Here is a 51,140-nt window from a genome sequence, read left to right on the forward strand (position 1 = left end):
GCAATGAATTTTAATCAGACAAAAGCACAAAATAAAAAGACGAGAATTATTATGGAACAAACATTCTTAAAATGCGTCTAAGTAAAAAACAAAATAGGAGGCTGTATGCATTACTTAAATAAATTAAAAAAAGTTGTAGCAGCAGGATTATGCTGTGCAGTACTGGCAACAAATACAGTTTATGGAGCGCCTGCAAATACTGCCGGTATCATTAGAATCAAGTTGAACAATCAGTGGGTTCAGATGGAAGTGAATCCTTTTATAGAAAATAACAGAACTCTTGTAGATATTGATTTCATAAGAGAAGAACTTGGAGCAGAAGCGAGCTTATCAAAGGATGGAAAAATTACTGTTGTCAAGGGACACACTGAATTGGTATTTGAATCAGGGAAAAAATTTGTGAAAGTACATAAAAACCAAGGCGGGTCTGTTTTTATGGAAACACTGGAAATAGATGCTGCGCCTCAAATGGCGGAAAAAGAAATATTTGTACCGGTACGTTATGTGGCAGAGAATCTGGGAGCACAAGTAAGCTGGGACAATGAGCTTCGTTCAGTTATTATAGAGCTTGAAGATGATTTAATAACTGTAGAAAGGCCCATAGATTTTGAGGAAGTTGTAATTGACGGAAGCAATGAAAAAATTCAAAAATGGCATAGAGACAATTACAAAACAAAAGGACTGCATTTCCTGGAAGACCAGGGTTTCATTTATGTCTTAATTTCTGCAGGAGAAAAAAAGACAGCTGGTTATTCCGTTAACGTTGACAGCATTACAGAGGTTTCACCAATGAATGCATATGTTCATGCTACATTGACATATGCAGAAGGGGACTTTGTGGCACAAGCAATCACCTATCCAAATGTTGTAGTGAAATTTGATAAAGCCAATATTGATAAAATTCAATATGATTTGATTGACAAGGAACTTAACAAAGAAGCAGCTGATGTTGAAAATATTGTCCGAAGCTTTGGTAGCAAGCTTAAGATGGTTTCACTTCTTGCTCCCGATGACTTGCTTAAGGAGAGTATGAATGAAAATTACGGTAAAATTGTAAAAAAAGAACTTATTGAAAAATGGATCAAAAATCCTTCGGAAGCACCTGGAAGAGCAGTTTCAAGCCCGTGGCCTGAAAGAATAGATATTGAAAGTTCAGAGAGAGTTTCAGACGGCAAATATAAAATAAAAGGATTTATCATAGAAGTCACAAGTGCGGAAAAGACTTCAGGAGAAATTGCAGCAAAGAGGGAAATTACACTTGATGTTGAAAAAATTAATGGCTCCTGGGTTATAAGCAATGTTGTAATGGGAAATTACAAATAACAATATATTCCTGTATTGCTGTAAGAGGGCATTACAGGAATACAAGACTACTACATTAGCTTGATATACTTTAGTGACAGCTGAAATGATAGTAAAAATATAAATTGTTAATTATTACAATAAACCCTATTAATTATTACATCCTACTTTAAAGTGACGAATTTTATGTTATAATCCGAAATAAGCATTAGGAATGAGCGTTAGTACGCATAAATTATATTTGAAGCTCAGAGCAATTATATAATTAAAGAGGGGTGAAAGGGATAAACACATGTTTATCCCTTTCTTTATCACATGGGTTTTACAGAATTAATTAGTTTTGTCATAAAATCTCATATGATGATTTTTATGATAATAAATAAGGAGTTATTATGACTGAAGTATTAAGATTAGAGCACGTAAGTAAGATCTTTGGAAACAAGGAAGTATTGAAGGACATAAATTTTCATGTGAACAGCGGAGAAATTATTGGGTATATAGGTTCAAACGGGGCTGGTAAAAGCACAACAATAAAAATTATACTGGGACTCATTGATGACTATGAAGGGGACGTGTATGTTTTTGGAGACAAAGTCAAAGGGAAGACAGAATACAAAAGAAAAATAGGATATGTGCCGGAAGTGTCTGATATGTATGACAATCTTACTGCAAAGGAATATATAGACTTCATCGGCATGCTGTACGGAATAAACTCTAATGATGCTGTAGCAAAGGCCGCTGAAATGATGGACGTGTTTGGAATACAAGGCGCAATGGAAGTCAGAATTCACACGTTTTCCAAGGGTATGAGGCAGAAACTTTCAATTGTTGCCGGTATGCTTCACAATCCAGACATTTTATTTTTGGATGAACCATTAGGAGGAATTGATGCCAACAGTGTCCTTGTATTCAAGGAAATAATTCAAAAGCTTAAAAATAAAGGAAAAACAATTTTTTATTCTTCGCATATTCTAGAGGTTGTTGAAAAGTTAAGCGACAGAATTCTCCTTATAAATGACGGTACAATAATAATTGACGGTTCAGTTGAAGAAGTAATGAAAAAACAGTCGGACACATCTCTTGAGTCAATCTTCAACGATGTAACTGGTTTTCATGATCATGAAATGCTTGCCGACAAGTTTGTTGATGCGTTCATGAGTTAGGAGGGGTTATGGATATATCGCTTAGAATACTTGATTGGTTTAGATTTATTTTTGAAAAACTCGGAGTGGATTACTTTACAATGCGAGCCATAGTAAGCACAAAGCTTGTTCTTGACAGAAGAAGGGCTCCAGCAATATCACGAAACAACAGTGAAAATCAATCGGAGAAATCATATTTGCAAGGATATTTATTTCATCTTATATTTGGAATATTTATGGCTGCCATAATATACATAATTAAAGATAACATGCTTAGAATGGCTTATTTCGCAGGAGCATTCTTTTTTATGACCACCATGTACCTTGTATCTGATTTTTCCTTTGTACTGCTTGACACAAAGGACAAGAATATCATAATGACCAAGCCGGTGGAAAGCAGGACTGTCTCTGTCTCAAAATTTGTTCACATTTTTATATACATGGTAAGGCTCAATATTTTCCTGGCTGGACCATCCATGGTTGTATTCATATTATCATATGGATTAGCTGCTGCTTTCATATTTGTGCTTGAAGTAATATTTATGGATTTACTCATATTCATTATGACAATCTTTATATATTTTGCAGTGCTGCGCTTTTTTGACGGAGAACTTCTAAGAAATATAATAAACACCATACAAATTCTTCTGACTGTGTTGTTGTCAATAGGATACCAGGTAGCAGTCAGGATGATAGATTTTACTTCAATAAAAAGCATGAACTACAATTTCAGTTTCTGTGATTATTTCAATCCTGTTTTATGGTTCGGTGCTCCATTTGAAATCATATTCTCAGGTGGAAATTCTTCTTATCTTTATGTTTTTTCGGCTTTGCTTGTTGTCGTTCCATTAATAAGCTTTGTTTTTTATCTAAAACTGAGTAAAGTTATGGAGAAGCTGCTTCTTAAGCTAGAATCAGGTGAAACAGAAAGAATTAAGAGACATTTTATTCAGAAACTTGCAGGGAAAATTTTATGCAGAAGCAATGTTCAATACCAGTCATTTCATTTTGCCAACGCAGTATTAAGAAGCGACAGAAGTCTGAAACTGAAAATTTATCCTGCTTTGTCAACTGGAATACTTCTTCCTGTATTGATGATTTTTAACATGGGAATAAGAGGCGAAAAATATCAGGCAGCGGGAATTGAATATCTTTATCTATACTTTGTGATTGTAGCAATTTCGTCTGTAGTGAGGCTTGTCAATTATTCTTCAGCATGGAAGGGTTCATATGTATACATTTCTTCTGGATTCGAACGCATGGAAGAAGTGTACAGGGGAGTGCTCAAGACAGTCTTATTCCGTTTTATGGTGCCGGTTGAAATGCTTGGAGCAATAATTTACATTGCATTGTTCAAGAAGTTATTTTTATTTGACATTGCTGTAGTATTTATTGCAGGAATTGCAGCATTGCCGCTCATAGGCAGAGTATACATTTATGAATATCCTTTTTCAAGACCTCTTGAAGAATCAAACCAAAAGGAATCAATTGATAAAATGCTGCTTACCATTCTTATTGCAGGTGCGTTTGCAGGACTTCATGCACTATCTCGGTTAATACATAATGGTACCATGATTTATGCTGCTGTTCTTGTTGTATTTATTCCATTGTGCTGGAAATATTTGGTGACGAAAAGTAAAAAGTAAAATCCGAGACACAATTGATTGACTAAAGTGTGGTATATAAAGGGAGTCACGAGGACTCCCAACATAGTTTAAATTACTTTTCATTGACTGAGGAAACTAAGCATTTTTCAAATTTAAAAAGTAAATTCAGCTGTTACAAAAGCTTCTATTATGAGACTTCCAGGAACAACTGGTGTTGAAGCAGCAAGCTCACGCCTGTAGGGCTCAATAGGAAACGAGCTGTTTTCAGTTATATGAACAATTATTGGAGTTTTTCCTGTACCCAGATTCATAGAAATTGATTTTGCTTTTTCAAAAGCATTCATTACCGCCATATTAAGGGCTTGTTGATAGTACATTTCCCTGTTTGAAACATCAAATGTTATGAGTTCAACTACATTGGCTCCTGCATTTACGGAAGAATCAATGATGTTGCCTGCCATGTCAATGTTATTCGTCCTAATTTCAAGGATGTTTCTGACGGAGTAACCTCTGTCTATTTGTCTGCCTTCTTCATAATCATATATCTTGTCAATGGAATACTGATATGTTTTTACATCTGATATTCCCATCCTCTGAAGCATTTGAAGAATTGACTGCATTGCACTTGCATTTGATGCCTGAATTTGGAGCAGATTATTTCCTGTAGTCAGTACTCCCAAGCGTATCACCGCAGTGTCAGGTGCAGTATATACCCGTCCTTGACCTGCTAGTATCATAGTCTTTTGTTGAGATAAGTTATCCATATAATTTCTCGACATTATATAACCGCCTTTCTTAATTTATTAAAGTATATTCAGAAAGAAAGATTATTTAACTTATGTGAAATACAAAAAATTAATTAATGAGGATATTATGGAAATTTAATGAAAAAATAATTTATTATTAGTAGAATATAATAAGAGCAACAAGAGAAAATTATTGCAGGAATTAAATATTTATATTATATTTAAATAAAAATGCATTATGGAGGGAATATGAAATTTTTGTGGACTACAATTCATGTTAGAGATATGGAAGAATCATTGAATTTCTACCAGGAGGTAGTAGGGCTTAAACTGGTTAACAGATTCAATGCAGGACCTGAAATGGAAATTTGTTTTTTGGGAGAAGATGACACAAAATTAGAGCTTATATGCAGCAGTAAAATTAAAAATATTCAGCCAGGCAATGCTGTATCGTTGGGATTCAAGGTTGAATCACTTGATGAAATGATAAATATTGTAAAGGAAAAGGGCATTGAAATAAAAACCGGTCCGGTACAACCAAATCCAGATCTTAAATATTTCATTGCACTTGACCCCAATGGTGTAAAAATTCAGTTTGCGGAACAAAGAGGCATTTAAAAATATCGATTGGAGATTAAATGTGAACATTGAAAAAAATTGGAAGAATGACATCGTCCTTTTTCTTGCCAGTCAGACAGTATCATTGTTTGGATCATCGCTTGTTCAGTATGCAATAATGTGGCACATAACCCTTCAGACAAAGTCTGGTCTCATGATGACCATATCAATCATATGCGGTTTTCTCCCTGTTTTTTTTCTGTCGCCATTTGCCGGTGTGTGGTCAGACCGCTACAACAGGAAAATTTTAATAATGCTTTCTGATTCGCTCATAGCAGTATGTACGCTTGTTATGGCAATTTTGTTTTTTTCGGGATACAGAGAAATATGGCTTTTGTTTGCAGCATCAAGCATAAGAGCATTTGGAACCGGAATTCAGACTCCTGCTGTAAATGCCTTTATTCCTCAGATGGTTCCTGAAGATAAGCTTACAAAGGTTATGGCTACAAATGGAAGCATTCAGTCCATGGTTACGCTTTTTTCTCCCATGGCAAGCGGTGCTCTCCTTACAGTGACATCAATTGAAACGATTTTTCTTGTTGATGTTTTCACGGCTTTAATAGCTGTTGTAATACTCTTTTTTCTTCATGTACAGCCTCACAAAAGGGCTCTTGAAAGGCAGGAAACAAGCTACATAAAAGACATGAAAGATGGTATTATCTACATCAAAGAACATGGTTTTTTAAAGGTGTTTTTTATGTTTATGGCAGTTTACTACATACTGGTTTCTCCTTCTGCGTTTCTGACACCTCTACAGGTTACAAGGACATTTGGGGACGATGTATGGAGGCTTACTGCCATTGAAGTTGTATTTTCTGTGGGAATGATGGCTGGTGGATTTATCATGGCATCCTGGGGAGGTTTCAAAAATAAAATCTACACTATAACATTGTCAGGACTTGTAATGGGTTTATGTTCAATTGCCCTTGGATTGGTTCCTGATTTCTGGGTGTATATTTTGTTCATGGGACTGTTTGGAACTGCGATGCCAATTTTTAACACACCTGCTATGGTGCTGCTGCAGGAGAAGGTAGACGGAAATTTCCTCGGAAGAGTGTTCAGCGTCATGAGCATGATTTCAAGCATAATGATGCCTGCTGCAATGCTTGTTTTCGGCCCTGTGGCAGATAAGGTGAAAATTGAATACCTGTTGATGGGTACAGGAATATTGATCATGATGCTTACAGTTTTATTAATGAAAAATAACTCTATGCTGGAGGCCGGAAAGACAGTGACTGTTCAGAATGGTGGGTACGATGAAGAAAATAATAAATGATCATTTAAACAAGCTGGAAAAAAAGGAACGAAAAATACTGAACTCTAAAAAAAACATGTTGGATGAAAAGCTTGAGCCTTTCATGGAAAAAGTTGAATCGAAAGTTCCAGAAAATGTTAAAAGTACCTTGAACGCTGCTTTTTGTAAATCTTTTCAGCTTGTTTTTAAAAATGGGACTAAGTATATCGAGAAGCTTTATAATAAGGTAAAAATTCAGTCAGACCACAACATGAACGATTTTAAGCTGAATACTTCTGTAAACAGAAGGACCATGAAAAAGCTAGACAAACATGCAGAGAAAGCCAGCATCATAAACTCTTCCATATCTGTAATTGAAGGAGCTGGGCTTGGATTCCTTGGAATGGGGCTTCCGGACATACCTCTTTTCACAGCAATGATATTGAAGACAATTTATGAAATATCCCTGAGCTATGGTTTTGTGTATGATTTGGATGATGAAAAAATTTATATTTTAAACATCATATGTGCTTCACTTTCAAAGGGTGAAAAGCAGCGAATTCTTAATGAACGGGTTGATGAAATTTCAGCTAAAATTGACAGTCATATTTTGCTGGATAATAAACTTGAGGAAGAAATTTCACAAGCATCAAAAATATTGTCTGATTCAATGCTGGCATCAAAATTTGTACAGGGTATACCCGTTGTAGGAGCAGTGGGAAGCTTCACTAATTACAAAATTATCAATAAAATAAGCAAGTACAGCACCATTAAATACAAAAAAAGATATCTTAACAACAAAAAATAAAGCAAGGCGAAGGCCTTGCTTTTATGCTTAATATCTATGATGTATTATTACCATATTATTAATATTAATTGAGATGGTATCTAAAAAAGTTTATTTCTCATTACTGTAGCGACTAATTCTTCGTTGTAAAAATGATATAAGAATGATAGAATAAATGTTAGTATATGTTTTTTATATTTACATTAAAAAGGGTGGTTGTATGGGTTTTATCCTAAGTAGAATTCAAGATACAGTTCAGCAATATGCTGATGTTATATCTAAGGTTTCAGGAGTAGATGTGGAAGTAGTGGACAATAATCTTTTTAGAGTGGCAGGTACTGGTATTTATTCAGGTAATATAAGTACTGATATGTCAGATGAAGGTTATGTGTATAAGCATATTCTAAAAACTGGAGAAACTAAGGTGATATATTGTCCAGGGGATGATATGCTTTGTCGAAGTTGTCCCAGCAAGACCAGTTGCAAAGAAAAAATTGAAATCTCAATGCCGATAGAGATAGAAGAGGAGATAATTGGAGTTATTGGTTTAGTTGGAAGTACAGAAGAACAAAAGACATTAGTACTTCAAAATGAAAAATTATTTCTTGAATTTATTAAACAAATATCCTATTTTATTTCAGCTAAGGTCATGGAAGAAAGAAATAAAGAAATATTTGGCTCAATTATAGATACTCTTGATAGTGTAATTAATTATATGGATCAAGGTGTAGTTGTAATTGGTGATGATAATATAATCAGATCCGATAATGATAGTGCAAAAAAACACTTGGGTTTATCTGAATTAGTAGGAAAAGAAATAACAGTACGCAGCACAGGAGACTCAATAAATAATATAGCTGAATATAAAATTGAGATAGAAGGTAAAACCATATTTGCCATTGGTGGAATGTATTCCCTTGGATTAAAAGATAAACTTTATAAAAACATCTTTGTATTTAAAGACATGAAATCATTTAAAACTGATATTTATGAAGCTACATCCACGCATGAAACATTTGAGACAAAAAATATTATTGGAAAAAGTAATGAGACTTTGAGTCTTATTAATAATATAAAAAAAGTAGCAAAATCAAACTCAACAGTTCTTATTACTGGTGAAAGCGGTACAGGTAAAGAAATGGTTGCAACCTCTATATGGAGAGAAAGCGATAGAAAAGATCAGAAATTTGTTGCTATTAATTGCGCTGCAATACCTGAATCTCTTTTGGAAAGTGAGTTGTTTGGATATGTAAAAGGCGCTTTTAGTGGAGCAGATCCCAAGGGTAGAATAGGCAAGTTTGAATTAGCAAACCAAGGGATAATTTTCTTAGATGAAATCGGAGATATGCCTATTTATCTTCAAACGAAATTACTAAGAGTATTGCAAGAAAAGAATATTACCAGAATAGGTTCAAATCAAGTTATCCCTATTGATGTAAAAGTTATTGCAGCTACTAATACAGATCTAAAAGAAATGATGATAAAAAAGAAATTTAGAGAAGATTTATATTATAGACTAAATGTAATTCCCATTAATATTAAACCCTTAAGAGAAAGACCTGATGATATAGTAGAACTAGTAGAACATTTTATCAGAAAGTATGTAAGATTATTAAACAAAACATATAGTCACATTGATTCAAACACCATGAATTTACTAAAAAATCATTACTGGAAAGGTAATGTTAGAGAACTAGAAAACACTATAGAATTCATGGTAAACATGATGGAGGCAGATGGCATCATTAATAATAGGACATTACCTGTTGATTTCTTTGAAGACATGTTAAGTGGAAACAAAACTGATATTGAAAGTGCTACAATTATCCCATTGAAAGAATTGGAAAAGAGGGAGATAAAAAAAGCAGCACAAGTATTCGGAGATAGCACAGAAGGTAAGAAGCTAGCTGCAAATTCTTTAGGAATTAGTTTAGCAACTTATTATAGACGCTTAGAGGAAATTCAAAAGAACTAAATTCTTAATATGAGAAATCAATTTTAAAATTGAGAAATAATCTATGGAAATTATTTAATAAATCTTGACGCTAATAATGATTCTACTATTAGCGTCTTTTTAATTCTTAAAATTTTTAGTTACTATAATTTCAATGTTTTAAAGGATAATTCATGAAAAATTTTTCACGAATTAAAGACTTGGCATGAGAATTGCTGTAATTAATAGTATAATTAGTATCAAAAAAAGATAATTTAATTATAATAGTATTTATTTAAGGAGGAGGTCAATGAAAGAAGCCTTCAAGATTGTACAATTTGAAAGAAAAGATGGAAAGAAATTTCCGTTGGATATACTTAACAAAAATATATCCAAAGAGGTAATGAGCTTCCATCAAAGTTTCCCTATGTACACTCAAACACCATTGAGAGACATGAAAAACCTTGCAAAAGAACTAGGTTTAGGTGGAATTTATGTTAAGGATGAATCATATAGATTTGGTCTTAACGCATTTAAGGTATTAGGCGGAAGCTATGCAATAGGAAATTACCTGGCAAAAAAACTAAATAAGACAATAGATCAAATGCCTTATGAAAAACTAATATCGGAAGATGTTAGAAAAGAGCTTGGAGATATTGTATTTGTTACTGCCACAGACGGAAATCATGGAAGAGGAGTTGCCTGGACAGCAAGACAATTAAAGCAAAAATCTGTTGTGTTTATGCCTAAAGGAAGCTCACAAGAAAGACTTGAAAACATAAGAGCTGAAGGTGCCGAAGCATCAATTACTGAACTTAATTACGATGAAGCAGTTAGATTAGCTAATAAAATGGCTGAAGATAACGGTTGGGTAATGGTTCAAGATACTGCTTGGGATGGATATGAGGACATACCTACATGGATAATTCAAGGATACAGTACCATGGGATATGAAGCTTATGAACAATTAATAGCTCTTGGCGAAGAAAGGCCTACACATATCTTCTTACAGGCAGGAGTTGGTTCTATGGCTGCTGCAATCACAGGACTATATTCATCTTTTTATGGTGAAAGCAGGCCAATAATAACCATTGTGGAGCCAAATAAAGCAGATTGTCTTTATAGGACTGCAGAAGCAAATGATGGACAACTTAGAATAGTAACAGGGGACATGGACACAATAATGGCGGGCTTAGCTTGTGGAGAACCTTGTACAATTGGTTGGGACATTCTTAAAGATTATGTAGATAACTTTATCTCATGCCCTGATTTTACTGCTGCTGAAGGAATGAGAATTTTGGGGAATCCTCCAAAAGGAGATGAGAAAGTAATATCTGGAGAAAGTGGAGCGGCTACTTTAGGATGTGTTGCAGAAATAATGACAAATCCACATCTTAAAGATATTAAAGAAAAGCTTAACCTGAATGAGAATTCTAAGATATTATTCTTTAGTACTGAAGGGGACACTGATAAAGCAAGCTATCAAGATATTGTTTGGAACGGCAAGTATCCAAGCTATGAGAAGAAAGAATTTTAAGAGGTGAAATTAATGTTTAATAAGGAAAGAGAACAAACTGTAATAGAATTATGCCAAAGACTTGTTCAATCGCCAAGTTACTCAGGACAAGAGGACAAGGTTGCTGAAGAACTTAAAAAGGCATTTGAAGAATTAGGATTTGATGATGTAGTTGTTGATAAGTATGGAAATATTATTGGGCATATAAAAGGCAATAAACCAGGAAAGAAAATAGTATTTGATGGACATATTGATACCGTTCCTGTTTCTAATGAGACTGAATGGAAGTATCCTCCATTTGCTGCAGAAATTCATGATGGAAAGATTTACGGAAGAGGAACCTCAGACATGAAAGGTGCTGTAGCAGCAATGGTTTGTGCAGCTGCAAACTTTGCAGAAGATACTAAAAAGGATTTTGCAGGAGATATTTTCGTAGCTGGAGTAGTTCATGAAGAATGTTTTGAAGGTGTTGCTGCAAGAGAAATATCAAAGAGAATAAATCCAGATTATGTAGTAATAGGAGAAGCTTCTCAGCTAAATATTAAAATTGGTCAAAGAGGAAGAGGAGAAATTGTAATTGAGACATTTGGTGTTCCTTGCCACTCTGCCAATCCAGAAAAAGGAATAAATGCCGTATATAAAATGGCAGAAGTAATTGGTGAAATTAGAAAATTAACTCCTACTCATCATGAAGTATTGGGAGATGGAATCCTTGAATTAGTAGACGTTAAATCTAGCCCCTACCCTGGAGCATCTGTAGTTCCTGAATACTGTAAAGCAACTTATGATAGAAGATTACTGGTTGGAGAAACTAAAGAAAGTGTTCTTGCTCCAATTAACCAATTATTAGATGAAATGATGAAAAAGGATCCGGAGTTAAAAGCTAAAGCATCATATTCTGTTGGTAAAGAAATGTGCTACACAGGAAATGAAATAGAGGGAGAAAGATTTTTCCCGGGATGGTTATATGATGAGAGTGAAGAATTTGTTCAGAATGTGTACGCTGAATTAAAATCAATGGGCTTTGATCCAACCATCACACAGTATAATTTCTGTACAAATGGCAGTCATTATGCAGGAGAAGCAAATATAAAGACATTAGGAATTGGACCATCAAAGGAAAATCTTGCTCATACTGTTAATGAATATATTGAAGTGGAACAACTAACATCTGTTACGCAATGCTATTACGGTGTTATGAACGCGTTACTAAAATAATATTTAACTAGGAGGCAATTTTATGAACAGCACACAAATTACAGCGCTTATTATTATCTTGTTGTACATGGCAGCAACAGTAGCATTAGGGTTATTCGTATCACAAAGAAAGAGAAACAAAGCTGAAAAACAAAGTAATGATGATTTCTTAATGGCAAGTAAATCTTTAGGACCGTTAGTTTTAGCAGGAACACTATTTGCTGCTAATACTGGTGGTGCAAGTACTACTGGCATAGCAACAAATGTATACAAGTATGGTCTTTCTGCAAGTTGGTATGTAATTGCAGCAGGTATTGGATTTGTCTTAGTTTCATTTATAGCTCCATTCTTTAGAAAAGCACAAGCAAGTACAGTTCCAGAGATTATAAGTAAAAGATATGGTAAAGGGTCACATATATTTACAGCGTTAACATCTATTACAGCATTATTTATGGCTACTGGAGCACAAATTATAGCTACAGCATCAATAATTAATGTAGTAACAGGTTTTGAGTTTAATATAGCAGCTATAATAACTACGATAATAGTAATTCTATACACTATGATAGGTGGATACAAGTCAGTAACAGCAGCAAATATGATGCACGTTTTATTTATTACTATTGGTATGACTATAGCTATGTTTATAGTAGTTAACAATAGTGCAGTAGGTGGTTTCTCAGCACTGTTTGACAAAGCAAGCGCTATGACAGATGTATCAGGAAATAATTATAACTTTGTAAGCATGACAAAAATTGGTCTGCCAACAATCATAGGATATATAGCCATGTACTTTATGACATTCCCAACAGGACAAGAAATAGTTCAAACTTATTGTTCTGCAAAAGATGGACAATCAGCTAAAGTTGGATCAGTAATTGCTGGATTAGTATCAGCTGCTTATGCAATAGTACCTGCTATATTAGGATTAGTCGCTTATGTTGCTATTGATGGTTTTGCTGCTGATGGAGCTCAAAAAAATGCATTGGCTCAAGCAACAATTACTTTTGCACCACCAATAGTTTCAGGTATTGTATTAGCTGCTGTTGTAGCTGCTACAATGAGTAGTGCTTCAGGAAATATGATAGGTACAGCTACTATGTTTACTAACGATATATTTAGACCTTACATTAACAAGGGTGTTCGTGATGACTTAAAAGAAGTTTGGATATCAAGAATCACAATGGTTGTAGTAGGTAGTGTTGGATTATTTATTGCAATAACAGCATCAAATATAATCAGTGTTATGATGGGTGCATTTGCACTTAGAAGTGCCGGTCCATTTGCAGCATTTATCTGTGGGTTATTCTACAAAAATGTTACTAAGAGAGCTGGATTCTACTCAATAGTTACTGGAACAGCAGTAGCAGCATATTGGATATATGTATTAAAAACTCCTTACGGATTAAATGCTATGGTTCCGGGAGGATTGGTTGCATTTGCTGTAATCTTCTTAGTTTCAGCAATTGATAGAAGTATGGGAGTGAAGCCTCAACCTATGATTGAGTTATCTGATAAATAATGAACGTTGATGTGAAAATAAACGAAATAGAAGAGGTGAACATTGTGAAGAAACTAATAAAAAATGGTTTAATAGTTGATGGTAGTGGAAACAGCTCATATTATGGAGATATTCTTCTTGATGGAGATAAGATAGAAAAAATCGGAGAGAATCTTCAATGTGAGGATGCTGAAATTATTGATGCTAAAGGTTTAGTAGTGGCACCAGGATTTATAGATACTCATAGTCATTCAAGTATGCTATTGTTCAAGGATTCATTATTAACTCCAAAGATAAGACAAGGTATAACTACTGAACTGGTTGCCCAAGATGGTATGGGACCTGCACCGGTTGATGATAAAAATCTATCTTCTTGGATAAAGGCTATGAAAGGTCTTGAAGGAGAATATGACGTAGAGTGGACTTGGAGAAGTGTTGCTGATTATCTTGAGAGAATCGAAAAAGTAGGTTTAGGACCTAATGTTGCATATTTAGCTCCACATGGAAATGTAAGAATGATTTCCATGGGATTGGATAACAGAAAACCAACTGAAGAAGAAATGACTTTAATGCAAGCTAATTTAGCTAAAGCTATAGATGAAGGTGCATTTGGAATGTCAACTGGTATGATATATCCACCTTGCTGCTATGCTGATATTGATGAATTTATTCAATTAGGTAAAGTATTACATGACAAAGATGCAGTATTTGTAACACACCAAAGAAGCGAAGCAGATTCAATTTTAGATTCAATGGAAGAAATACTAACCATAGGTAAGGAAAGTGGATGTAAAGTTCATTTCTCACACTTTAAAGTATGCGGTAAAAACAATTGGGATAAATTCCCTAAGGTTTTAGACAGATTAGATAGAGCAAAAGAAGAGGGAATGATTGTTTCTTACGACCAATATCCTTACGTTGCTGGAAGCACAATGATGAGTGTTATTCTTCCGCCTTGGGTTCATGATGGCGGTACAGATAAATTGTTAGAAAGATTAAAAGATGCTGACTTAAGAGAAAAGATGAAAGAAGATATTGCCAAAGGAATACCTGGATGGGATAATTTTGTTGAATTTGCAGGCTTAGATGGTATTTTCGTAACATTTGTCGGTTCAGAAAAAAATCAAGATGTTGTTGGAAAGAATCTTATTGAAGTTGGTAAATGCAAAGGCAAAGATCCTCTTGATGCAATATTTGATGTAATTCTTGAAGAAGAAAATATTGTTGGATTAGTAGACTTCTACGGTACCGAAGAGCATGTCAAACTTATAATGAGCAGGCCTGAGCAAAATGTATGTACTGATGGTATTATGGGTGGGAAGCCTCATCCAAGATTGTTTGGAGCATTCCCAAGAGTATTGGGTAAATATGTTAGAGATGAAAAATCCTTCACTTTAGAGACTGCTATATACAAAATGACAGGTAAATCTGCTGCTGTTTTAGGATTAAAAGACAGAGGCTTACTAAAAGAAGGGTATAAGGCAGATTTAGTAGTAATTGATTATGATAATATCATTGATAAAGGTGATTACACTGAACCTAACCAATATCCAGTGGGAATTGAGTATGTAATTGTAAATGGAGAAGTAGTAATAAAAGAAGGAGAGGACACTGGAAAAAGACCTGGTAAAGTTCTCAGAAAAAACAAAGGTATGGAGATAAATTAATGAAGAAAATTATTTTTACAGAAGAGGCTCCTGCAGCAATTGGACCATATTCTCAAGCTATAGAAGTAAATGGAATGGTTTATACTTCAGGACAACTACCTATAGATTATAAAACAGGATTAATGTCTGATGATGTTGAAGTTCAAACCGAACAATCTTTGAAAAACGTATTTGCAATTCTTAAAGCAGCGGGTGTAGATCCAGCAAATGTTATTAAGACTACTGTTTTTATCAAGGATATGAATGATTTCCCAAGAATTAACAAAGTGTATGAAGCATTCTTCCAAGGTGATTTTCCAGCAAGATCGTGCGTAGAAGTTGCCAGATTACCTAAGGATGCTTTAGTTGAAATTGAAGTAGTAGCTTGTAAGTAAACGAGATTCATTAAATATAGTAAGCGCACTATAACAATGCGTATTGTACAATAAAAGACCTTTGATATAATCGTTATGTCAAAAGGTCTTTATTGTATTTTTCATTTTCAGTAATACTTGTACAATCATTTTGAAACTTTTGACTATGGCATCAATTCATCGTAACCGTGTTTTATAGTGCAAATTAGTTTGAAAATTAACACTTTTTATGCTCCGTGACTGTCATACATTATTTCATACTGGTTTTTTGAGATGTCTTTGAATATGCTTTCAATTTCAGCTTCAATCAAATCTGTTATACTGCCATCATAATTTATTCTTGCACAAATTCCGCAGCTGGAGCTTAATTTTCTGGGCACTGGCTGCAGTAAACAGGAAATGTTCATTTTAATCATTTTTTTCTCAAATTTGATTGCACCGGAATGTGTGAAAAATACTATTGTATAATTCATTTTAATCCTTTAATGGTGGAAATGTCGTCGTGAGTTTCAATTTCCACGGAATATCCCTTGCTTGTGAGAAATTTTTTTACGTTTGTTTTGGAAGTGTTGTTGTCCACAATTACCTCAACAGAACCAGGATTTGTTTCCAGTGCTTTTTTTGTCATCAGGACTGGCTGAGGACAAGATGTTCCGCATGTATCTATTTTCATAATTCACCTCTAATTATTTTTTTTAACAAGATCTGAGTTGGCTATGGACAATATTAACAGCATAACGAGGCATATTATTACAGCTGTCTGGCCGTTTGCTGTAGGTCCTTTTCCGCTTGAAGCTAGAGCAAAGTTGTGGCACACAGCAGCTCCTGCTATCATTCCCATAACAGTAACAGCTGAATCCGAATTTCCTTCTCCTGACAAGATAAGTTGTCTTAAAGGGCAGCCCCCCAGAAGTACTGATCCCCAGCCCACAAGAAGCATTCCCATGAAGTTCCACAATCCGTCTGTATGAGCTATGGGCTGTTCGGTGAAGCCAAGTTTGAAATTTCCCATGGCCATGTTGCCTGCAGCAGTGACAACTATTATTGCTATGAAGCCTAGGAGCAGGTAATTTTCATTGAACATAATTTTATCTCTCATACCACCAACCATACAAAGCCTTGTTTTCTGTGCAAGTGCTCCGACAACAAGACCTGCAGCCAATGATACGAGCATTGGAGCATACATGGAGCCTGGACCTTCTTTGCTGAAGAAGATAAATGCCGGAGCTAATATTAAAAGAACAAGCAGCGAAACGGCAAATGCAGGCATGATATATCCATCAAATGAAGATGTTTTGTAATTTCTTTTCAGTGTAAATCCTTTATTTAAAAATATTATTCCGACACCTATGCCGGCTGCGAAACCAACAAGTCCCACAACAGCATTCAGGTCTCCTCCTCCTATTCTCAGTACCATTCGAAGAGGGCACCCTAAAAACATCAAAGCTCCTACCATAACAGCCATACCAAGGAAAAACCTTGTAATTGGTGATGAACCTCCCTTAGACTGAAATTCTCTGCCGGCTACGGAACATATAAAAGCTCCTAAAATCAGTCCTATTATTTCTGGTCTTATGTATTGAACTATTTCTGCTCTGTGAAGCCCCAATGCTCCTGCTATGTCTCTTTCAAAACATGCAATGCAAAAACCCATGTTCTTGGGATTTCCAAGAGCAACCAGCAGCACTGCTATGAGACCCACAATACTGCCTGTTAAAATAATACCTTTTTTGCTTTCAAAAAAAGGCACTTTTTCATTTTGAATCATGTCTTCCTTTTCCATTATTTCCTCCTAATATAAGTAATTCCAACACTTGTATTATATTTCACAAAATATGGAATGTACAATAGAAATAAGTTTGGATTAATTTCTTTGTATAATAAATATTTATACCTAATCTTAATTAATTAGATGAAAAACAATTTGTATTATGATATAATTAACATCAAATAATAAAATTTTCAATTGATAGCGGGGATAGTATGTTGCGAATTGCAATTTGTGACGATGATAAAATCATATGCCAGCAGCTTGAAGATATGCTGACTGACATTGAAGAAGAGACCAATGAACAGTATGAAGTGGAAGTGTTTTATTCCGGTGAGGAACTGTACAGATATTTAAAGAAAAACAATAGATATAATCTGATTTTTTTGGATATCGAAATGCGTGATTTAAACGGAGTGGAAGTGGGCAAAAAAATCCGTGATGAAATGAACGATGAAACAACTCAGATTGTTTATATATCTGGGAGAGAAGACTATGCCATGGATTTATTTGAAGTGAGGCCTCTTAATTTTCTAATTAAACCTGTTTCGAAAAACAAGGTAGAAGCTGCTGTAAACAAAGCAATCAAAATCTTAGGTGAAAGCAAACATTTTTATGAGTATAAAAACGGTAATGTTAATTTCAGCGTTTCTGTTGGAGATATACTGTATTTTGAAAGTGACGGAAGAAAGGTAAACATCATTTTAATGGATGATGTTAAGTCGTTTTACGGCAAGCTTTCAGAAGTTGAAGAAAAATTGAGAAACCAGGATTTTATAATGATACATAAATCATATCTGATTAATTTCAACCATGTTATAGAATACACTTATGATTATGTTAAAATGTCCAACAAAGAAACACTTACAATAAGCCAGAACAACAGAAAGGCTGTTAGAGAACAGCTGCTTAGAAGGAAGCAGAGGCTGAATCATGACAAGTAGTGCCACAATAGTGTACTTGATTGTAAATTTGTTTGGTGCCTATATTATCTTCCGATTCATCAGTGTTTTTTTCGACCGTACAGGAACGGATAAAAAGATTGAATTCGTTTCATATGCAGCTTATTACTTCATAATAAACCTTTTATTTCTTGCATTTAACAATCCTGTAGTGAATGTTGCGGCTAATCTGATAATGTTTTTTCTTCTTACGTACAATTATCATTCTTCAATGAAAACAAGGCTTATTGCAGCTGTTTCTGTGTACACGGTTCTTATGATAATAGAAACACTTGTAATACTAATAATGCAGCATTTTGATGTAAGCATTATTTCCAGGGACAAGGACCTGGCCGTAATATCAGGAATGGTAAGCATTAAAATAGTTTCATACATTGTTGTGCTCTTTATTTCGAATTTTAAAATGGTTAGGAACAATATCAATGTTTCGTATCTGCACTGGCTGTCTATTTTTGTTATACCTGCAGGTACACTTGTTTCAGCTCTTATGCTTATGACACAGGTTAATCCTAATAATCTTACAGGTATGACAGCCAGCATTGTCATATTGTTCATAATTAATATTTTTGTTTTTTACCTTTATGATGCTCTCATGAAGTCTTATGACGAAAAAATGGATAAACTCATATTGCTGCAGCAAAACAATGCATATATTAAACAGCTGGATATAATAAATCAATCTCAGGAAAATATAAAAACAATAAGGCATGACATAAAAAATCATGTACTTTCACTTAAAATGCTAATTGAAGGCGGAGATAAGGAAGGTGCTTCAGATTATCTTGACACAATGATTGATTACATCAATTATTCAGGAGAATATGCAAAATCAGGAAATGCAGAATTTGACAGCATTATTAATTATAAAATAGACAAGGCAAGGATGCATGGAATAAAATCAGAAATAAACCTAAAAGTTCCGGACAAGTTGAACATAAGGCCATTTGACTTAAGCGTTGTTCTCGGAAACCTTCTTGACAATGCCATTGAAGCGGCGGCAAAAGCTGAAGAAAAGGTGGTAAGAGTTAATGCAGAGCTGGAAAGAAATGTTCTTTACATAAACATTGCAAACAGCTTTGATGGAAAGCTGAACTATAAGGACGGAAAACTTGATTCAACAAAGACAGATAAGGAAAAACATGGTATAGGACTTAACAGCGTTATGAAATCTGTTGAAAATTACAATGGTACAATGTCCATACATCACAGCGACAATATGTTTTTTGCTGATGTCTTAATATACAATTACTGCTCAGAAGCCAAGGCTTAAGTTTTTACATGAAGTCATATTAATTATTACAACTCCGCGCACATTGTAATTTTTTGTGATATAGTCAATGAGATAAATTTACAATGGAGGTATACCTTGGGAAATAATGAGTACTTTTGCAAAGTGTATACAATTGCTTTCCGATTGACAGGCGAAGAACGTATTGCCAGCCAAATGGCAGTTTTAGCAATTGAAAATACTGCACCAAAAATGAATACTGGGGACATTCCTTCAATTGTACTAAAGGATACAGCCATGGAAATATTGAAAATATTTCTTTCTGAACCTGATTTTCAAACATTTTATTTCAATAAAGCATCAAATGATATAGTATCAGAGAATTTAATGCTGCAAAAAGCCGTGTTGTCTCTTGAGCCCATAAACAGGGCTGCCATAGTGTGGCGAGACATGCTTGGTTTTAAGATCGATGATCTGGCAGTTGCAGCTAAATGTTCCAAACAAACATTGTACTGTGAACTAAACAATGCAAGAAATCATCTGAGAACTAAGCTTTTTGAGTGTTCAGAAAAGGAGATTGTATGAACGAAAAGAAGTATGAATTTGATGCAGTTATTATGAAGGTTCCGGATATTGACGGAGCCTATGTGGAATTTCCTTATGATGTAAAAAATGAATTCGGTAAGGGCAGGGTCAAGGTCCATGCTGTATTTGACGGAGTAGAATATGACGGAAGTCTTGTGAGAATGGGAACTCCTGGCCACATTATAGGACTTAAGAAAGACATACGTGCGAAAATCGGCAAACAAGCTGGAGATACGGTGCATGTAGTAATACAGGAAAGAAATTAATAGCCCGTAGTAATGGCTCTTGGCTGTATAGCATAAGCTATCAAGGGAGGTATATAGTGAAAAAGTTTACTAAATTCTTGTTTCTGCTTGTTGTTATGAGTATTGCTATAACATCATGTTCCGACAGAACAAATAAAACTGAAGACTATACTGACGAAAAACCTGAGCAGGAAGATGAAAAGCAGATTCCAACAGCTTGGAACCTTGATATTTCTTTGTACAACGTTAAGGTACCCTATGATCTTCCGGATTTTAAACCTCAGGCTGAAGAAGTGAGACTTAACCAAGATTTGGTTGAGCTTTTCAATGCCGGGCAGTTTGAAGGCTTTACTGACAATCAGAAAACTGCAATTTATCAGGATGGTTTTGTGGTTTTAAAACCAAGCTATGAAGCTTTAAAGATGCATCATTTGTACGAAAGTTCTCTTTACAAGCAAATCCCAACTTTCATAACAGTTGATTCCGCACTTCATATGTACCGACTTTATTTTGACAATTCGCTGAAAATGGTGGAATCATCAGTTCTATATGAAAAGCTTGAAAACATTTCGAAAAACATGCTCATTGAAAGCATTGAAGCATACAAAGATGAAAAGCTTAGTAATATGAGAGAAGAACTTAAATCTGTTGCAGCTTATTTTTTGACTGCAGACATGCTGCTTGACATAGATACCTCGTCCATTGATGTTCCAGAAGAAGTTATTTCTCTTGCACAAAAAGAAACAAATCTTATAGTTGCAGCAGAAGGATATTCAAAATCACCCATAACTAATAAAGATCTTGATTATTCCCAGTTCACAGTTCGAGGACATTATGCAGGCAATGAGAAACTTGAAAAATATTTTAAAGCAATGATGTGGTATGGATTGTGCGGCTTTCCTATTTTTGATGAAACAAAAATAGAGCCTGAGCTTGACATGGAAAATCTTACAATTGCAATGACAATCACATGCCTTGCACTGGAAAAGGAAGAAATCTTCAAGGACTTTGAAAACATATATTCCACAACTGCTCTTTACACAGGAATGTCTGATGATTTGGGTTTGTTTGAATTGAGGGATATGGTAGTTAAAGTGTACGGAGCTGACCCGGACTTGAACAAATTCAAAGACAGCTCATACAATGATGATCTTCTTAAGGCTGCTCTTCTTCTTCCACAGCCTCAAATAAAGCCTAAATATACAGAGTCTACAGCCCCTGCGGGCAGGCAGTTCCGCTTCATGGGCCAAAGATATTCATTTGATGCAGAATCTCTTCAAAATCTCATGGAACCAATACAGCGTCCTGTACCTTCAGGACTTGATGTTGTTGCATCTCTTGGAAGTGAAAGAGCTGAAGAAATTCTTGATAAGTACTATCAGCCTAAAATAAAGTGGAACAAGTACGAATACAATTTAAATCTGCTTAGACAAAAACAAGAAGGTTTTACAACTGATGATTGGCAGAAGGATTTGTACAAAGGCTGGCTATGGACCATAAAATCTTCAGCTGCAAATTATGAAAAAACAGATGGAATGCCAAAGTTCATGAGAAGTGAAAAATGGACTGACAAGAATATTCACACTGCACTTGGAAGTTACGCAGAACTTAAGCATGACACAATTTTATACATGAAACAGGCTGTTGCAGAAATGGGGGGAGGACCTGACTTAAGCATTCCTTACAATTATGTTGAGCCTAACGCAGAAGTATATGCAAGTCTAAAATGGCTTACTGAGTATACAAAAGAACACCTTAGAATCAGGAATATGTTAAATGAACAATCGGCTAATGTTCTTGACAGCATCATAGAAATGCAGGAAGTTCTGATGAACGTATCCGTAAAGGAACTTACAAACCAGGAAATTACAGCTGAAGAAAATGATATGCTCTATACATACGGGGGAAGAATCGACAGCATGGTTCAGATAATGAACTACATGATGTGGGAAAAAAATATTGATGCAGGAAATGATTATACTACAGCTATTGTTGCAGACATAGCAACAATTGCTCCAAATTCACTTTACCCTGCATCAAATTATCTTGAAATAGGAAATGGACTGCCTCTTGAAATTTATGTTGTATGCCGCACAAACGGAAAGACGTATCTTGCCAGGGGTGCTCTTTTCAACTATTATGAATTCTTGTCCCATGAAAGACTTACGGACTTAAAATGGCATAACATGCTTGGCATTAGAAAGGTTGTTATGGCATTAAATCCTGCAACGGGCCAGTATGAAGAAACAGATATTGAGTCGCTTCCAAACTCAGATTACTATGAAATTATTGAAATTGAAGAACCTGATCTACCTGTAGTTTCAAAGCCGGAGTGGACAAATTCGTTTGTTTCCACAGAAAGCAACAATGTTTCAATTAAAGAAAATATGGAGCTTGACTGGTTAAAATGACAAAGAAACTCACAATTTTAATATTTTCATCGCTTGTGGCTGTCTGGTTTTTTACAAGGCAGCCTGAGTTATGCATTGAAGAAGATGGAGTAACATATAATTTATTTGAAGCTGGCGGATATATTTATTCAATGCACAATCTTAGTATAGAAAAATTAATTGAAGAAAGACTGTTTGATTATAACTTTTATGATATTGACAGCGACAAAGACGATGAAATCATTGCTCTGACAAAGACAAAACATGCTGTTTTTTATGACGTGAAAATTTCAGCAGGAAAGATTATTGCCGAGGAAATTTTCAGGGAAGATTTTTCTGATATATTGCCATGGAATATTGAAGCATGTAATCTTGACAATGATAGTATGTCTGACATATTTATAGGCGTCGAGAAAGAAACGGTGTTTTATAATAATGTCATGAGAAGACCGTTTTTTTATTCCTGGGATGGAGAAAAACTAAATAAGAAATGGTTGGGTTCATTTTTTAGTTCGTGGCAATTAAAAGACATAGCATTTGGAGATTATTTCGGACTTGGATTTGATGTAGCAGCAGTGCTTGAAGAAAATGAAGACGGTGAATGCAGAATTAGCTTTTACAATTTTGTAGGCTTTGGCTTTGAAAATATGAAAATAGACAACACATACCGGAATATTAAGGCAATAAACACCGTGAAACAAGATAACATGGATTATTTAAAGCTTGATTTTACCGGATTTAAAAATAGTGTTAAATTGAATTATAATTAGGAGAGGGAAATGAAAAAAATATTTACACGAAAAAAAATAGTGATTTTACTTATTGTTTTAGCTGCAGTAATAGTGGTATTCAACATGCTGAACAATTCAAAGACAGAGGATGTGTTTGTTGCAAATGTTGCACCTCTTGAGAAAAAGACCATTGAACAGATCATATCTGTTAAGGCACCTTTGGAAGGTATAGAAAAGGCTGATGTTGTTTCGGCGCTTAACTATGAAATTATAGACATAAAGGTTAAGGAAGGCGACATTGTCAAGAAGGACCAGGTTCTTGCAGTTCTTGACAGCGAAGAGCTTGAAAAACAAATCAAGACAGAAGAAAATCAAATCGAGCTTACATATCTTCAGCAGCAGGAGAAGCTGAAATCCCTGCAGCTTGAGTATGACAAGGCAGTCCTGGAACTTGAAAATGTGAAAGACAGCTATGAAAGCAACAAGGCTCTTTTCGAAAATGATATAATAACGGAAGAGAACTTTAAAAAAATAGAAACAAGTCTTGTGGAAGCTAGAAAAAATGTTGAAGGATATAATGCTGTAAACGGAAAGGTGTCTTTAAGCAGCGCTGAAGAAAAACAACTTGAAATACAAAGACAGCAGCTTGAAGAGAAAAAAGAAGACCTTGATAAAATATACATAAAAAGTCCTATTGACGGAACAGTCACTAGAGTCAATGTAAACATAGGAAGATATGCAAAGGACACAGAGGACGAAAAAGCCATGTTTGTTGTTGAAAATCTTCAAAATCTACAGATGAAAGTATCCATAAGCGAATTTGACATTGGAAAAATCAAGAACGGTCAGACTGTTAAAGTTTATTCTGATATTCTTGGAAACGAGTTTGCTGAAGGGACAGTTGCAAGAATTTCACCTACAGCTGAGCAAAAGGACAGCAACAATATGGAAAGAGTAATTCCTGTATTAATTGATATTGTTAAAAAACCTGACACCCTTATAGCTGGAGTAATTGCATCTGCCAAAATCAATGTTGACAAGTCAGAAAATGTTTTTGCTGTTCCAGCCGGAGCAATTCTGCAGGATGAAAATGAAAATCATAAAATTTTTATCCTGAATGATGACAAGACTGTTAAATCCGTTGCTGTTGAAATTGGTCTTGAAACAGACTTGGAAACTGAAATATGGGGAGAAGGTCTTCAAGAAGGAATGAATGTTGTGGTGAATCCCGACAACACATTGACTGACGGCATGGCAGCATCACTTAACGAAGAAAATAAAGAAGACAAATAGGTGCCCTATGGAAAAGTTAATCAGCATCGTAAATTTAAATAAAATATACAAAACAGGATCTGTTGAAGTTCATGCTTTAAAAAACGTGAACCTTGAAATAGAAAAGGGAGAATTTATTGCTATAATGGGACATTCAGGCTCAGGAAAGTCAACGCTCATGAATATTTTAGGCTGCCTGGACAGGCCCACAACCGGCAAATATTATCTTGACGGACTCGAAATAGAAAAACAAAATACAGATGAGCTGTCTCTCATTAGAAATAAAAAAATTGGTTTTGTTTTTCAGGCATTCAATCTCATTCCACGAACCAATGTTATAAGAAATGTTGAACTTCCTATGATTTATGCAAAGATAAAGACATCAGAAAGGCATGAAAGAGCACTTGAGCTTCTTAATAAAGTTGGTCTTGGAGAAAGGATAGACCACCTTCCAAATGAACTTTCAGGGGGGCAAAAACAAAGAGCTGCCATTGCAAGAGCCCTGGCAAATCATCCTCCCATAATACTTGCAGACGAACCAACAGGAAATCTGGATACACAGTCTTCGGAAGAAATAATAAACATATTCAAGGAGCTCAATAAGGAAGGAAACACTATTATACTGGTAACACACGAAGCAGACATTGCAGAACATGCAAAAAGAGTTATAATGTTCAAAGATGGTGAAATTATAAAAGACAGCAGGAAGGAAGGTGAATATAATGTGGCTGGAGAACATTAAAATAGCATTCCGGTCTATTCTTTCAAATAAAATGCGTTCGCTCCTTACCATGCTTGGAATAATAATTGGAATAAGCTCAGTAATTGCAATAGTTTCAATAGGAGACAGCATGAAGGGAGTTATGGATGACATATACAAGGGAATAGGCAAAAACAGAGCAGTCCTTTATGTGGGCAACATTGACGACTTCAGGTCCACTGACTTTTTCTACTTCGATGACATTGAGCTGCTAAAGGAAAGGTTTGGGGATAAAATTGAATACCTAGGCATTAACGAAAATTTAAGAAGTGATGTTACAATTAAAAAAAACACTGTGAAACTTAGAATGGCATGCGTGGATTATGGATATGACAGCGTGCAGGAAGTGAAAATGCTTTACGGCAGAATGATAAACAAAAACGATGTTGACAGGAAATCAAGAGTGATTGTGCTTGAGCAAAATGCTGCTGTAAAGATGTTTGGAAAAGAAAATGCAACCGGAATGACAGCGCGGGTTAAAATTGACAACAGCATGGAAGACCTTTTGGTGGTTGGAGTATACAAAGAAGAAAAATCACCGGTTCTGTCTCTTCTTCAGGGGCAGGATGAATATGTGGATAGTTTTGTGCCATATACCATGGCATTTTCGTCAGCCTACGGTTTTTACAGCCTTGATGTGTTTGTTGCTGAAAAATATTCCGTTGAACAGTCTGGAGATGAAATGCTTAACTTCATTGCAAATTTGAAAAACAGAAATCCTGAAAATTACACATTTTACACTGTTGAAGAAGATCAGGCACAGGTTGACAGCATTGTTGGAGGAATGTCCATAGCAGTTGCCTGCATAGCTGCCATATCCCTGCTTGTTGGGGGCATAGGAATAATGAACATCATGCTTGTATCAGTTACAGAAAGAACCAGAGAAATAGGAATTAAAAAAGCCCTTGGGGCCAGGACGAAAGACGTTCTCTTTCAGTTTTTAATAGAATCTGCAACTCTTTCAGCCATAGGCGGTATTGCAGGAACAGCATTTGGCATCGGGCTTGTAATGATTGGAGGCTCTTTTATTTCCATACCAATAGTTGTAAATCCAGTATCTGTTGTTGCAGCAGTTGCTTTTGCCATGATAATCGGCATATTTTTTGGGTACTATCCTGCGAGAAAGGCTGCAAAGGCAGATCCCATAGAAGCACTGAGATATGAATAAAGTTAAGGAGATAATATGCTTAGAAAATTAACAGATAAAATATATTACCTGCCATTTAATGAGGAAACTGACAGACCGATATTAGGTTATGTAAAGGGAGAAAAATATTCTCTCATGGTTGATGCAGGAAATTCGAAGAAACATGTTGAATTATTCATGGAGGAAATTAAAAAAGAAAATCTCAAATATCCGGATTTTGTTGTCATAACACATTCACATTGGGATCACACATATGGCATGAAGTATGTTGATGTACCAAGCATTGTATGCAGGAGAACAAACGAGTATCTTGAAAATATGAGCAAGTGGCAGTGGTCTGATAAAGCAATGGAAGAAAGACTTAAGTCCGGAGAAGACATAGAGTTTTGTGATACAATGATACGCAGGGAATATCCTGACAGGAAAGAAATAAACGTTACAACTGCTGACATTGTGTTTGAAGAAAATTTGAGCATAAATCTGGGTGGTATTGTTGCCCAAGCAATGAAGCTTGACAGCTCACATGCCGATGACTGCGTTGTTGTATTCATTCCGGAGGAAAAAACAATATTCATAGGTGATATCATAAGCGAGGATTTCCATCACGGAGAGCCTGTCTATTACAAACATAAGCTATTAAGCCTTACTGAAAAGTTCAAGGAACTTGAATTTGAAACTGCATTGTTTGGTCACATGGAGCCTTTTGAAAAGAGTGAGCTCATAAACTGGTTGAATGAAGTTCAAATTGAAATAGTAGAATAAAAAGAACTGAAGTCCAAAGACTATTGATAAACCTGATTTTCACAAACCGTAGGGGCGGATCTTGTATCCGCCCGTGTTATTAAGCCAATAATTTTGTTATCTTCGGGAGGACAGTAGTCCTCTACTAGATTATTGAAACAACTTTGTCATAAAAGGACTTAAGTCCTTTTTTATTTGTTACAATTTTTTAAAATTTGAAATGTTAGAAACAGGGTAAAAATATTCTCATAGCTTTAATACTTTTTAATAATTATCGAAAGGAAAAATTTAATGGCTCTCATAGGCAAAATTGAAAAAAAGAAAGGCACAACTGCAACCATATACATTAAAAAAGTGCTCCCTTGCGGTGATAACTGCAGAAATTGTTCCGCCGGCTGCAAACACTATTCTACACGCATAGAAAAGCATGTTGAAGACAATGTTAAAGAAGGAGATTATGTTGAAATAATTGCAGAAGGCGAAGTTACTGCAAAAAGCAGTGCCATGCTCTATGCCCTGTCTGCATCACTTGTAGTAACATCCGTGGTAGTTGTACAGTTGCTGCCGGGACTAAAGAACAAAGAAGGTTTTTCTGCTCTGGCAGTAATAGTCTCCCTCATAGCAGCACAGCTTTTTATAAAGTTGAACGATAAACATAAAATGCAAAAAAATTCAGAAAAGTTTAAAATTGGAAAACGAATTAATGAAAAATAAACTGCATTTTCAATGAACATTTATTAAGTATAAGAATACATCAAGAGAATAAATATATATTTATACAAAAATATGATAAAATATTTGACACAGGCTCCAAAAAGTGATACCATACGTTTATCGTAAAAATTACATTCTTGGAGGAAAAAATGAAAAAAGTATTATCGGTATTATTGATTGTAACAATGATTTTTGCATTAACTACAGGCTGCAGTTCAAAGACAACTGAACAAACAGCAGAAAATACAACAAATCAGGAAACTGCTGCACCGACAGAAGACAACACTTTGGTAATGTATACAAATGCGGAATTTCCGCCGTTTGAATATTTTGAAGGCGAAAAAATAGTAGGCGTTGATGTTGACATTGCAAATGAAATTGCAAAAGACATGGGAAAAGAATTAGTTGTTAAGCACATAGACTTTTCAAGCATAATTCCGGCAGTTTTAAATGATAAGGCTGACTTTGGAGCAGCGGGAATGACAATCACTGCTGAAAGACAGGAACAAGTTGACTTTTCAATCAGTTATGTTGAATCAATTCAGCACATCATATCTAAAAAAGACGCTGAGATATTGGACATGGAAGGCTTAAAAGGTAAGAAAATAGGCGTACAGCTGGGAACAACCGGTGACCTTGCCATATCAGATGCTGTTAATCTTCCGGAAGGGGAACTGTACAATTCAGGTGCTGAAGTGAAAACATATAAAAATGCACTTGAAGCATCCCAGGACCTGCTTGCAGGAAGAGTTGATGCAGTGGTAATAGACAAGCTGCCTGCAGAAGAAATTGTAAATGGCAATGAAGGTCTTAAATCTGTAGTATTCGGGGATATCAGCGAAGCTTACGGCATATGTGTCAAAAAAGGAAACGATGAACTTTTAAACTCAATAAACTCAACACTTCAGAGATTGCTTGACGAGGGCAAAATCGCAGAGTTCATAGAAAATCATTCAAAATAATAGATGCTTAAAGGCGATAATTTGTTATTATCGCTTTTTTTTCAACAGGAGGCACCATGACAAAATTAGAAAATTTTATAAACAGTTTTAATAAAACATTTATTGTTGAGAGTAGATACAAGCTATTTGCTTCTGGTATATCCAACACTATTTTTATTGCTTTTTTTGCAACTCTCATGGGAATAGCCATAGGACTTTTTATTGCCATGGTAAAAACAACTGCAAAAAACAACAGAAAGCTTTTTGTTCTTGATAAAATCTGCAGCCTTTATGTCACTGTTATAAGAGGAACACCAGTTGTTGTTCAGCTTCTTATTATGTACTATGTGATTTTTGTCAACATAGACAACAGCATATTAGTTGCAATACTCACGTTTGGCATCAATTCAGGTGCATATGTTTCTGAAATTGCCAGGGCAGGAATAGAATCAGTTGACAAAGGGCAGATTGAAGCAGGCATGTCCCTGGGGCTGGACAGAAAGAAGACCATGATTTACATCATATTTCCACAGGCGCTTAAAAATATTCTGCCTGCATTGGGGAATGAGTTCATTGCCCTATTAAAAGAAACTTCAGTTGCAGGATATGTTCCCATCATAGATCTTACAAAGGCAGGAGACATAGTGAGAAGCAGGACATGGGAGCCGTTTTTTCCGCTGTATTCAGTTGCATTGTTTTACTTGGTAATGGTAGTAGGACTTACTGCAGTGCAGAAAAGGCTTGAAAGGAGGTTGTCTGAAAGTGATAGAAATTAAAAATATTAGAAAAAACTTTGGTAAAAATGAAGTTTTAAAAAATATAAACACTGAGATAAAAAAAGGGGACAAGGTTGTAATAATAGGCCCTTCAGGTTCAGGAAAGAGCACGCTTTTAAGATGTATGAACCTTCTTGAAACACCTACATCAGGCAGCATCATTTTTCAAGGAGACCACATAACTGATAAAAAAACTGACATAAATAAGATCAGGCAAAGAATGGGAATGGTTTTTCAGCACTTCAATTTATTTCCTCATCTTACGGTATTGGAAAACATAGTGCTGGCACCTGTTAAATTAAATCTTCAGACAAAGGAAGAAGCAAAAGAAAATGCTCTGAAACTGCTTGAAAGAATAGGATTGTCTGATAAAAAAGATGAATATCCTGCATTGCTTTCAGGAGGACAGAAACAAAGAATTGCCATAGTGCGCTCTCTTGCCATGAAACCTGAAATAATGCTGTTTGATGAACCTACATCGGCTCTTGACCCTGAGATGATTGGAGAGGTTTTAAAGCTCATGAAGGATCTTGCTGAGGACGGAATGACAATGGTTGTTGTTACTCATGAAATGGGTTTTGCAAAAAGCGTTGCAAACAGAATTTTGTTCATGGATGAAGGGCAGATTCTTGAAGAAAACAATCCGCAGGATTTCTTTTCAAATCCAGTACATGACCGTTCAAAGGAATTTCTTTCTAAAATATTGTACAACATTTAATTAGAAAGACTATTGACAAACCCTGGCGCAGTCATCCTGAACGATAGTGAAGGATCTCATCTTTATTGAAAACCTGAGATTCTTCGGGCTAAGCCCTCAGAATGACAACCTCGAAAGTTACTTTGTCATCAAACAAAAAAAGGAGACTTGCGTCTCCTTTTTTGTGTAATTTATTTTTTTGTAACAAGCTGCAGTGCTACGGGTATAGATTTTTCAACTGTTTCGCCATTTAATAATTTAATTGCTGTGTCAACTCCCAATGATCCGATTTCTTTTGGTAGTTGTTCAACTGTTGCTGCCATTTTACCGCTTTCAACTGCAGCTTTAGCATCGTCAGTAGCATCGAATCCAACTACTATTATTTCTCTTCCTGAAGCTTTTATAGCTTCAAGTGCTCCTAAAGCCATTTCATCATTGTGTGCAAATACAGCATCTATTTCAGGTTGTGCCTGAAGAATATTTTCCATAACGGTCAAACCTTCTGCTCTGTCGAAGTTAGCAGTTTGCTTAGCAACTACTTCAATGTCGCTTTCAGCTATTGCAGCATTGAAGCCTTCGCCTCTTTCTCTTGCTGCAGAAGCACCAGGTACTCCCTCAAGTTCAACAACATTTCCTTTTCCGCCTAATAATTCTACTATGTATTCTCCGGCAAGTTTTCCACCAGCTACGTTGTCAGATGCGATGTGAGATACTACTTCGCCACCGTTAGCGCTTCTGTCAAGAGTGATAACAGGTATTCCTGCCTTGTTGGCAGCTTCAACTGCACTCTTTACAGCATCTGAATCTGTAGGATTGATGAGGATTAAATCAACGCCTTGATTGATTAAATCTTCCACGTTTGACATTTCAGTTGCTGAATCATCCTGTGAATCCAAAGTTACAAGTGTTGCACCAAGCTCTTGAGCTTTTGCCTTTGCTCCTGCTTCAAGGTCAACAAAGAACGGGTTGTTCAAAGTTGAAATTGCAAGACCAATTGTTTTTGCTTCTTCAGCAGGCTGTTCATTTCCTGCAGGCTTTTCAGGTGCAGGTTGTTCCTGTGTGTTAGCGCATCCCACAAATAATGACATTATCATTATTGATGCTACTACAAGACTTAATAATTTTTTCATGATACTCCTCCATATAATATTTTTTTTACTACCTTGATGATTTTTGTTTTCTATCTAATAAAACGGCAATAAGTATTACTATACCTTTTGCAACGTCTTGATAGTAAGATGATACTTTCATGAGGTTAAGAGCATTGTTCAGAACGCCGATTATCAGTGCTCCAATTGCTGTTCCTCCAATTGTTCCTATGCCTCCTGCCATGCTTGTTCCTCCGAGAACAACAGCAGCAATGGCATCAAGTTCATATCCGGCACCTGCAGTTGGCTGAGCAGAACCAAGTCTAGCTGTGAGAAGAATTCCTGCAAGAGCTGCCATCATTCCTGATACAGCATACACAAAACGCTTAACACGTGCTGTCTTAATGCCAGAATACATTGTTGCTTCCTCATTTGATCCTGTTGCATAAATATATCTTCCTATGCGTGTGTGGTTTAATATGTAGTAAGCTACAATGAAAACCAATATCATGATGTAAACAGGAATCGGTATTGGACCTAAAAAACCTGTTCCTATTTCTGAAAAATATTCAGAAGATGGAGTATTTCCTGTGCTTATAGGACGACCCTGGGTGAATACAAGTATTGCTCCTCTTAAAAGTGTCACGGTTCCTAACGTGGCAATGAAAGGTTGAAGGCCTCCTGTTGTTATTAATGTTCCGTTTAAATAACCTATGGCTGTTCCAAGCACCAAGACTGTGAGGACTGCAAGCACAACATTTGTTCCTGAAGAAACCATTGTAGCTGCAATGGCTCCGCAAAGCCCGAGAACAGAACCTACAGACAAATCAATGCCTCCAATTAAGATGGCAAATGTCATTCCTGTTGCAATTACAGCATTAATGGAAGTTTGCCTAAGCACTGTCAATATATTGCTCCATGAAAGAAACCTGGGGTTTAAAAGAGCTATTGCAACAGAAGTTGCAATAAGCACAATCAGAGGTTTGTTTTTCAGAAACTTTTTAAAATTGTTCATCATATTACATCCTTTCCTACTGCAAGAGTCATTATGCTTTCCTGTGTAGCTTCATCTCTATCCAGAAAACCTGAAACACGGCCTTCGTGCATTACCATTATTCTATCCGAAATTCCAAGAACTTCAGGAATGTCTGAAGATACCATGATGATGCTCATGCCTTCAGATTTAAACTTGTTTATAAGGTCATAAATTTCCTTTTTTGCCCCGACGTCAACGCCTCTTGTGGGCTCATCCAGTATAAGTATTTTAGGATTTGTCATAAGACTCTTAGCTATAGATACCTTCTGCTGGTTGCCTCCGCTTAAAAACCTCAGCTGCTGCTTTGTTCCGGAAGTCTTAATTGACATTTTTTTAATATATTCTTTTGATGATATTTCTTCTTTAGATTTGCTTACATAACCCAGAGGTCCTTTGAAAAGCTCAAGGGAAGAAAGTGTTATATTTTCGCGGACGTTCATTCCTGTTATAATTCCGTTGGCCTTTCTGTCTTCTGTAACATAGGCTATTCCATGCTTCAGTGAATCCAAAGGAGAATTTATTTTTATTTTTTCCCCATTTAAGTAAACAGAACCTTTTGCAGGATAAATGCCGTAAATGCTTCTCATTAGCTCTGTTCTTTCAGAACCCATTAGGCCTGCAACACCCAGAGTTTCTCCTTTTTTAAGAGAAAAGCAAATATCTTTCACAAACTGATTGGACAAATTTTCAACTTTAAGTATTTCTTCAAATGGTTCAGTTTCAATTCTTGGGTATTGCTCACTTAGTTTTCTTCCTACCATCATTTCTATGATTTTATCTTCATCCAGATTTTCGATGGATTCTTCACCGATAAGCTCGCCGTCTCTTAAAACAGTTACATCATCGCATATTTCAAAAATTTCATGAAGTCTGTGGGAAATGTATACTATACTTTTGCCGCTCTTTTTCAAATCTTTTATAACTTCAAAAAGCTTGTCGGTTTCTGCTGGAGTAAGGGCTCCCGTAGGTTCATCCATTATAATAACTTTTGCATCAATGGAAAGAGCTTTAGCTATTTCTACAAGCTGCTGCTTTCCAACACTTATATTTTTAACAAGTTCTCTTGGATCTTCCTTCAGGCCAAGTTTATCCAACCAGTATCCTGCATCCTTGTGGAGTTTGTTCCAAGTTATTCTTTTTCTCCCAGAGACAGGCTCTCTTCCCAAATAAATATTCTCTCCTATGGAAAGATCCTTTACAAGGTTGAGTTCCTGATGAATTATTGCTATTCCTTTTGATTGAGAAGCACTGGTATCGGGAAAATTTACCGATTCATTTTCCAGGAAAATTTCACCCTGGGTCTTTAAATATACTCCTGTAAGTATTTTCATCAGCGTTGATTTTCCTGCTCCATTTTCACCCACAAGTGCCATTACACTGCCTTTGTATATGTTGAAGCTTACATCTTTCAAAACCTTTACTCCTGAAAAATCCTTGCTTATATGCTGCATGGATACTACAATTTCTTTCACTAGATCACCGCCTGGTTAATATTCTAAAAAGTCACGCCAGAAACAAGGATGATGTTGGCAAAGGGTTTATATTCTCCTGTGCGTATAACAGCTTTCGAACTTCTTGTTTTTTCTTTGAACTCTTCGTGAGGTATGTACTCCACATCAATTTTCTTGTTTTCTTCTGCTTCAGTCAAATTTATGATTTCAAGTATATTTTTAAGAATATCAGGACTTTTATCCCTTATTTCTTCAGCCAGTATAATTTTTTCAACTGACAATTCATCAAGAACAGCTTTTAAGACTGGCATGAATTCAGGCAATCCTTTAATAACGGCCAGGTCTATTCTCTGAACTCCTTCCGGAACGGGAAGACCGCAGTCACCAATTGTAAGGGTGTTTGTATGTCCCATTTTACTGATTACATATGAAATTTCTGAATTTAATAATGTTCCTTTTTTCATGGCTTCACCTACTTATTAATTTTTACTGAATTTCTTACAATTATTTCTGTATCAAGAGTGATTGTTTTCATCTCAGATGGGGTGTTATTACTTCCGGGGGCCTTTTTAAGCCTTTCTTCCAAAAGTTCCATTGCCTTGTAACCCATCTGGTAATTTGGCTGTCTTACTGTTGTGAGGGATGGCTCAACCAGACTTGCCATGTAAATGTCATCATATCCCATAACTCCTATGTCATCGGGAATGTTATAGCCCTTTTCCTTAAGTTGTTTCATGGCTCCGATTGCAATTAGGTCGTTGCCGCAAAATATAACATCAAAATCTTCCTTTTCCTCAAGAAGTTCATTGACTCCATTTCTACCCCATTCAATTCTGTATTCGCCGAATTTTACAAGGTTATCATTGAAAGGAATTTCATAATCACGAAGTGCGTTTTTATAACCTTCAAGCCTTTCGTATGCAGTCCTTGTCTTTAATGGTCCTGAAAGATACACAATTTTTTTATATCCTTGTTCAATGAGGAATGATACAGCCTTATGAGCACCACTTGAGTTGTCAACAAGAACTTTGCCGCATATATTTTCAGAATCAAAGTCCCTGTCGATTAAAATAATTGGCACCTTGCATCTTTCCAATATTTCAGGCATTTTTTCACTGCTTGATGAATGTGCTATAATAATTCCGTCAGCCATTTTTTTTGTTAAGGACTCAATATATTTCTCCTGGACTTCCAGCTTATCGTCTGTGTTGCAGAAAATTATGCTGTAACCTTTTTCATTGGCTTTGTCTTCAGCTCCTCTTGCAATACCGGGAAAAAATGGATTTGTGATGTCAGGCAGCACAAGACCAATAATGTGTGTTCTTTGAGTTACAAGACTTCCTGCCATGGCGTTTGGAAGATAATTGTACTTTTTTACAACTTCAAGAACACGATTCCTTGTAACTTCTGTAATGTTTTGATCTTTTTTGTTTATGACCATGGAAACGGTTGCTATGGATACATTAGCTTCTTTTGCTATTTCTTTTATAGTTATTTTCATAATAAATTCCTTATTTAAACGTTTAAGTAAATTATAAGACGAAATTCATGAAAAGTCAACACTAATCGGAAACATTTTTGACAAGCAGTATAACATAATTGTACAATGGCAGGAATATATGTTACAATTCATTGAAAAATCATAATAATTTCGAAACATATATTATTAAAACCTTCATGTATGAGGTAAATTAAAATGATGAATGAAATCTTTCTAAGCTCCATCATTTATGAGTCGGTTAATTCCATAATGTTCATTGTATATTGATATTAATCTATGTTATAATTCATACATAATCTAAATGTAAGTTTATGGTTATGAACTATTGCATGGCGGTGAAATTATGACAAAAAAAGTTCTGAGAAATCTCGAATATTTTGAAATCCTGGATGAAGAAAACAAAGCTGTTTACAAAGGCTGCAGCCAGGTTTGGTACAAAAAGAAGTGGCGGAAGATGGCCGGCTGCGGACCAACGGCAGCATCCAACATTGTTATATACAGCAACAAAAACAAAGTAAACAAGCAAAGCGCTTTAGAAATAATGGATGAATTGTGGAATTACGTCACTCCTACATTAATGGGAGTGAACACAACTGAAATTTTCTATGATGGTTTTATGAAATACGCTGCTGAAAATAGCAGAAAAGCTTTGTTTAAGGTATTGGACATACCTAAGGAAAAAGAACTACGCCCATCATATGAAATGATGGTTGGTTTTATTGAGTCGTCTTTGGACAATGATATTCCCATTGCATTTTTAAATTTATGCAACGGGGAAGAAAAGTGTCTTGATAAGTGGCACTGGGTCACAATAATCTCTCTGGAGTATGAAGAAGATAAGCATTCGGCTGCAGTTGAAATACTTGATGAAGGAATGGTAAAAAAAATAAGCCTTTCTCTTTGGTATAAAACAACCACCCTTGGCGGAGGACTGGTTTCATTTTTTCTTGAATGATAATAATCAGGAGAGGCTACTACTCCTATATAACAAAATTATGGAAATAATACGGGCGGACACCAGGTCCGCCCTTACAACACAGAATAATTAAATTATTGAATAATAACTGGTGGACACTAAGCCACCCATACAATATTATCTTATAAAATTCATGCCTATTTTTTTCTCTGGTTCCGGCTTTTCGATTTTACCTTCACCAAGCTCAATTAGCTTCATTACCCATGCCATATTTTTCCCAAGTATTCTCATTATTTGAACTCCTTCATCATCCTGAAGCGCTTCACCTGGTTTCTGTCCGTAAATTACGTTCCAGTAGTTTGATGTGGGCATAACCATCTCCGCATATGTGATGTAATTAATGATCTGGTTAAATGCAGGAAGTCCGCCTGCTCGCCTTACGGCAACAACTGCTGCTCCCACTTTATTTCTGTATAATCCTCTGTTTGCGCTGCTCACATATGAAGCTCTGTCCAAAAAAGATTTCATAGTAGAGCTTATTGCTGAAAAATGAACAGGTGAACCTAAAATTATTCCATCTGCTTCCTTCATTTTCTGAATCCACTCATTAACTTCATCATTGATGATGCATCTTTCGTCTCTTGTTTTGAAGCATGATCCGCAAGCTGTGCAGCCAAGAATTTTTTTGTTTCCTACATGTATTATTTCGACCTCAATATTTTCCTTTTCAAGCTGCTCTGCTACAATTTTTAATGCCTCGTATGTATTGCCTTCTTTTCTCGGACTTCCGTTAAATGCTACTACTTTCATAAATGCCTCCAATTTTTATTTGTTCAATTATACTAAATAAATATTATTATTACAAGGAAGTAATAGTATTTTGTTTTTATCGAATGTGGTATAATAATATAAACAAAGATAAAGAGGATGTTATGAAAAATAATTTCGACAATACCAAATTTAATTTTAAATATTTTACAAATGTCATTTTTATTTGTACCCTGTCTGTAATTCTGTCAATTATTATGAACTACATGGGAATTGGAAAGGAAAACTCCCTTATGGTCTTTATTGTGGGAGTTCTTACTGTCACCATACTTACAAGTGGATACATATACAGTGCCACAGCTGCTGTCCTAAGTGTTCTTTTGTTCAATTACTTTTTTACGGAACCATACCACAGCCTGCAAATAAGCAATTCAGATGATGTTATCCTTATCGTGTTTTTTTTGATTGCTTCCTTAATATCAAGCACCATGACTTCAAAGCTGCAGTATCAGACAGAGGTATCAAAAAGAAATGAGAGAACAGCCAGACTTCTTTATGACGTAACAAAGGGTTTTTTAAATGTCACCGGCAGAGACAACATTGTCTTGAAGGGAATTAATTTCATAAAAAATTATGTTGGGTTTGACTGCTATGTAAAGCTTGATGCCTGCGAACAGGTTTACAGCACTGAAGGACTTCCGGATTATGTGGATTCGGTTACAACAAATATAAACATCATTCCAATTAAAGGTGTAGGAAAAAAGTTAGGAGTGATGAAAATAGTTAACTGCAATGTTCCCATAACAGATGAAATAGACATGCTCATTAAGGCAATAGTTCATCAGATGGCAATAGTTCTTGACAGGGAATTTATATATGAGGAAAGGCAAAAAATAAGAGTTGATATGGAAAGCGAGCATTTGAAGAGCACACTTTTAAGAAGCATTTCTCATGACCTTCGAACTCCTCTGACAGGTATAAAGGGAGCTGGGGAGCTTATTCTTGAAAGCTACGACAGCCTTGATCCAAAATCTGTAAAAAAACTTGCATCAGACATATGTGACGAATCAGCATGGCTCATTAAAACCGTTCAAAACATATTGGACATGACACGTTTTTCAGAGGGAAGAATAACACTAAACAAAGATTTTGAAGCTGTTGATGACATTGTAAATCAGACATTGTCTCATGTTCCTTTTCTTAATTCCTCCGGAAGACTTCACGTGATTGTTCCTGATGAAATAATTCTTGTTCCTGTAGAAGGCAAACTAATAGTCCAAGTCTTGGTTAACCTTCTTGACAATGCATACAAATATGCAGGGGAAGAAGCAGATGTTTTTCTGAAGGCATATACTGACGGTGATTTTGCTGTTTTTGAAATTTCTGACAACGGTGCTGGCATCGATACGGAAATACTTAGCAGAGTGTTTGATGGTTTTGTGACAAAACAAAAAAATAACATTGTGGACTCGCACCTTGGGGTTGGTCTGGGACTGACAATTTGCAAGGAAATTATAACTGCTCACAAAGGAGCAATAACAGCAGAAAATAATGTTACAGGAGGAGCGGTATTTAAAGTAAGGCTCCCTTTGGAGGTTGAGTGATGACTAAAATTTTAGTAATTGAGGATGACAACAAAATACTGAATTTTGTGACAATGGCCCTTAAGGCCAAGGGATATTCCATTGTTACAGCACATAACGGAAATGAAGGTATTCTTTCTTTTTGCACAGAAAATCCTGATATAATGATTTTGGATTTGGGGCTTCCGGACATGGACGGCATAGACATCATAAAGCAGGTTCGAAACGTTTCAAACATCCCCATAGTTGTTGTGTCTGCAAGGGAACAGGACAGCGATAAAATTCAAGCTCTCGATGAAGGAGCCAACGATTATGTGACTAAGCCTTTTTCCATGGGAGAATTACTTGCAAGACTTCGTGTCATGGAAAGGCTTATTGAAAGAGAAATAGCCCACATGCCTGAAAGCGTGTACAAGTTTGATTATCTGAGCGTGGACAGTGAAAAGCGAAGAATATATGTTGATGAAGCAGAGATACATCTCACACCCATAGAATTTAAGCTTCTTTTATTATTGATTGCAAATCGCGGTAAGGTTGTTACCCACAGCCAAATATCAAAAGAAGTGTGGGGATATGGAGAAACAGGTGATTCAAAAAGCATAAGGGTTTTCATGGCAAGCCTCAGAAGAAAAATTGAAAAAGACAGTTCAAATCCCAGGTTCATACACACTGAAATAGGTGTTGGATATAGATTTGCAGATGAATAAAAGTGCCCGAGGGCACTTTTTATATGCTGTCTGAAAACCTCAGTACATCTTCTGATTTTCCTAGAACAAGTACTAAGTCATCTTCTTTAAAAATGTAATCTGCTTTTGGCAGAGACATTATATTGCTGTCGCTTTTAATAAGAAGGATATTTATATGATGTTTTTTTCTTACATTGATTTCTTCAATGCTTCTTCCTGTCCAGCTTTTCATGATGGGTATTTCAAATATGGAGTAGTCGTTTGATATAGAGAAATAATCAAGAACATTGTTGGCACTGCACCTTATGGCAAGTTTTTCAGCCATATCCTTGTCGGGATAAACCACTTCATCGGCACCGTTTTTTAAAAGAAACTTTGCCTGAATATCCCTGCTGGCTTTAGAAATAACGTATTTTGCTCCCAAATCCTTTAAAAGCGAAGTAATTTCAAGTGAAGACTGGAATGTGTCACCTATTGTTACAAAACAAACATCAAAATTACCAATACCAAGAGCTCTTAAAACATCTTCCTTTGTGCAGTCTCCAATTTGAGCATCGGTTACTTGAGAAGACATGTCTTCAATTATGGCAGCATCCTTGTCAACTATCATAACGTCATTTTTTAATTCTGTCATTTTAAGGGCCAAATGACGTCCAAAGGCACCCATTCCAATAATTAATACTGATTTCATATTATTCTCCTATCCGATTATAATTTTACCAAGTGGTCTGCTTAACAGCGAAGGTTCTTTTCTTTCTGCAAGAACAACCGCCACAGACAATACACCAACTTTTCCGCCGTACATCAGAAGCGTTATTATTAATTTTGGAACTATGCTCAAGTTTGAGGTAATTCCCAGTGAAAGCCCTACTGTTCCAAGGGCTGAAAACACTTCAAACATGACTTCTGTCAATGAAAAATTTTGAAGTGAACATATGGTCATTACCGCAGTAAGTGCTGTTGTAATATAAATAACAGTAATGGCGCTTGCTTTTTTCAAGGCATCGCTTTCAAGCCTGCGCTTGAATACTGAAATGTCAGAGCTTTGTTTTGCATTGGACAATGCACCCAGCAATAGGACTATAAATGTGGTGGTTTTAATTCCTCCGGCAGTGGAGCCAGGACTTCCTCCTATTATCATAAGTATTATAGTTAAAAGTGTCCCGCCTTCTGACATTGTGTTAAGATTTATTGTGTTGAACCCTGCTGTTCTTGTTGTTACGGAATGAAACAGCGAGGCAAGAACTTTTTCACCATTGCTCATGCCCAGCATGCTGTTATTTTTCTCTGTGAAGAAAAATAACAATGCACCACCGAAAATCAAGACGGCTGTAGCAACAAGAACAAGTTTTGAATGAAGCTGGTACTTCTTAAAATCAAGATGGTTTAAAGCCACATCATCCCAGACAACAAAACCAAGACCGCCAATAACTATAAGAGACATAATGGTGATGTTTACAACAGGATTGTCGTAAAAATGCGTCAGAGATGAGTTTTGTCCGTATTTACCCATCAGGTCAAATCCAGCATTGCAAAATGCCGATACTGAATGGAAAATTCCGTTATATAATCCTTCCTTAAAACCCATTCGGCTGTAAAAGTTCAATGACAATACAAATGCTCCTATGCTTTCAAAAATAAATGTCCTTATAATGATTTTTTTGACAAGTAGCACTATACCTCCAATCTTGAAAGTATTAGCCGATTCCATTAAAAGTCTTCTTTCCTTTAGTCCTATTTTTCTCCTTAGAAACAGTGAAAACAAGGTTATGACAGTCATGAAGCCTAAGCCACCTATTTGAATCAAGAGAAGAATAATCGTCTGACCGAACATAGACCAGTGGGTATATGTGTCATAAACCACCAGGCCTGTCACGCAAAAAGCTGAAGCAGCCGTGAAAAGAGAATCCAAGAAAGGAGTTGAAATTCCTTGCCTTGAAGAAACAGGAAGGCTTAAGAGAATGCCTCCCATAAAAATTATGGCAAATGTACCAAATACTATTATTTCAGTATAACTTAGTTTTATCTTTTTTAATTCAATCATAATGTCCCCCCAGCTGAAGTTGCCACTACCCGTGCGATGTTATCTGCAACGCAACAGGATTCAAATGTATGTATATTGTTTTCTTCGTACAATTTCCTGCTGTAAGTCTGGTTGCACACAGCAAATACTTTATCTATATCCATCATCTTAGTACCGATTGAACAAATGGTGAGGTTGTCAAGATCTAAGTTTCCTGCAGCAATCAAAAATTTATAGGAGTTTGACATATTGAGTTTGTTTAAGTCATTGAACGTCTCGGAACTTAAGTTATATTTCTTCAATGCAGCAGAAATTTCAATGCAATAATCATCATTTCCATATATTAAAACATCAGACATTTTTATATCGCCGCAAGAACTGAGTTTATTGATTTCATCCTGCTTTGCAGATTTTTTTTCGCAGGGAGAAGATAAATTATATATGTTGTCTATAAATTTAAAACCGACAAAGTATAATGCAATAAGTATTAACACTACAATTAATTCCATATGACACCTCCTAGATTGCAATAATATTTTAACACTGAAAGTATTAATTCAGTGTTAAAGTTATGAAAGGGGTGTTAAGATTTCATAAGTAAGAATGACCTTTTCTTTATACTTTCTTAACACAGTTTATGACTTATGTTTATATTGACTAAAAAAAGTTTAAGTGGTATTATAAAAATACGTTTTCTTGCAGCAGTTTGAATAAAAATGTAGATTTTTTAACATTCTAACTGTCAAAGAAAATTTTTCTATGTAGTTCAGTATTTAAATACTGAATATATCTCAATGGGAGGGTATCATGAAAAAACTAATTTCAATCACAGTATGTGCCTTGATGCTGTTAAGCATTGTTGCATGTGCTAAGGAACAAGCTCCGGCAACAGAAACTTTAACAGGTGTTGGCAAAGGTTTCGGCGGAGAAGTTACTGTTACAGTAACTAAAGAAGGAGACAAAATAGTAAAAGTAGAAGCAGTTGGCGAAAACGAAACAAATGGAATCGGTTCAAATGCAATTGACCAGCTTCCAGCTAAAATAGTTGAAACAAATTCAACTGATGTAGACGTTATTGCAGGTGCTACATATACAAGCGAAGCAATAATTTATGCTGTAAACAATGCATTGGATCCTGTAAAATATCCGGCTCCTACAGAAGAGGTTAAGGAAGAAAAAGATCCTATTTCACAGTCTGCTGCAAAAGTGTTCCAGGGATTTGGACTTGCAAGCATCGGACGTCTGGGACCTGGAAAGGATGATACAGGAACTCCTGTATACAGTACAAATGACGTGTTTGCAAATGCATTGTTCGATGAAAACGGAAAAATTCTTTCTCTTTATGTAGATATATTAGAAGTTGCAACTCCTAACTATGACGGAGAAGGAATGCCTCATTTCAGCGGATACCCAGGACAAGGGGGATACAACTATGATGAAAATCATGATGAAGTTGTAGATTCCAAGACTGTTGACACTGAAGATAATTTTAAAGCTGAAGTAAACTCCTGGAACACAAAGAGAGAAAGAGGAGACAGCTACAAGCTTGCTACCGGAACTTGGACCAGCCAAATGGATTACTTCCAGGATATGTTTGTTGGAATGACTGTTGAAGAAGTTCAGAATTGGTTTGATAAATACACATCAGATGTAAACGGCAGACCTCTGAAAGCTGATTCAGACAAGCCTGAAGATCAGGCAAAATATAAAGCTTTAAGCGAAGAAGACAAAGCAATGCTTGCTGATGTTATCGGTAGTGCAACAATGAGCTTGAAAGATGCTCACGGTAACATAGTTGCTGCAATAAAAAAAGCTTATGAAAACCGAATTCCTGTAGAAACTGAAGAAATAGCTTCACAGGGAACTGCTCTTGTAAGTGTTCCTCGTTTAGGACCAGGAAAAGATGACAAAGATGTACCGGTTTACAGCATTAACAAGGTTTTTGCAAACTCATTGTTTGACAAGGACGGAAAGCTTGTATCTCTTAACGTAGACATTCTTGAAGTTGCAACACCAAACTATGATGGAGCTGAAATGCCTCATTTCTCTGGTTTTACAGGACAATCATACAACTATGACGAAAACCATGATGAAAAAGTTGATGCAACTCTTACAGTTACAGACGAAATATTCCAGAAAGAAGTTGAAGGATGGAAGACTAAGAGAGAAAGAGGAGACAGCTACAGACTCAATACAGGAACTTGGACAGATCAAATGGATTATTTCGAAGACATGTTCCTTGGAATGACTGTTGAAGAAATCAAAGAATGGAATGACAAATACACTTCTGACTTAAACGGAAGACCATTAAAGGACGGATCTGATAAACCTGAAGACAAGGCTAAATATGATGCTTTAACTGCTGAAGAAAAAGCAATGCTTGCAGATGTTACATCAACAGCAACTATGAGCTTGACTGATGCACACGGAGACATAATAGCAGCAATAGTTAAATCTTTTGAAAACAAAGTTGCACTTGATTTAACAATTAAATAAAGAATAAAACCGGCAATTAATTGCCGGTTTTTTGTTGCAAAGCAACTTTTTTTTTGAAAATTTTTAATGAATGGTATAATTTTGGTTATACTATTTTTGAAATTAAATAACATGGAGGTTATTATGAAAAAAATAGCATTGATATTATGTGTGATGATAATCATGAGTTTGGGTCTGGTTGCTTGTGCAGATAATAATGGCAACAACACAGGCAATACAGACAACAACACAGGCAATACAGACAACAACACAGGAACAAACGGAACAGGAACAAACGGAACAGGCACAAATGGCAACGGAACAGGTACGAACGGCGGAAATGGTGCAGCCGGAGCAGGTACACTTCAAGGTTCGGCTCAGGGATACGGCGGAGAAGTAACTGTAACAGTAACAGTAGATGGTGATGACATTGTTTCTGTTGAAGCTGTCGGAGAAAAAGAAACCCAAGGTGTTGGTTCGAAAGCTATAGAAGAGCTGCCTGATAAGATTGAAGAGGCAGACTCTACTGATGTTGAAGTTGTAACCGGCGCAACTGTAACAAGCAATGCAATTAAGGAAGCAGTAGATAAGGCACTGAAAGATAAATAAAAACAAAAACCAGCTAAAGGGCATTAGTTAAATGAAACTTTAACTAATGCATTACATGCTGGTTTTTTATTGCTAATCATAAATTGAAGACAAAATCAAAGATGTTGATGATTCTTTAATACTATCGATTTTATGCAGCTCATCTTGAATTGCTTTTAATTCAAGTGGCGTTGTGCATCTTACCTTCATTATTATACACCATGTACCGGTGACAATGTGGCATTCTTCAATTACTAAATTCGGTATTTCGAGTTTTTTTAATTGCAGCAACAGTTTATCGTAATCTGTGGTTCTCACTCTCAAGGAAATCATTGCTTTGGTAGTGAAACCAAGTTTAACCCAGTCAATAGTCGCTCTGTAGCCTGAAATTATACCCTGCTCTTCAAGCTTTGTAACTCTGTTATGTATTGCAGGTCTTGACAAGTTCAGTCTTTTTGAAAGCTCTTCATGAGAAATTCTTCCTTCTTTCTCAATGTTCTTAATAATTTGCATATCTAACGAATCCATACAGTACCTCATTAATATTTTCATTTCGTAAATTTTATTAAAATAAAGTCTACAAACAGTATTAATATAGCACAAAGTATTATAATTTGTAAATGATTATTTCTTAAAAACTACAACTAATTTGTCAATATGAAGAATATAACAAACTTAACAGGAAAAAATAAAAAAGAAAATCAATATATGGAGGTAAAGTGTGAAAAATAATAAAAAATTATTATATTTATAATAATAGCCCTTGTTTTTTCATCTGCAGGTTGTTCTAGATCAGAAAACAAGGAGGAATATCAGGAAAGTTTAAGACCCGGAAATGAAAGCAGCGCCCAGCAGTATACTCCGGGCAGGTACAGTGCTCAGGGAAAAATTGTAAAAATTGACAAGGATGGCATTCACGTTCAGGAAGGAGAAAATGTCAACACTTACAAGGTTGACCAGGCAAGGGCAAGCAATTATTTTCTCGGTGAATACGTCGGAATAAACAAGCTTGACGGTGGAACATATGATGCTGTGTCTGATCAGTATTATGACTATACTCTGAGAAGGACTACAAATGGAGATGAAATTAAAAGAGTTACCGCCACAGTTGGGGAAGTTGGAGATGATTTTATTACTGCAATAACAGAAATGGGAGAATTGAAATTCAATTATCCAAAAGGATTTAACTTAAAAGAAGGGGATCAGTTTATAGCTGACTATGTTGAAAATACGAAAGGAAATGAACTTTTGTCCTATTTTGATGAAACATCAAAGATAAACGCAACAGTAAAAGAAATTTCAAGAGACACAAACGGAATGCTCAGAGTGTATGGAGTTTCCGACGATAACAGAGAATATGACATCAATGTGGATTCAGATACAATTACCAATTTTGCTCATTCAACACTTAAAGAAGGTGATGAAATTGTGGTTTATCCGGAAAAAACCGATGGAAATATTCCAGTAGTTGTACGTGCCAAATTAGTGGTAAGACGTTCTGAGTAATTGACAATTAGTTTGTTTTGTAATATAATTGTTGTAATAAATAAGCCTATAGACAATAGATAACAGGAGGCAAATTTTGGTGTACTTAGTATGCTGAAATTTGCCTTTTTATTTTTGTCAAAGAAAGGCTAAAAGGAGCGAAAAATGGAAAAGGTTATTATAACAGGAAATACATTAACTCTTGAAGAAATTGCAGAGGTTTGCAGAAATTATTGCAAAGTTGAGTTGTCCCAGTCAGCTGTTGATAGAATATTGGCATCAAGAAAAATAGTGGATGATTTTGTTGAAAACGGTGATGTTGTTTACGGAATCACAACAGGTTTCGGAAAATTCAGCGACGTTTCTATTTCAAAAGATGAATCAAGACTGCTTCAGAAAAATCTTATTATTACACATGCTGTTGGAGCAGGAAAACCATTTGATACAGAAATAGTAAGAGGTATAATTTTGCTCCGAATCAACAATCTTGCAAAGGGTTATTCAGGAGCAAGACTGGAAACAATCCTCACAATGATTGAAATGCTTAACAAGAAAGTTCATCCTGTTGTTCCTCAGAAAGGTTCTCTTGGTTCAAGCGGTGACTTGGCTCCTCTGTCACACATGGTTCTTCCAATGATTGGCCTTGGAATTGCAGAATATGAAGGAACTGTATTGACAGGGGAAGAAGCCATGAAAAAAGCTGGAATTCCAGTAATTGAACTCACATCAAAGGAAGGTCTGGCACTTATTAATGGAACACAGGTTATGACTGCGGTTGGTTCTCTGACTGTGTACGATGCCTTAAATCTTGTTAAAATATCAGACATAGCTGCAGCACTAAGCTTCGAAGCACATCATGGAATTGTTGATGCTCTTGACCACAAGGTTCACGATGTAAGACCTCACAAGGGACAAATTGACACTGCAAGAATAATGCTTGATTTGTTAGCAAAGAGCAAAATGACTACAAGACAAGGAGATATAAGAGTACAGGATGCCTACTCTCTAAGGTGTACTCCTCAGGTTCACGGAGCAAGCAAGGATGCAATCAACTACGTTAAGGAAAAAGTTGAAATTGAAATAAATTCAGTAACAGATAACCCTATTATATTCCCTGAAACAAAGGAAGGAATTTCAGGCGGAAATTTCCACGGCCAACCTATGGCTCTTAGCTTTGACTTTCTTGGAATTGCACTGGCGGAATTAGCAGACATATCCGAAAGGAGACTGGAAAGACTTGTAAACCCGGCTCTCAGCGGACTGCCTGCATTTCTTGTTGAACACGGAGGAATAAATTCAGGCTTCATGATAGTTCAGTACTCTGCAGCATCATTGGTTTCAGAAAACAAGGTGCTTTCCCATCCTGCATCTGTTGACAGTATACCTTCCTCTGCAAATCAGGAAGATCACGTGTCAATGGGCACAATTGCAGCCAGAAAGTCCAGAGAAATAATGGAAAATGTTAGAAGAGTGCTTGCCATGGAAATCATGTGCGCTTGCCAGGGAATTGACATGAGAGGAAACAAGGGCCTTGGAAAAGGTACAAAGCCAGTTTATGAAGCTGTTAGAAAATCAGTTCCTGTACTTACTGAAGACAGACCTCTATACGAAGACATCAACGCTTGCGAAGAGTTGATAATTGACGGAACATTGGTTAAGGTGTGCCAGGAAGAAGCAGGAGAAATATTGTTTTAAATATTGTAAATAGCGTCCCCAGGGGCGCTTTTTTGTTGCTAATAGTTTTTTATGGTGATATAATTATTGAAAATAACTAAGGAGAACTGCTATGACAGATACATTACTTTCAAACTTGTTGGTTTTCAGAAATTTACTTGATGATGAAATTATAAAAAGCTACGACTTATTGTGCCAGAAATATTTTAAATACAGCGACAACTCAAATTTTGAAAACAAGGAACAATATTCAAATGAATATTACAACTTGTGCGGAAATCTGCTTGTAAAAAACGTAGATTCCATAGGGGACTACTTGTCAAATAAGATTCTGTCAGATGAAAACATCTTCAGCCTCAGAAGGGAAAAGGGACTTGTTATAGATGCAAAAATAAAAAAGGCAGTTCTTCACGATATATCACTGTTTAAAAAAATATATGATATTCCGCTTAAAGGAATGGCTGACAAGGCAGGAGACATAAACAGCTTTATCAACTATCAAAACAATGAGCCTCTGACTGAAATATTCAAAAGCCATAAATCAGAAGAAATATACGATTTCATTTACACGGAGTTTGAAAAAACAGGCTGCGGTGAATTTAGAAACAATTATGCATTCAGCATAAACGATGATGGTAAAATTGTAACTGTTGACAATTTCAAACCTGTGGCCATGGAAAATATCTATGGATATGAAAATCAAAAAAATAAAATAATAAGTAACACAGAAAAATTCATTCAAGGGAAATTTGCCCTTAATGCACTGTTGGTTGGAGACAGCGGAACAGGAAAGTCAACAGGCGTAAAGGCTCTCATACCCATGTTTGGGAAGAGCAAATTAAGACTCCTTGAAGTCGATAAGAAAAATCTTCACTACATAACAAAAATAATAGATATACTTAAAAACAGAGGAATGTACTTCATTATTTTCATTGATGATCTGTCATTTGAAAGCAATGAGAATTCATACAAATATCTTAAATCTGCAGTGGAAGGAAGCATATATGAGCAGCCTTCAAACATATTGTTTTATGTTACATCAAACAGGAAACATTTAATAAAGGAAAACATGATTGACAGACAAAACGAAGTTCACTTAAGAGATGCCATAAATGAACAGACATCCCTTGCAGACCGCTTTGGACTCACAATACTATACAGTGAACCAAATCAAAACGAATATTTTGAAATAGTCCTTGGGCTTGCTGAAAAGTATCAGGTTAAATATAGTTCTAAAGAACAGCTGCTTGCCGATGCAAAGAAATTTGCAATGCAGAACGGAGGCAGGACAGGGAGATCAGCAGTGCAGTTCGTAAAAACTTATATTTAATCGAAATTTATTGGAACAAATAAAAATCAGTTAACGTCTAATAATATAACCGAACGGAGTGAAAAGATGAAAGGCAATGAACTATGGCTTGTAGAGCAAAGCCGGAACGGTGATGTTGATGCTTTCGAAGAGCTTATAAAAGATTATAAGAAAGTAGCTTACAACATTGCCTTGAGAGTGCTGCGAAATGTTGAGGACGCAGAAGACGCCTCTCAGGAAGCGCTTATTAAGGTTTATAAAAGCATACAGAATTTCAATATGCAGTCTTCCTTCAAATCCTGGATGTACAGGATTGTTATTAACACATGCATTGATTTCAAACGCAAAAAAAATATTAATGTCGTTTCCATTGATGAAAATATTGATTTAGGCGGCAATAAAGAATTTCAAATAGAAATTGCCGATGATACCAACAACCCGGACATATTGATTGAAAAGAATTTCAACAGCAAGCTCATAAGTGATGCCGTTGGAAGACTGGAGGATGATTTTAAAACAATTATAATACTTAGAGACATTCAGGGGTTTTCATACAGTGAAATATCAGAAATGCTCAACTGCAATCTTGGTACGGTTAAATCGAGGCTTAACAGGGCCAGAAAAAGTTTAAAAGAAATACTTGAAAATGAACTTAACATTCAGAGCTAAGGTGGTGATAAAATGAATTGCAATGAAGTGAGAGAATTATTGTCATTATACATTGATGACGAATTAGATGAAAATGAAAAGCTATTGGTTGATGAGCACCTTAAGAATTGTGAAGAATGCCAAAAAGAGCTTGAAGAATACAAAAAAATTATACAAGCGTTGCAAGAAATTCCTGATGAAGAACCGCCTTTAGGTTACTGCAAGAGATTGCATGAAAAACTTCTTGCTGCTGAGGCTGAAAGGGCTGAGTTTCATGAGCCAAATATAAAGGAGGCTCCTGCTGAAATAACAGAAATTCCTAAAAGGTCAAAAAACAAAATGTCCAGGTGGGTAAAATACGGAAGCCTCGCCGCTGCTTTTGTGCTGGTTTTCCTTGTATACGGCATGAACAACCTGGGGATGAAAAATTCAAAGGCAGAAATGTCTTATGATACTGCACAGTATAACGGAGCAACCGAAGCTCCAGCAGCACCGGCAGAAAATGCAGACTACGGTTTTACTATGGATGGAAGAGGCACATCAGAAGCAGAAGAATCTAAGGCTAAATATGATAATCAATACAGTTTGATGAGCGCTCCTGAAAATGAAATGAAAATTATTAAAACAGGAAGTCTGCGTGTAGAAACAAAAGATTATGAAAATTTTATAAACAATATGACTATTGAAGTGCAAAACCTTGGAGGATATATAGAAAACAGCAGCTCAGAGGTTTACCAGGTTTTTGAAAATGATGAAAGGCTCATGTATGGTAATCATAAAATACGAGTTCCTCAGGAAAGCTTTTATGAATTTATAAATTACATTGAAAGTTCAAGCCTGGTTAAAATCAAGAACATCAGTGAAACTGACGTAACAAAGGAATATTATGAAAAGGACAACAAGGTAAAAAACCTTGAGGTTCAGGAAGAACATTTAAGATCATTGTTTGACAAGGCTCAGACTGTTGAAGAAATGCTTCTTATTGAAAATGAATTAAGGCGCGTGAGAACAGAAATAGATGCTCTTAACATAAGCTTGAAGGATATAGATGACAGAGCAGGTATGTCAACAATCAACATAACGGTGGATGAAGTTCTTGCTGCTGATTTTAACCTTGCAAGCAAGAATAATGTGTGGGATAAGTCAAAAGAAGGGTTTATAATGACAGTCAATTCCATCATACGGACATTTGAAAATCTTTTGATTTACATTGTTTCAGTTTCACCAATACTGATACCTGCAATAATCATTTTGGTGATTGTGCTCGTAAGAGTAAAAAAATACATGAAGAGCAGACACAAACTATAAGTATAATACAAAAATCACTTAATGGATATTCCTTAAGTGAT

50 protein-coding genes are annotated in these 51,140 nt (G+C 35.8%); 36 read left to right on the plus strand and 14 right to left on the minus strand.

What is annotated here, in order from left to right:
* Positions 1 to 105: 105 nt before the first annotated feature.
* From BN358_RS22155 to BN358_RS01355, 3 genes are all read left to right on the plus strand, one after another.
* Complete coding sequence (locus tag BN358_RS22155; RefSeq protein ID WP_019227523.1) at positions 106 to 1,323, plus strand: stalk domain-containing protein; 1,218 nt, start codon at positions 106 to 108, stop codon at positions 1,321 to 1,323.
* 371 nt (positions 1,324 to 1,694) lie between these two features.
* Positions 1,695 to 2,465, plus strand: a complete 771-nt coding sequence (locus tag BN358_RS01350) for an ABC transporter ATP-binding protein (RefSeq protein WP_019227524.1) — start codon at positions 1,695 to 1,697, stop codon at positions 2,463 to 2,465.
* An 8-nt stretch (positions 2,466 to 2,473) separates the two neighbouring features.
* Positions 2,474 to 4,090 carry a hypothetical protein gene (locus tag BN358_RS01355; RefSeq protein WP_019227525.1) on the plus strand — a complete coding sequence of 539 codons (1,617 nt, stop codon included), beginning with the start codon at positions 2,474 to 2,476 and terminating at the stop codon, positions 4,088 to 4,090.
* Positions 4,091 to 4,203: 113 nt separating this feature from the next.
* On the opposite strand, the gene BN358_RS01360 is transcribed toward BN358_RS01355, so the two are convergent.
* A complete protein-coding gene (locus BN358_RS01360) occupies positions 4,204 to 4,830 on the minus strand; it encodes an SIMPL domain-containing protein (RefSeq protein WP_019227526.1) in 627 nt (208 codons plus the stop codon).
* Positions 4,831 to 5,046: 216 nt separating this feature from the next.
* Between BN358_RS01360 and BN358_RS01365 the strand changes: the two genes are divergently transcribed.
* From BN358_RS01365 to BN358_RS01405, 9 genes are all read left to right on the plus strand, one after another.
* Positions 5,047 to 5,415 carry a VOC family protein gene (locus BN358_RS01365; protein WP_019227527.1) on the plus strand — a complete coding sequence of 123 codons (369 nt, stop codon included), beginning with the start codon at positions 5,047 to 5,049 and terminating at the stop codon, positions 5,413 to 5,415.
* A gap of 22 nt (positions 5,416 to 5,437) precedes the next feature.
* On the plus strand, positions 5,438 to 6,691 hold the full coding sequence (locus BN358_RS01370) for an MFS transporter (RefSeq protein ID WP_019227528.1): 1,254 nt from the start codon (positions 5,438 to 5,440) through the stop codon (positions 6,689 to 6,691).
* Positions 6,672 to 7,457, plus strand: coding sequence for an EcsC family protein (locus BN358_RS01375; protein ID WP_019227529.1), 786 nt, complete (start codon positions 6,672 to 6,674; stop codon positions 7,455 to 7,457). Before BN358_RS01370 ends, BN358_RS01375 begins: the two co-directional genes overlap by 20 nt.
* A 199-nt stretch (positions 7,458 to 7,656) precedes the next feature.
* Positions 7,657 to 9,411, plus strand: coding sequence for a sigma-54-dependent Fis family transcriptional regulator (locus tag BN358_RS01380; RefSeq protein ID WP_019227530.1), 1,755 nt, complete (start codon positions 7,657 to 7,659; stop codon positions 9,409 to 9,411).
* A 268-nt stretch (positions 9,412 to 9,679) separates the two neighbouring features.
* Positions 9,680 to 10,906: a diaminopropionate ammonia-lyase gene (gene dpaL, locus BN358_RS01385; RefSeq protein ID WP_019227531.1), complete on the plus strand. Its 1,227-nt coding sequence runs from the start codon at positions 9,680 to 9,682 to the stop codon at positions 10,904 to 10,906.
* A 12-nt stretch (positions 10,907 to 10,918) separates the two neighbouring features.
* Positions 10,919 to 12,103, plus strand: coding sequence for a YgeY family selenium metabolism-linked hydrolase (locus BN358_RS01390; RefSeq protein ID WP_019227532.1), 1,185 nt, complete (start codon positions 10,919 to 10,921; stop codon positions 12,101 to 12,103).
* Between the two features lie 22 nt (positions 12,104 to 12,125).
* Positions 12,126 to 13,604: a sodium:solute symporter family protein gene (locus BN358_RS01395; protein WP_019227533.1), complete on the plus strand. Its 1,479-nt coding sequence runs from the start codon at positions 12,126 to 12,128 to the stop codon at positions 13,602 to 13,604.
* A 44-nt stretch (positions 13,605 to 13,648) separates the two neighbouring features.
* Entirely contained in the window at positions 13,649 to 15,250 is a 1,602-nt protein-coding gene (locus BN358_RS01400; RefSeq protein ID WP_232233017.1) for an amidohydrolase family protein, read from the plus strand.
* A complete protein-coding gene (locus BN358_RS01405) occupies positions 15,250 to 15,624 on the plus strand; it encodes a RidA family protein (RefSeq protein ID WP_019227535.1) in 375 nt (124 codons plus the stop codon). The genes BN358_RS01400 and BN358_RS01405 overlap by 1 nt, the downstream gene beginning before the upstream one ends.
* A 206-nt stretch (positions 15,625 to 15,830) precedes the next feature.
* Here the strand turns inward: BN358_RS01405 and BN358_RS01410 are convergent, their stop codons facing one another.
* The 3 genes from BN358_RS01410 to yedE are packed head-to-tail and all read right to left on the minus strand — an operon-like array spanning position 15,831 to position 17,386.
* Entirely contained in the window at positions 15,831 to 16,076 is a 246-nt protein-coding gene (locus tag BN358_RS01410; RefSeq protein WP_019227536.1) for a DUF3343 domain-containing protein, read from the minus strand.
* Entirely contained in the window at positions 16,073 to 16,276 is a 204-nt protein-coding gene (locus BN358_RS01415) for a sulfurtransferase TusA family protein (RefSeq protein ID WP_019227537.1), read from the minus strand. Before BN358_RS01415 ends, BN358_RS01410 begins: the two co-directional genes overlap by 4 nt.
* A gap of 9 nt (positions 16,277 to 16,285) precedes the next feature.
* Positions 16,286 to 17,386, minus strand: coding sequence for a YedE family putative selenium transporter (gene yedE / locus BN358_RS01420; RefSeq protein ID WP_019227538.1), 1,101 nt, complete (start codon positions 17,384 to 17,386; stop codon positions 16,286 to 16,288).
* Positions 17,387 to 17,586: 200 nt separating this feature from the next.
* On the opposite strand from yedE, the gene BN358_RS01425 reads away from it, so the two are divergent.
* From BN358_RS01425 to BN358_RS01490, 14 genes are all read left to right on the plus strand, one after another.
* A complete protein-coding gene (locus tag BN358_RS01425; protein ID WP_019227539.1) occupies positions 17,587 to 18,315 on the plus strand; it encodes a LytTR family DNA-binding domain-containing protein in 729 nt (242 codons plus the stop codon).
* On the plus strand, positions 18,305 to 19,603 hold the full coding sequence (locus BN358_RS01430) for a sensor histidine kinase (protein WP_019227540.1): 1,299 nt from the start codon (positions 18,305 to 18,307) through the stop codon (positions 19,601 to 19,603). The genes BN358_RS01425 and BN358_RS01430 overlap by 11 nt, the downstream gene beginning before the upstream one ends.
* A gap of 96 nt (positions 19,604 to 19,699) precedes the next feature.
* Positions 19,700 to 20,146, plus strand: a complete 447-nt coding sequence (locus BN358_RS01435) for a hypothetical protein (RefSeq protein ID WP_019227541.1) — start codon at positions 19,700 to 19,702, stop codon at positions 20,144 to 20,146.
* Positions 20,143 to 20,412 carry a DUF1905 domain-containing protein gene (locus BN358_RS01440; protein WP_019227542.1) on the plus strand — a complete coding sequence of 90 codons (270 nt, stop codon included), beginning with the start codon at positions 20,143 to 20,145 and terminating at the stop codon, positions 20,410 to 20,412. Before BN358_RS01435 ends, BN358_RS01440 begins: the two co-directional genes overlap by 4 nt.
* Positions 20,413 to 20,468: 56 nt before the next feature.
* Complete coding sequence (locus tag BN358_RS01445; RefSeq protein WP_019227543.1) at positions 20,469 to 22,802, plus strand: DUF3160 domain-containing protein; 2,334 nt, start codon at positions 20,469 to 20,471, stop codon at positions 22,800 to 22,802.
* Positions 22,799 to 23,551 (plus strand): hypothetical protein, encoded by a 753-nt coding sequence (locus BN358_RS01450; protein WP_019227544.1) that lies wholly within the window; start codon positions 22,799 to 22,801, stop codon positions 23,549 to 23,551. The genes BN358_RS01445 and BN358_RS01450 overlap by 4 nt, the downstream gene beginning before the upstream one ends.
* Positions 23,552 to 23,560: 9 nt before the next feature.
* Complete coding sequence (locus BN358_RS01455; protein ID WP_019227545.1) at positions 23,561 to 24,805, plus strand: efflux RND transporter periplasmic adaptor subunit; 1,245 nt, start codon at positions 23,561 to 23,563, stop codon at positions 24,803 to 24,805.
* A 7-nt stretch (positions 24,806 to 24,812) separates the two neighbouring features.
* Positions 24,813 to 25,526, plus strand: coding sequence for an ABC transporter ATP-binding protein (locus tag BN358_RS01460; protein ID WP_019227546.1), 714 nt, complete (start codon positions 24,813 to 24,815; stop codon positions 25,524 to 25,526).
* Positions 25,507 to 26,712, plus strand: coding sequence for an ABC transporter permease (locus BN358_RS01465; protein WP_019227547.1), 1,206 nt, complete (start codon positions 25,507 to 25,509; stop codon positions 26,710 to 26,712). Before BN358_RS01460 ends, BN358_RS01465 begins: the two co-directional genes overlap by 20 nt.
* Positions 26,713 to 26,727: 15 nt before the next feature.
* Positions 26,728 to 27,453, plus strand: a complete 726-nt coding sequence (locus tag BN358_RS01470; RefSeq protein ID WP_019227548.1) for an MBL fold metallo-hydrolase — start codon at positions 26,728 to 26,730, stop codon at positions 27,451 to 27,453.
* Between the two features lie 270 nt (positions 27,454 to 27,723).
* A complete protein-coding gene (locus BN358_RS01475; RefSeq protein ID WP_019227549.1) occupies positions 27,724 to 28,146 on the plus strand; it encodes a SoxR reducing system RseC family protein in 423 nt (140 codons plus the stop codon).
* Positions 28,147 to 28,295: 149 nt separating this feature from the next.
* Positions 28,296 to 29,108, plus strand: a complete 813-nt coding sequence (locus BN358_RS01480; RefSeq protein WP_019227550.1) for a transporter substrate-binding domain-containing protein — start codon at positions 28,296 to 28,298, stop codon at positions 29,106 to 29,108.
* 56 nt (positions 29,109 to 29,164) lie between these two features.
* Positions 29,165 to 29,863 (plus strand): amino acid ABC transporter permease, encoded by a 699-nt coding sequence (locus tag BN358_RS01485; protein WP_019227551.1) that lies wholly within the window; start codon positions 29,165 to 29,167, stop codon positions 29,861 to 29,863.
* Positions 29,850 to 30,581 (plus strand): amino acid ABC transporter ATP-binding protein, encoded by a 732-nt coding sequence (locus tag BN358_RS01490; RefSeq protein ID WP_019227552.1) that lies wholly within the window; start codon positions 29,850 to 29,852, stop codon positions 30,579 to 30,581. Before BN358_RS01485 ends, BN358_RS01490 begins: the two co-directional genes overlap by 14 nt.
* Before the next feature lie 170 nt (positions 30,582 to 30,751).
* Here the strand turns inward: BN358_RS01490 and rbsB are convergent, their stop codons facing one another.
* Genes rbsB through BN358_RS01515 form a run of 5 tightly spaced genes read right to left on the minus strand, consistent with a single transcriptional unit; the run spans position 30,752 to position 35,636 of the window.
* Entirely contained in the window at positions 30,752 to 31,690 is a 939-nt protein-coding gene (gene rbsB / locus BN358_RS01495; protein ID WP_019227553.1) for a ribose ABC transporter substrate-binding protein RbsB, read from the minus strand.
* A gap of 28 nt (positions 31,691 to 31,718) precedes the next feature.
* Positions 31,719 to 32,666: a ribose ABC transporter permease gene (gene rbsC / locus BN358_RS01500; protein WP_019227554.1), complete on the minus strand. Its 948-nt coding sequence runs from the start codon at positions 32,664 to 32,666 to the stop codon at positions 31,719 to 31,721.
* The gene (locus BN358_RS01505) at positions 32,663 to 34,135 is read right to left on the minus strand and encodes a sugar ABC transporter ATP-binding protein (RefSeq protein ID WP_040581875.1); all 1,473 of its coding nucleotides are present in this window, start codon (positions 34,133 to 34,135) and stop codon (positions 32,663 to 32,665) included. Before BN358_RS01505 ends, rbsC begins: the two co-directional genes overlap by 4 nt.
* Before the next feature lie 44 nt (positions 34,136 to 34,179).
* Positions 34,180 to 34,599, minus strand: a complete 420-nt coding sequence (gene rbsD, locus BN358_RS01510; RefSeq protein ID WP_019227556.1) for a D-ribose pyranase — start codon at positions 34,597 to 34,599, stop codon at positions 34,180 to 34,182.
* Between the two features lie 8 nt (positions 34,600 to 34,607).
* Positions 34,608 to 35,636, minus strand: a complete 1,029-nt coding sequence (locus tag BN358_RS01515; protein ID WP_019227557.1) for a LacI family DNA-binding transcriptional regulator — start codon at positions 35,634 to 35,636, stop codon at positions 34,608 to 34,610.
* A 343-nt stretch (positions 35,637 to 35,979) separates the two neighbouring features.
* Here BN358_RS01515 and BN358_RS01520 point away from each other — a divergent pair, with 343 nt between their 5' ends.
* Positions 35,980 to 36,591 (plus strand): hypothetical protein, encoded by a 612-nt coding sequence (locus BN358_RS01520; protein WP_019227558.1) that lies wholly within the window; start codon positions 35,980 to 35,982, stop codon positions 36,589 to 36,591.
* Between the two features lie 138 nt (positions 36,592 to 36,729).
* On the opposite strand, the gene BN358_RS01525 is transcribed toward BN358_RS01520, so the two are convergent.
* Positions 36,730 to 37,362 (minus strand): flavodoxin family protein, encoded by a 633-nt coding sequence (locus tag BN358_RS01525; RefSeq protein WP_019227559.1) that lies wholly within the window; start codon positions 37,360 to 37,362, stop codon positions 36,730 to 36,732.
* A 122-nt stretch (positions 37,363 to 37,484) separates the two neighbouring features.
* On the opposite strand from BN358_RS01525, the gene BN358_RS01530 reads away from it, so the two are divergent.
* Both BN358_RS01530 and BN358_RS01535 read left to right on the plus strand, forming a co-directional pair.
* Positions 37,485 to 38,924: a DUF4118 domain-containing protein gene (locus BN358_RS01530; RefSeq protein ID WP_019227560.1), complete on the plus strand. Its 1,440-nt coding sequence runs from the start codon at positions 37,485 to 37,487 to the stop codon at positions 38,922 to 38,924.
* Positions 38,924 to 39,610: a response regulator gene (locus tag BN358_RS01535; protein ID WP_019227561.1), complete on the plus strand. Its 687-nt coding sequence runs from the start codon at positions 38,924 to 38,926 to the stop codon at positions 39,608 to 39,610. The genes BN358_RS01530 and BN358_RS01535 overlap by 1 nt, the downstream gene beginning before the upstream one ends.
* 19 nt (positions 39,611 to 39,629) lie before the next feature.
* Here BN358_RS01535 and BN358_RS01540 read toward each other — a convergent pair whose 3' ends face one another.
* From BN358_RS01540 to BN358_RS01550, 3 genes are read right to left on the minus strand one after another with little or no spacing between them, the layout of a single operon-like run.
* Positions 39,630 to 40,280, minus strand: a complete 651-nt coding sequence (locus BN358_RS01540) for a TrkA family potassium uptake protein (RefSeq protein ID WP_019227562.1) — start codon at positions 40,278 to 40,280, stop codon at positions 39,630 to 39,632.
* Positions 40,281 to 40,289: 9 nt separating this feature from the next.
* Positions 40,290 to 41,633, minus strand: a complete 1,344-nt coding sequence (locus tag BN358_RS01545) for a TrkH family potassium uptake protein (protein WP_019227563.1) — start codon at positions 41,631 to 41,633, stop codon at positions 40,290 to 40,292.
* On the minus strand, positions 41,630 to 42,121 hold the full coding sequence (locus BN358_RS01550) for a hypothetical protein (protein WP_019227564.1): 492 nt from the start codon (positions 42,119 to 42,121) through the stop codon (positions 41,630 to 41,632). The genes BN358_RS01545 and BN358_RS01550 overlap by 4 nt, the downstream gene beginning before the upstream one ends.
* A gap of 298 nt (positions 42,122 to 42,419) precedes the next feature.
* Between BN358_RS01550 and BN358_RS22160 the strand changes: the two genes are divergently transcribed.
* On the plus strand, positions 42,420 to 44,108 hold the full coding sequence (locus BN358_RS22160; RefSeq protein ID WP_019227565.1) for an FMN-binding protein: 1,689 nt from the start codon (positions 42,420 to 42,422) through the stop codon (positions 44,106 to 44,108).
* 123 nt (positions 44,109 to 44,231) lie between these two features.
* Positions 44,232 to 44,696, plus strand: a complete 465-nt coding sequence (locus tag BN358_RS25930) for an FMN-binding protein (protein WP_019227566.1) — start codon at positions 44,232 to 44,234, stop codon at positions 44,694 to 44,696.
* A gap of 72 nt (positions 44,697 to 44,768) precedes the next feature.
* Here BN358_RS25930 and BN358_RS01575 read toward each other — a convergent pair whose 3' ends face one another.
* Complete coding sequence (locus BN358_RS01575; protein WP_019227567.1) at positions 44,769 to 45,203, minus strand: Lrp/AsnC family transcriptional regulator; 435 nt, start codon at positions 45,201 to 45,203, stop codon at positions 44,769 to 44,771.
* A 504-nt stretch (positions 45,204 to 45,707) separates the two neighbouring features.
* Between BN358_RS01575 and BN358_RS01580 the strand changes: the two genes are divergently transcribed.
* The 5 genes from BN358_RS01580 to BN358_RS01600 all read left to right on the plus strand — a co-directional run bounded on the left by BN358_RS01580 (position 45,708) and on the right by BN358_RS01600 (position 51,099).
* Positions 45,708 to 46,181, plus strand: a complete 474-nt coding sequence (locus BN358_RS01580) for a hypothetical protein (RefSeq protein WP_019227568.1) — start codon at positions 45,708 to 45,710, stop codon at positions 46,179 to 46,181.
* Between the two features lie 144 nt (positions 46,182 to 46,325).
* The gene (gene hutH / locus BN358_RS01585; protein WP_019227569.1) at positions 46,326 to 47,855 is read left to right on the plus strand and encodes a histidine ammonia-lyase; all 1,530 of its coding nucleotides are present in this window, start codon (positions 46,326 to 46,328) and stop codon (positions 47,853 to 47,855) included.
* Between the two features lie 91 nt (positions 47,856 to 47,946).
* Positions 47,947 to 49,164 carry an ATP-binding protein gene (locus BN358_RS01590; RefSeq protein WP_019227570.1) on the plus strand — a complete coding sequence of 406 codons (1,218 nt, stop codon included), beginning with the start codon at positions 47,947 to 47,949 and terminating at the stop codon, positions 49,162 to 49,164.
* Between the two features lie 66 nt (positions 49,165 to 49,230).
* Entirely contained in the window at positions 49,231 to 49,812 is a 582-nt protein-coding gene (locus BN358_RS01595; protein ID WP_019227571.1) for an RNA polymerase sigma factor, read from the plus strand.
* A 12-nt stretch (positions 49,813 to 49,824) separates the two neighbouring features.
* A complete protein-coding gene (locus BN358_RS01600; protein WP_019227572.1) occupies positions 49,825 to 51,099 on the plus strand; it encodes a DUF4349 domain-containing protein in 1,275 nt (424 codons plus the stop codon).
* The last annotated feature ends 41 nt before the right edge of the window (positions 51,100 to 51,140 follow it).

This window comes from Sedimentibacter sp. B4 (assembly GCF_000309315.1).
In the GTDB taxonomy this organism is placed as follows: domain Bacteria; phylum Bacillota; class Clostridia; order Tissierellales; family Sedimentibacteraceae; genus Sedimentibacter; species Sedimentibacter saalensis.

Bases quoted from the DNA above. Each gene is read 5' to 3' on its own strand.
- BN358_RS22155 (WP_019227523.1), top strand. From the start codon at position 106: ATGCATTACTTAAATAAATTAAAAAAAGTTGTAGCAGCAGGATTATGC.
- BN358_RS01350 (WP_019227524.1), top strand. From the start codon at position 1,695: ATGACTGAAGTATTAAGATTAGAGCACGTAAGTAAGATCTTTGGAAAC.
- BN358_RS01355 (WP_019227525.1), top strand. From the start codon at position 2,474: ATGGATATATCGCTTAGAATACTTGATTGGTTTAGATTTATTTTTGAA.
- BN358_RS01360 (WP_019227526.1), bottom strand. From the start codon at position 4,830: ATGTCGAGAAATTATATGGATAACTTATCTCAACAAAAGACTATGATA.
- BN358_RS01365 (WP_019227527.1), top strand. From the start codon at position 5,047: ATGAAATTTTTGTGGACTACAATTCATGTTAGAGATATGGAAGAATCA.
- BN358_RS01375 (WP_019227529.1), top strand. From the start codon at position 6,672: ATGAAGAAAATAATAAATGATCATTTAAACAAGCTGGAAAAAAAGGAA.
- BN358_RS01380 (WP_019227530.1), top strand. From the start codon at position 7,657: ATGGGTTTTATCCTAAGTAGAATTCAAGATACAGTTCAGCAATATGCT.
- dpaL (WP_019227531.1), top strand. From the start codon at position 9,680: ATGAAAGAAGCCTTCAAGATTGTACAATTTGAAAGAAAAGATGGAAAG.
- BN358_RS01390 (WP_019227532.1), top strand. From the start codon at position 10,919: ATGTTTAATAAGGAAAGAGAACAAACTGTAATAGAATTATGCCAAAGA.
- BN358_RS01395 (WP_019227533.1), top strand. From the start codon at position 12,126: ATGAACAGCACACAAATTACAGCGCTTATTATTATCTTGTTGTACATG.
- BN358_RS01405 (WP_019227535.1), top strand. From the start codon at position 15,250: ATGAAGAAAATTATTTTTACAGAAGAGGCTCCTGCAGCAATTGGACCA.
- BN358_RS01410 (WP_019227536.1), bottom strand. From the start codon at position 16,076: ATGAATTATACAATAGTATTTTTCACACATTCCGGTGCAATCAAATTT.
- BN358_RS01415 (WP_019227537.1), bottom strand. From the start codon at position 16,276: ATGAAAATAGATACATGCGGAACATCTTGTCCTCAGCCAGTCCTGATG.
- yedE (WP_019227538.1), bottom strand. From the start codon at position 17,386: ATGGAAAAGGAAGACATGATTCAAAATGAAAAAGTGCCTTTTTTTGAA.
- BN358_RS01425 (WP_019227539.1), top strand. From the start codon at position 17,587: ATGTTGCGAATTGCAATTTGTGACGATGATAAAATCATATGCCAGCAG.
- BN358_RS01430 (WP_019227540.1), top strand. From the start codon at position 18,305: ATGACAAGTAGTGCCACAATAGTGTACTTGATTGTAAATTTGTTTGGT.
- BN358_RS01440 (WP_019227542.1), top strand. From the start codon at position 20,143: ATGAACGAAAAGAAGTATGAATTTGATGCAGTTATTATGAAGGTTCCG.
- BN358_RS01450 (WP_019227544.1), top strand. From the start codon at position 22,799: ATGACAAAGAAACTCACAATTTTAATATTTTCATCGCTTGTGGCTGTC.
- BN358_RS01455 (WP_019227545.1), top strand. From the start codon at position 23,561: ATGAAAAAAATATTTACACGAAAAAAAATAGTGATTTTACTTATTGTT.
- BN358_RS01460 (WP_019227546.1), top strand. From the start codon at position 24,813: ATGGAAAAGTTAATCAGCATCGTAAATTTAAATAAAATATACAAAACA.
- BN358_RS01465 (WP_019227547.1), top strand. From the start codon at position 25,507: ATGTGGCTGGAGAACATTAAAATAGCATTCCGGTCTATTCTTTCAAAT.
- BN358_RS01470 (WP_019227548.1), top strand. From the start codon at position 26,728: ATGCTTAGAAAATTAACAGATAAAATATATTACCTGCCATTTAATGAG.
- BN358_RS01475 (WP_019227549.1), top strand. From the start codon at position 27,724: ATGGCTCTCATAGGCAAAATTGAAAAAAAGAAAGGCACAACTGCAACC.
- BN358_RS01480 (WP_019227550.1), top strand. From the start codon at position 28,296: ATGAAAAAAGTATTATCGGTATTATTGATTGTAACAATGATTTTTGCA.
- BN358_RS01485 (WP_019227551.1), top strand. From the start codon at position 29,165: ATGACAAAATTAGAAAATTTTATAAACAGTTTTAATAAAACATTTATT.
- rbsB (WP_019227553.1), bottom strand. From the start codon at position 31,690: ATGAAAAAATTATTAAGTCTTGTAGTAGCATCAATAATGATAATGTCA.
- rbsC (WP_019227554.1), bottom strand. From the start codon at position 32,666: ATGATGAACAATTTTAAAAAGTTTCTGAAAAACAAACCTCTGATTGTG.
- BN358_RS01505 (WP_040581875.1), bottom strand. From the start codon at position 34,135: ATGCAGCATATAAGCAAGGATTTTTCAGGAGTAAAGGTTTTGAAAGAT.
- rbsD (WP_019227556.1), bottom strand. From the start codon at position 34,599: ATGAAAAAAGGAACATTATTAAATTCAGAAATTTCATATGTAATCAGT.
- BN358_RS01515 (WP_019227557.1), bottom strand. From the start codon at position 35,636: ATGAAAATAACTATAAAAGAAATAGCAAAAGAAGCTAATGTATCCATA.
- BN358_RS01520 (WP_019227558.1), top strand. From the start codon at position 35,980: ATGACAAAAAAAGTTCTGAGAAATCTCGAATATTTTGAAATCCTGGAT.
- BN358_RS01525 (WP_019227559.1), bottom strand. From the start codon at position 37,362: ATGAAAGTAGTAGCATTTAACGGAAGTCCGAGAAAAGAAGGCAATACA.
- BN358_RS01530 (WP_019227560.1), top strand. From the start codon at position 37,485: ATGAAAAATAATTTCGACAATACCAAATTTAATTTTAAATATTTTACA.
- BN358_RS01535 (WP_019227561.1), top strand. From the start codon at position 38,924: ATGACTAAAATTTTAGTAATTGAGGATGACAACAAAATACTGAATTTT.
- BN358_RS01540 (WP_019227562.1), bottom strand. From the start codon at position 40,280: ATGAAATCAGTATTAATTATTGGAATGGGTGCCTTTGGACGTCATTTG.
- BN358_RS01545 (WP_019227563.1), bottom strand. From the start codon at position 41,633: ATGATTGAATTAAAAAAGATAAAACTAAGTTATACTGAAATAATAGTA.
- BN358_RS01550 (WP_019227564.1), bottom strand. From the start codon at position 42,121: ATGGAATTAATTGTAGTGTTAATACTTATTGCATTATACTTTGTCGGT.
- BN358_RS22160 (WP_019227565.1), top strand. From the start codon at position 42,420: ATGAAAAAACTAATTTCAATCACAGTATGTGCCTTGATGCTGTTAAGC.
- BN358_RS25930 (WP_019227566.1), top strand. From the start codon at position 44,232: ATGAAAAAAATAGCATTGATATTATGTGTGATGATAATCATGAGTTTG.
- BN358_RS01575 (WP_019227567.1), bottom strand. From the start codon at position 45,203: ATGGATTCGTTAGATATGCAAATTATTAAGAACATTGAGAAAGAAGGA.
- hutH (WP_019227569.1), top strand. From the start codon at position 46,326: ATGGAAAAGGTTATTATAACAGGAAATACATTAACTCTTGAAGAAATT.
- BN358_RS01590 (WP_019227570.1), top strand. From the start codon at position 47,947: ATGACAGATACATTACTTTCAAACTTGTTGGTTTTCAGAAATTTACTT.
- BN358_RS01595 (WP_019227571.1), top strand. From the start codon at position 49,231: ATGAAAGGCAATGAACTATGGCTTGTAGAGCAAAGCCGGAACGGTGAT.
- BN358_RS01600 (WP_019227572.1), top strand. From the start codon at position 49,825: ATGAATTGCAATGAAGTGAGAGAATTATTGTCATTATACATTGATGAC.